Source organism: Bradyrhizobium sp. 23 (genome assembly GCF_023073295.1).
In the GTDB taxonomy this organism is placed as follows: Bacteria; Pseudomonadota; Alphaproteobacteria; order Rhizobiales; family Xanthobacteraceae; genus Bradyrhizobium; species Bradyrhizobium canariense_D.
Genome location: NZ_JADPJF010000042.1, coordinates 270,107 through 318,658 on the forward strand (window position 1 = coordinate 270,107; position 48,552 = coordinate 318,658).

Sequence of the window (48,552 nt, forward strand, 5' to 3'; positions counted from 1 at the left end):
CGGGTCGGCAAACTGCTGCACCACGCCGCGATGCATCACGGCAATGCGCGTCGCCATCGTCATCGCCTCGATCTGATCGTGTGTGACATAGACGATGGTGGCGCCGATGCGCTGGTGCAGCCGCTTGATCTCCATCCGCATCTCGACGCGCAGCTTGGCGTCGAGATTGGAGAGCGGCTCGTCGAACAGGAAGAGCAGGGGATCGCGCACCAGCGCACGGCCCATCGCCACACGCTGGCGCTGGCCGCCGGAGAGCTGCGAGGGCTTGCGGCCGAGCAGCGGCTCGATCTGGAGCAGCCTGGCCACATTCGCCAGCGCCTTTTCCTGCTCGGCCTTCGGGACGTGACGGCATTCCATGCCGAAGGTGATGTTCTGGCGCACCGTCATCGACGGATAGAGCGCGTAGGACTGGAACACCATCGCGATGTCGCGGTCCTTCGGCGGAATGTCGTTGACGATACGTCCGCCGATTTCCACGGTGCCTGCGCTCGGGAGGTCGAGCCCGGCGATGATGTTGAGCAGCGTGGACTTGCCGCAGCCGGATGGGCCAACGAGCACGGTGAATTCGCCGCTCTCGATGTCGAGATCGATGCCCTTCAGCACCTCCAGATTGGCGTAGCGCTTGGACAAGGAGCGAATGCTTAGGGCTGCCATGACAATCCGATCATTTCACGGCCCCGGCGGTGAGGCCGCGCACGAAATACTTGCCGCCGATCAGATAGATCAGCAGGGTCGGCAGGGCGGCGATCATCACCGCCGCGCTCTGCACGCCATGCTGCGGGATGTCCGCGACTGCTGCGGATAGCGCGATCAGCGCGGCGGTGACGGGCTGTTGCTGACCAGTCGTGAATGTCACGCCGTAGAGAAATTCGTTCCAGATATGCGTGAACTGCCAGATCACGGTGACGACCAGAATAGGCGGCGAGAGCGGCAGGATGATGCGCCAGAAAATACGAAAGAACCCTGCGCCATCGATGCGCGCAGCTCTTATCAAATCCTGCGGGATGGCAGTGTAGTAGTTTCGGCAGAACAAGACCGTAAAGGAGAGTCCCTGGATCGTGTGGATCACGACCAGGCCCGTTAGCGTGTTCATCAGGCCCGTATCGCGCAACACGATGGTCCAGGGAAGCAAGCGCATCTGCTGGGGAAGGAAGAGGCCGAGGGTCACGATGCCGTAGATCCAGTTATCGCCGCGAAAACGCCAGAGCGACACAGCGTAACCGGCGACAGCACCGAGCAGGGTCGAGAAAATCGTCGCGGGAATCGTGACGAGCGCGGAGTTCAGCATGTACGGCCGGATGCCGGCGCAGGTCTCGGCGACGCAGAAACCGCTCCAGGCCGCGGCGTAGTTGCTCCATGCCCATTGCTTCGGCCAGCCGATCATCGACGCCTGCGCGATCTCCTCATTGGTGCGGAGCGAGTTCAGCACGACAACAACCAATGGCGCGAGCCATGCTGCAGCGATCAGCGAGACGACGAGATAGATCAGAATCCGGCTTGGCGCGATGGTTCGCTCACGCATGGATTGCCCGCCGCCGCTGGACATAACGCCACGCTGCATAGGGCAGCAAAACCGCAAGAAGAATGAGCAACATGAGCACTGCCGCCGCCGCTCCGCGTCCGAGCAGGCTGCGCTGGAACATCAGGTCATAGACGACGAGGGCCGGCAGCTGGGTGGCGATCCCGGGTCCGCCATTGGTGAGCGCGCGGACGAGGTCGAAGGTCGAAATCGCGAACTGCAGCTGGATGACGATGACGGTGATGGTGATCGGCCAAAGGGTCGGCAGGATGACACGCCGGTACATTCGGATCGGTCCGGCGCCGTCGATCTGCGCGGCCTTGATCAGGTCGGCGTCGACGGAGCGAAGGCCGGCGAGGAACAGCGCCATGGCGAAACCGGACGATTGCCAGATCGCAGCGATGACAATGGTCCAAATGGCCATGTCGCGGTCGATCAGCCAGTCGAACCGGAAGGAGGTCCAGCCGAGGTCGCGGACCAGCTTCTGGATCCCGAGGCCGGGATTGAGCAGCCAACTCCAGACCGTGCCGGTGACCACGAATGACACCGCCAGAGGATAGAGGAAGATGGACCGCAGCAGGTTCTCGCCGCGAATGCGCTGATCGAGCAGGATCGCAAGGATGAGACCGGTCGCCAGGCTCAGCAACACGAAGGCGCTGCCAAACAGCAGCAGATTGTCCAAGGCAATCTGCCAGTTCCGCGATGCGGCGACCGCAGAATAGTTGCGCAAGCCGACCCAGCCCGAGACCGGGACCAGAGTGGACGGCGTGAACGATATCCAGATCGTCCACAGCGTAAACGCAATGAGATGCGCGGCGGACAACAGCAGCGGCACCCAGATCGTCAGATATTCAGGCAGCCGGCGTACCCAGCCAGAGGCCGCCGGCCGGCCCGGTGTTGTCGAGACGGCGATCGTCAACGTGAGCTCTCGACGGCTTCGGCGAGGCGTATGGCCGCTTGCTCCGGCTTGATCGTCTTGTTCTTCACGTACTCCGTGATCACGTCGATCATCGCTGCGGTCATGCCGTTTTCCTGCGCCATGTTGTGCGCAAGGCTGAGGACGGCCTGATTGCTGGCAATCGCGTCTTTCAGGGCTGCTGCGGTCCGCCGTTGCCCGTCCGACCAGCCTTCGCCGGAGAGATCGACATCGGTGCGCACGGGGATCGATCCCGTGATCTGCGAATACATAGTCTGGATCGCCGGATCCATGACGAGCTGGGCCATCAGCGTCTGGCCGGCCTGCAGGTCGGGCTCCTTGCGCTGCCAGAATATGAAGGCATCGGCATTCAACAGGAAGACCGGCTTGCTATTGTCGCTCGGGCCCGGGGCGATGATGAAGTCCTCGAACTTGAAGCCGGCGTTGCGCAAGACGCCCTGCGCCCACCCGCCCATGATCATCATCCCCATGTCGCCGTCGACAAAGCGCTTCAAGTTGGTCGAAAAGTGCTGGGCGCCGACGTTGGGGTCCATCCAGTCGGCAATCTTGCGCACCTGTACGAAGGCAGCCTTTATCTCGGGGCCCTCCAGGGCCTTCTTGTCGAGATTCATGATGGCTGCGCGGTAAGCGGTGGGGCTGATGCCCGCCAAAGCGGCCTCGAATTTCTGGCCGTCGTCCGGGCGGGTGCCACCGTTGGCGATGGGATAGGGGACGCCGCCTGCTTTCATCTTCTCGGCGAGGTCGTTGAACTCAGCCCATGTGACGGGGACCTTGTCGGCCTTGGCCTTGTCCATCGCGCGTTTGGAGAGAAACAGCATGTTGGTGCTGTAGATCTGCAACGGCAGTGCAATCCACTTGCCTCCCGGCTTGTGCAATTTTGCAAGATCCGGAGCGACAACCTTTTCGTAGTCGGCGGCAGCGACGACGGCATCGAGATCGACGGTTGGGGCAATCTTGGACCAGGCCGCGATCTCGGGACCTTTGAGCTGCGAGCAGGCCGGCGGATCGCCGGCCATGATCTGGGCACGCAGCTTGTTCATCATCTCGGTGGTGAAGCCGGGGACGGGCGAGTGCTGCCAAACCCCGCCTTTCTCCTCGAATTTCTTGCCGAGTGCCGTGATGGCCGCCCCATCGCTACCTGCGGACCATTGCGAGATCGCAGTCAGACGCGGCTTGATCGCGCCTTGCGCGCGGGCGAATGCCGGCAGCGCGAGCGCGGCCGCAGATCCGGCGAGCAGTTGGCGCCTTGTTGTCGTGATCGGCATGGCAATTTCCTCCCGGTGTGAACTCTTTCGCGCGAGAGCCGCGCGGCATCAGGTACGTCAGGCGGCCTCGGCCGATGCGGCCGGCATGCCGCCGCGGCAAGCGAGGCAGAAAGACGCGAATGCCAGCGCCGCCCGCGGATCGTTGCCGTTCGACGGCGGCACGAAAGCGAGCGACACTTGCGCGTGTTTGCGGCCGCCCAACAGGCTGGCGTCGATCCCCTCGACGAGCGCGTTGCGATCGTCCTCGGTGAGGAGCGACGGCCAGCCGCTGATCGCGACGCCCTTGCATGGCTTCACGTTTAGCGTATTGCCGATCGCAAGGCCAAGCCGGAACAGCCGCCGGCGCAATTCCTGCCGCACGCGCGACGAGAGCGGCATCGCGGTCACCCACTCGCTGCCGAGCTCAAGCAACTCGGCTTCCGCGACGCCAAGAAGCTCGGCCAAAGCGGGAAGCGACGTATAAGCCTCGACGCAGCCATGATGACCGCAGCGGCAAATTGGTCCGTCGGCTCCGAACACCATGTGGCCGAGCTCGACCGGCTGGAGGGCATCGTCCTCGACCGCGTCATCCATCCAGGTGCCCGCGACGCCCTGACCGACGAAGACGAAGAGATGCGCGCCGCTGAATGGATAATGCTCCGTGCGGCAACGGTGAAAGATGGCGTGCGCGACGACCGAATTGGTGAACTCGACCCGCACGCCGGGAAGCGTCTCGCCGAACATCTCGCTGATCCGCCCGACATCGCAGGGAATGATCGGATTGCCTGACGCGCCCAGCCGGCCGAGACCCGGGATCGAGACGCCGATCTGTGCGAGGGGGATACGTCGACGCCGCGTCCACTCGCGCAGCAATGTCATCGCTTCGCGAAACGCCCGGCCGACCGTCGCGACGGTCGGCGTCTTCGGCAGCGGCACATGCCCGGTGTAGTGCAGTTCGCCCGACAGGCCCCCGACCCCGACGCTGAGCCGCTGAGTGGTCAGCTCGAACGCCGCGAGCGCCACCGCTTTATCGAGTGACACGAGGCCCGTCGGGCCGCCGACATAAGGGGCAGGGCGCCGCACTTCCTCGATCAGGCCTTCGGCCTTCAGATCGAACAGGATGCGCGACAGGCTCGCTTCCGACAGGCGCACGGCCTTGGCCAGCGGCGGGCGAAACGACGCGCCTGACTGAAGCAGATGAATCAAAATGGCAGCACGCGTCTGCCGCCGACTTCTCGGCTGCTCCGGCATTTCCATCCCTGTCGTCATTCTTACTTAGAGTAAGAATTTGCGCGCGAAGCGTTGCGACGTCAAGCGTCGGCCGAGATATTGCGCCGACTTGTTGTTGTGCGCGGCAGCAGGGTTGTGTCCGTGCAAAACAAAACGGCGCCATCCGGAGATGGCGCCGCTTCGAAAGCCGTGATGGGCTCGATCTTACTTCCGGTTGTTGATCGCAACGTAGTCGCGGCGGGTGACGCCGGTGTAGAGCTGGCGCGGACGGCCGATCTTCTGCTGCGGATCCTCGATCATCTCGCTCCACTGGCTGATCCAGCCGACGGTGCGGGCGACCGCGAACAGCACGGTGAACATCGAGACCGGGAAGCCCATCGCCTTCAGCGTGATGCCCGAATAGAAGTCGACGTTCGGGTAGAGCTTGCGGTCGATGAAGTACTGGTCGCTGAGCGCGATCTTCTCGAGCTCGAGCGCCACCTTCAGCATCGGATCGTCGCCATGGCCGGTCTCCTTGAGCACGGCGTGACACATCTTCTGCATGATCTTGGCGCGCGGATCGTAGTTCTTGTAGACGCGGTGACCGAAGCCCATCAGGCGGACTTCAGAGTTCTTGTCCTTCACCTTGGCGATGAACTCGGGGATCTTGTCGACCGAGCCGATCTCGGCGAGCATCGCGAGCGCTGCTTCGTTGGCGCCGCCATGGGCCGGGCCCCACAGGCAGGCGATGCCGGCCGCGATGCAGGCGAACGGGTTGGCGCCGGAGGAGCCGGCGATACGCACGGTCGAGGTCGAGGCGTTCTGCTCGTGGTCGGCGTGCAGGATGAAGATCTTGTCCAGCGCGTCAGCCAGCACCGGGTTGATCTTGTAGTCCTCGCACGGCACGGCAAAGCACATGTGCAGGAAGTTCTCGGCGAACTTCAGCGAGTTTTTCGGATACACGAAGGGCTGGCCGACCGTGTATTTGTAGGCCATCGCAGCCAGCGTCGGGATCTTGGCGATCATGCGCATGGAGGCGATCATGCGCTGCTTCGGATCGTTGATGTCGGTTGAGTCGTGATAGAACGCGGCGAGCGCGCCGACAGCCGCTACCATGATCGCCATCGGATGGGCGTCGCGGCGGAAGCCCTGGAAGAAGCGGGCCATCTGCTCGTGCACCATCGTGTGATGGATCACGCGGTCGTCGAAATCCTTCTTCTGCGCGGCGGTCGGAAGCTCCCCGAACAGCAGCAGATAGCAGGTCTCGAGGAAGTCGCCATTCTCGGCGAGCTGTTCGATCGGATAGCCGCGGTATTCCAGCACGCCCGCGTCACCGTCGATATAGGTGATCTTGGACTGGCAGCTCGCGGTCGAGGTGAAGCCCGGATCGTAGGTGAACAGGCCGGACTGGCCGTAGAGCTTGCCGATATCGATGACGTCGGGCCCGACGCTGCCGCTGTGGATCGGAAGATCGAAATTCTTGTTTCCGACCGTCAGTGTGGCGGTCTTATTGCTTGGTTTGGCGTCCATCAGAGGTCCCCGATGTATGGTGAAACGGGCCGGACCCGGAGGCCCCGATGAGATATCGCGGGGCAGGCCGGATGTTCCAGAAGGTACGGGTGAGATGGGTATATTATTGCTGTGTGCGCTGCAAGATGGCGCCACGCATGGTCGACTTACGTCGTAGGCTGGCCCTCAGCTAGTCCTTAGCCTGATCCTTAAGCCGGCCCTGGCTTTCCTGGCGTCCCAGGACGTCCAAAACCTCGAATATGCCGGGCGACGTCGTCCGTCCGGTCAGCGCGGCCCGCAGCGGCTGGGCGACCGCGCCGAGCTTGAGACTATTTTCCTCGGCAAAGGCGCGCAGCGCGGCTTCCGCATTGGCCGCGCTCCACGTCTCGACTTTCTCCAGCGCGGAATGAAGCTGGCCGATCAGCTTGCGGTTCTCAGGCGTCAGCAGCGCCGCCGCCTTCGGGTCAAGCTCCAGCGGCCGGTCCGCGAAAATGAAATAGGCGCTGTCGATCAGCTCGATCAGCGTCTTGGCGCGCTCCTTCAGGGCCGGCATGGCCTTCAGGAGCTGCGCGCGCGTGGTGTCGTTTAACTTGGCCTTAAGCTCGTCGCGGCTGGGCACGACGTGGTCGAGCACGTCCTCGAACATCTTCACGAGTGATTGATCGTCGGCATTGCGGATGTAGTGGCCGTTGAGGTTTTCCAGCTTGGCAAAATCGAAGCGCGCTGCTGCGCGGCCGACGCTGGCAAGATCGAACGCCGCGATCATCTCCTCCGTCGAGAAGATTTCCTGGTCGCCATGGCTCCAGCCGAGCCGGACGAGATAGTTGCGGAGCGCGGACGGGAGGTACCCCATGGCGCGGTAGGCATCGACGCCAAGCGCGCCGTGCCTCTTGGAGAGCTTTGAGCCGTCCGGGCCATGAATCAGGGGGATGTGGGACATGCTCGGCAGCGTCCAGCCCATCGCGTCGTAGATCTGCTTTTGGCGGGCCGCGTTGATCAAATGGTCGTCGCCGCGGATGACGTGGGTGACGCCCATGTCGTGATCGTCGACCACCACAGCGAGCATGTAGGTCGGGTTGCCATCGCCGCGCAGCAGGACGAGGTCATCCAGATTCTCGTTCTGCCAGACCACGCGGCCCTGGACCTGGTCTTCGATCACGGTCTCACCGGTCTGGGGCGCACGGAGCCGGATGGTGGGCTTCACGTCGGTTGGGGCCGTCGCCGGATCGCGGTCGCGCCACAGGCCGTCATAGAGGCGGGTGCGCCCCTCTTCGCGCGCCTTCTCGCGCATCGCGGTGAGCTCCTCGGCGGTGGCGTAGCAGCGATAGGCCTTGCCGTCGGCGAGCAGCTGCTCGGCGACCTCGCGGTGGCGGGCGGCGCGGCTGAACTGGTAGATGACGTCGCCATCCCAGCCGAGCTCCAGCCATTTCAGGCCGTCGAGGATGGCGCCGATCGCGGCCTCGGTGGAGCGCTCCCGGTCGGTGTCCTCGATCCGGAGCAGCATCTTGCCGCCGTGCTTCTTCGCATAGAGCCAGTTGAACAGCGCCGTGCGCGCGCCCCCGATATGGAGGAAGCCGGTCGGCGAAGGAGCGAAACGGGTGACGACGGGAGAGGTCATTCTTGGCAGGGCCTATGCATTGGAGGCGCTGGTATATAACAGGACCGGAGCATAACTAAAGCCCGGCAGCGGACCGCCAAGGGTTGCTTGAGACCTTGCTTAAGCCCTTGGCTCAGCCAAGGGAATTTGGCAGAAGGGCCGCTGATTTCCCTACAGGATTTTCGTAATGACAGAACCGGTGGCGAACGAGGTTGGGCGCGATTTCATTCGTGACATCATCCAGGCCGACCTCGAGCAGGCCAAATACAAGGAGATCGTGACCCGGTTCCCGCCGGAGCCGAACGGTTATCTCCATATCGGCCACGCCAAGTCGATCGCGCTCAATTTCGGCATCGCCCAAGAGTTTCCGGGCCGTTGCCATCTGCGCTTCGACGACACCAATCCGGTCAAGGAAGAGCAGGAATATATCGATTCCATCCAGGCCGACGTGCGCTGGCTCGGCTTCGACTGGGGCAAGAACCTGTTCTTCGCTTCGGACTATTTCGACCGCCTCTACGAATGGGCGGAGCAGCTGATCCGCGACGGGCTCGCCTATGTCGATGACCAGACCCAGGAGCAGATTCGTCTTGCGCGCGGCACGCTGACCGAGCCCGGCAAGAACTCGCCGTTCCGCGATCGCACCGTGGATGAAAACCTCGACCTGTTCCGTCGCATGAAGGCGGGCGAATTCCCGAACGGCGCGCGCGTGCTGCGGGCCAAGATCGACATGGGGGCGGGCAACATCAATCTGCGCGACCCCGTGCTGTACCGCATCCTGCATGCGCACCATCCGCGCACCGGGACCAAATGGAGCATCTATCCAAGCTACGACTATGCCCACGGCCAGTCGGACGCCATCGAAGGCATCACGCACTCGATCTGCACGCTGGAGTTCGAGGACCATCGGCCGCTCTACGACTGGTTCATCGAGAAGCTGCCGGTGCCCTCGAAGCCGCACCAGTACGAATTCGCGCGGCTGAACCTGACCTACACGCTGCTGTCCAAGCGTGTGCTGACCCAGCTCGTCCGCGAGGGCCATGTCGCGGGCTGGGACGACCCGCGCATGCCCACCATGGCGGGCATGCGCCGCCGCGGCGTGCCGCCGGCCGCGCTTCGCGAATTCGTCAAGCGCATCGGCGTTGCGAAAGCCAATAGCGTGGTCGACGTCGGCATGCTGGAATTCTGCATCCGCGAGGAATTGAACCGCACGTCGCAGCGGCGCATGGCGGTGCTTAAGCCGCTCAAGGTCGTGATCGAGAATTATCCCGAGGGGCAGACCGAGGAGCTCGAGGCGATCAACCATCCGGATGATCCCTCCGCCGGCACCCGCAAGATCACGTTCGGCCGTGAGCTCTATATCGAGCAGGACGACTTCATGGAGAACCCGCCGAAAAAGTTCTTCCGTCTGTCGCCGGGCAACGAGGTGCGGCTGCGCTACGCCTATTTCGTCAAGTGCATCGGCGTGATCAAGAACGATGCCGGCGAGGTGGTGGAGCTGCGCTGCACCTACGATCCCGCGACCAAGGGCGGCAACGCGCCCGATGGCCGCAAGGTCAAGGCCACCATGCACTGGCTGCCGGCGGCGACATCCGTGCCCGCGGAAATCCGCATCTACAATCAGCTGTTTGCCAAACCGAGCCCGGACGCCTCGAACTTCACCGCCGACCTCAATCCGCAGTCACTGGAAATTCTTGCTAATGCCCGCGTCGAGGCATCGGTCGCGGAAAGCAATTCGACCGAGCCGATGCAGTTCGAGCGCCAGGGCTATTTCGTGCGCGACAAGGACTCGACGTCCGACAGACCGGTATTTTCCAGGACTATCGGTCTGCGCGACACGTTCGCGAAGGAAGTTGCCAAAGGCTGAAAAGAGCTGCGAGGCCACAATGAGCAACGAAGCCGACGCTATCGTTTCCGCCATCATCGCGAAATGGCGCGCCGGCTTCGCCACGCTCGATGCGGCCGCGCTCTCATCGCTCTATGCGAGGAATGCCTTCTTCTTCGGCTCCAACCCAAAGCTCTACCGGGGCAGGGCCGGCGTCGCAGACTATTTCAACGGCCTGCCGCGCTGGCGCAAGCCGAGCGCGGTGTTTTCCGAGGTGACGGCGGCGCAGGCAGGTCCTGATCTGATCAATATGGCCGCCACCATCTCGTTCGATCTCGCCGGCGAACGCCCCGATTTCTCGGTCAAGATGAGCTGGGTCATCATGCGCGAGGACGGCGACTGGAAGATCGTCAATCACCATGCTTCGTCGCAGGCGCCGCTGATCTGACGAGCGGGCACACGGCTTCGTCATTCTCGTGAGAGAACGAACGTGCTCCCCGCGCGTTGGGGTGGGTCCAACAAGGAACCCACCATGCAGAACATCGCAGAGCATATGGAAGTGATCGGCGCCGACGGCGTCCACATCGGCACCGTCGACAAGGTCGAAGGCAATCGCATCAAGCTGACCAAGAAGGACAGCGGCGAGGGCAGCCACAAGGGCCATCATCACTTCATCGACAAGGGCCTCGTCGCCGATATCGAGGGCAACAAGGTCAGGCTGTCGGCCAAGGCGGATGTGGCCGTGACGATGGAAGAGGAAAAGTAGCGGCCGCGCCCCTTCGTTCCTGATCCGTACCGCTATCCGCCCACCTGCACGTTCCGGTAGCTTCTGGCTTCGTTGCGTATCATCGAGTGCAGGGAATGGCGGAGCCGGGCCGGCCGGTACGATCGCAGGGATCGCGGGGACGTGGCCCGCGGGCCGCGCCGCGTCCGCGGGCGGCCTCGCGCCTGCAGGCCTCGACCTCTGGACATCGCTGGCCGAGACCCTCCGCGCCTGGCTGCGCGCCGAGGCGGGCGCCGGGCGGCTGTTGCCGTGGGTGCCCGTCGCGTTTGGCTGCGGCATCGCGCTTTATTTCTCTGCCGATCATGAGCCGGTGCTGTGGGTCGTTGCCACGACCGCCATCGCGCTCCTGCTTGGCGCGGCTCTGTTGCGGCGGAGCCGGCTGTTCGCCCCGGCCATCATGATCGCGGCGGTCGCGGCCGGCTTTGCCGTCGCAACCTGGAAGACGGCGCGCATCGCCCACCCGGTGCTGGCAAGGGCGCTCTATTCGGTGTCGTTGTCGGGCTTCGTCGAGGCTCGCGACATCCGCGAGCGTACCGATCGTTTCGTGCTGCGCGTCACGGCGATGGAGGCGCAGCGCAGCGACGTCAGGCTCGAGCGCGTGCGCCTGTCGGTCCGCAAGGGCACCGCGCCGGAGGTCGGTAGCTTCGTTCAGCTGAAGGCACGGCTGATGCCGCCACTCGCGCCGGTGCGGCCCGGCAGCTACGACTTTTCGCGTGACATGTTCTTCCAGGGCATCGGCGCCTCCGGCTTCGCGATGGGCGCCATCACGGTGGCGTCGCCGCCTGAGACCGGCGGCTTACGGCTGCGTTACGCGGCCTTCATGCAAGGCCTGCGCGATGCGATCGATGCCCGCATCCGGGCGACGCTCGACGGCGACAATCGGGCGATCGCGACCGCGCTGCTCACCGGGCGGCGCGATGCGATCACCACGCCCGTCAACGATGCGATGTTCATCTCCGGCCTCGGCCACGTGCTCTCGATCTCCGGTTATCACATGGCCGTCGTTGCCGGCGTCGTGTTCTTCGCGGTGCGCGCGCTGCTCGCTCTGATCCCCGGATTGGCGGCCGGCTTCGCCATCAAGAAATGGTCGGCCGCCGCCGCGCTGGTCGCCGCTGCGTTCTACCTGCTGCTGTCGGGCGCGGAGGTCGCCACGCAAAGGTCGTTCTTCATGACGGCGGTGGTGCTGATCGCGGTGATGGTCGATCGCCGCGCCATCACCTTCCGCACGCTTGCTGTGGCTGCGCTGATCGTGCTGGCGGTCGCGCCGGAAGCGCTGGTGCATCCGAGTTTTCAGATGTCGTTTGCGGCAACGCTCGGCTTGGTCGCACTGGTGCAGATCGACATGCCCAATTTGTTTGCCTCGCCGGACAATTCGGCGACTGCGCGCATTGCGATGTGGGGTGGGCGCGAGATTGCGATGCTGTTCATGGCTTCGCTGATTGCGGGACTTGCGACGACGCCCTATGCCGCCTTTCATTTCCACCGTGTCACGCCGTTCGGCGTGCTCGCCAATCTCGGCGCGATGCCGGTGGTCTCTGCGCTGGTGATGCCGGCGGGGCTGTTGGGGCTGCTTGCTGCGCCGTTCGGGCTGGACAGCGTGTTCTGGTGGCTGATGGGGATTGGCATCGAGTGGATGGTCGCGGTCTCGCGCTGGGTCGCGGCCTTGCCGGGCGCGGTGGGCCGCATCCCGGCGTTCGGGATCGCGCCGCTGATCGCGGCGAGCCTGGGAATCATTGTGCTCGGCTTGTTGCGCACGCCGCTGCGCTGGTCCGGCGCCCTGGTGCTGCTGGCAGCGATCCCCTGGGGACTGTCGGCGCGGCAGCCCGACATCCTGATTGCCGGGGATGGCGCCAGCGTCGCGGTGCGGGGCAGGGACGGATATCTGCACCTGATCAGGACGAACAAGGACAGCTTTCTGCTCAAGGAATGGCTCGCTGCCGACGCCGATCCGCGCGATGCGGGCAGAGCCTCGCTTGCCGATGGCGTGTCCTGCGACGAATCCGGCTGCGTGACGCCACTGGCCGACGGGAGGCTGGTCGCGCTGGCACTGCGCGTCGACGCTCTCGCAGACGATTGCAGTCGGGCCGCCCTGGTGGTGACGACACGTCCCGCGCCGCCCGATTGCGCGGCGATGGTGGTCGATCGGCAGCGGCTCGCCAGCCAGAGCGCGCTGGCGCTGACGCAGCGTGGTGACGGTTTTGTGGTTCAGGCAGTGAGGGCGAGAGGCACGAGCCGCCCCTGGTTGCCGGCCGGCGCCGGCGAGGGTGATTTCGACGGCAGCCTCGCGCCAAAGTCGACCGCGCCTCGCATCAAGGACGCAACGCCGGCGGACACCGACCTGCAAGCCGACGATTGATCTGATGGTGCGGAGCAACGCAGTGGTTCGGTGCGTCCGTTCGGATTCGCGGGGTGCAAACCACACCATCTCGCCGGCCACGGCCGGCGATGGCGATTCAATCCTGACCTCCGACTTCGTAGCCGGAGGGCGGCTCTGTCAGCCGATCGGCAGGTGCGTGACGGTCGGCTGCCTGTCGGCGGTGATCTGCGCCTTGTGCTCGCGCTCGGTGACCGACTGAGTCACCGGCAGTTGCAGCACCGTCGCGCGCTGGCCTTCGACGAGCTGCGTCACCAGCACGTATTTGCCGTCGGGGAATTCGATCGCATCATGATGGCGGTCGGGAACGTGCGGATCGATCTTGCCGAACTTGCCCACGCGGGAATTGATGGTGCGCGTCCAGATCCAGCGATTGTCGTAGCGGACGTCGTCGGCGAAGGCGAGCTCCGTCCCCGGCAGCAGGCAGACGGCAACAGACGGATCGGCTGCAGAGGCGAAGCCGCGCGTCGAGGTGCCGCGGAAGCTTGTCGTGACGATCGTCTCGCCGACTTCGGCGGGGCGCGACGCGACGGCATGTAGGCTGTAGTCACACATCGGGTGCTCCTCATGCTGGGATAGCAACCCGCGTCTCTTATCGAGGCGCAGGCCTCTATCAGAGTGGAAGCACGAACGCTCTGCTTGGTTGTGGGCAAATCTGCGGCTGGCTTCCGCAAGCCGCGATCACATTATCTTTCCCGAATTCAATAGGAACAAAGCTCGCCGCGATGCATTCGGGAGGCGCGTACGCGAACATTGCCAACTTGGCTGCAACGGCCGAACTTGACCGCTGGTCGCTGTTTCCTCGAACAACCGAGCCGCGAAGCGGTGCTGCTTGAAGCGGTGCTGCTTCGTCGGCGTGGCGAGGAGCCAGCGTTGGAGGAGGGGCCGGATAGTCTGTGCAGAACCAGAAAGGCTATCCAGCCGGAGCGGACGATGATCCGCTCCAATCTCTGACCGGCGATGCCGATCGGAAGCGCGCGAGGCGCCAAGCACCTCCGGCATGAAGTGCTTCCGATATGAAGTACTGCCGATAGAAAGACTCCCGGTATCAGTACTTCCGGTAAAGCCCGATCAGCTTGCCCTGAATCTTCACCCGGTTGGGCGGCAGGATGCGGACCTCATAGGCCGCGTTGGCGGGCTCGAGCGCGATCGAGGCGCCGCGACGGCGGAAGCGCTTCAGCGTCGCTTCCTCGTCGTCGATCAGCGCCACCACGATGTCGCCGGTATCGGCGCTCTCGTTGCGCTGGATCAGGGCCATGTCGCCGTCGAGAATGCCGGCTTCGACCATCGAGTCGCCGCGCACTTCCAGCGCGTAATGCTCGCCCGAGCCGAGCATGTCAGGCGGTACGCTGATAGTATGGCTGCGGGTCTGCAACGCCTCGATCGGCGTGCCGGCCGCGATGCGGCCCATCACCGGCACCGCGACGGGACGTTCGCCCTCGTCAGCGGGCAGGCTCGCGCTCGCACGCACCTTGCCGAGATTGCCCTCGATGACGCTCGGCGTGAAGCCGCGGCGGCTGCCAGCGGCTGCCTGGAGCTCCGGCAGCTTGATGACTTCAATCGCACGGGCGCGGTTGGGCAGGCGTCGGATGAAGCCACGCTCCTCGAGCGCCGTGATCAGGCGATGGATGCCCGACTTCGAGCGCAGATCGAGCGCATCCTTCATCTCGTCGAAGGAGGGCGGCACGCCGCTTTCCTTCAGACGCTCACTGATGAACCGCAGAAGCTCGTATTGTTTGCGCGTTAACATCTCGACCAAAGTCCCCCGGTTGATGTCGTCCGATTCCGAGACGCTGAATTCGGCCATAAGCCGCTGCATGCTCGAAACAAATCATGAACAGACACTATATGTTCGATACATGTTCCGCAACTGCTTAATTTACCGTGAACAGAGCAAAGTGCGCGGAACGCGCGTTGCGGGGGCGCTCAGACGGGGAGCCGCAACACTTCGCAAGCCGTGCCGGCTTCGGCCTTCGGCGCGAATGGTGCGCGGACGAGAAGTACCTGTGCTGCAGCGAGATTCGCAAGCAGCGAAGAGTCCTGATGATTGACGGGAACAACGACGCGTGTGCCATCGTCACGCTCCTCAAGATGCGCGCGCAGATAGTCCTCGCGCTGGTCGTTGGCGCCGACGTCGCGGCCGAGCACGGCGCGTTCACGGCGATGGTGAATCACTGAACGGCCCGACAGGGCGCGAATCAGCGGCACCATGAACAGGAAAGCGCACACGTAGGACGATACGGGATTGCCCGGCAGGCCGATCACACCCATTGCGCCGAGTCGCCCGTGCATCATCGGCTTGCCTGGCCGCATCGCGATCTTCCAGAACGCCATCGCGATGCCTTCGTCCCGCAGTGCCTGCTGGACCAGATCGTGGTCGCCGACCGATGCGCCGCCGGTCGTGATCAGGACGTCGGCGCCGCTCTCGCGGGCGCGGCGGATGCCGGCGGTGGTGGCCTCGAGCGTGTCGGCGGCAATACCGAGGTCGATGGTCTCGGCGCCCTCGCTGCGGGCGAGCGCGTGCAGGGCGTAGCCGTTGGAATAGACGATCTGGCCGTGGCCGGGCGTGGTGCCCGGCATCACCAGCTCGTCGCCGGTGGCGAGAATCGCGACCTTCGGACGCCTGACAACGGCAAGGTGCGGATGATTCATCCCGGCGGCGAGCGCGAGGTCTCGCTCGGTCAGACGGCTTCCCTTGCGCAGGAGCACGTCGCCCTCGCGGAAATCGACGCCGGCGGGGCGGATGTGCCGGCCGGCGATCGCGGCTTCCTTGATCGTGATGCGCTTGCCGGCGGCGACCGTGTCCTCCTGGATCACGACGGCGTCCGCGCCAAAGGGAACGACGCCGCCGGTGAAGATCCGCACGGCCTCGCCGGCTCCGACCGTCCCCTCGAACGGTCGGCCCGCTGCGACTTCGCCGATGACGGTGAGCTCCGAATCGATCGTCGCGGCATCGGCCGCGCGCACCGCGTAGCCGTCCATCGCCGACATCGCTTGCGGCGGCTGCGTGCGCCGCGCCACGACGTCACGCGCGAGCACGCGATGGTAGGCCTCGTCGAGGGAAATCATTTCTTCCGGCAGCGGCTCTGCACCCGCCAGCACCGCGGCAAGCGCGTCAGAAACCGGCATCAAGGCCACGGCGAAAACTCCTGCTCGGCACGTTCGGGCGAATGTTCCGCACGTCTTCTAGCCGAGCGCAGGCGCAGAGGCAAAAGCGGCTGAGCAGGCACAGTCATCCCGCCCCTTCACATTGTTCCGGAAGGCAGGATCAAGCGCGTCGCGGCATGATCCGAAGGAGGTCACAGATCGGCAGGAGAGTGGTCATGGAAGCGACGAAAATCATGGCAAGGCGAGAACGCGCCATGGCCTGAATCGATCAGCTCCCTGCCTGCCCGGGAGTTACGTCGGGCGCCTTGGATCCCTGATCCTTGTCGGGCAGCGGGTCGGCTTGGGATTTCAGGTCGGCGGCCTTGCTCACAAGCTTGGCGGAAAGGTCCGAATCTGAAGTTGTCCTCGCGAATTCAAGAAGAAGAGAGGCCTGCTTGGTGAGGTAGGTTTTGCCCAGCACGATGATGCATCCGTCCGTAGAAGTCCCAACGGACGCTAAGAGTCCGGAAGGCGGTATTCCGTTCCCGGAACTCTGTATAAAAATGTACAAAGTGATCCGGTTCCTCAATTTTTCAAAATTGGTCCGTCGGGCCGTGCCGTCGTGGGTTTCGCGACAACGGACCGTCGTCAAATGCCCAATGCCTTCAATGCGTTCCCGACGTCACGCGGCGAGGTCACATGCACCGCCGTCAAGCCGCGCGCGCGCGCTCCCTCGATGTTTTCGGCAAGATCGTCGAAGAACACGATGCGCCCGGCGGGCACGCCGATCGCCGCAACGACGTGGTCGAAGGCCTCCGCATCCGGTTTGCGCAGGCCGATGCTGGACGACAAATACAGCTCGCGGAAATGGCCGAGGAGGTCGGCATATTCCCTCGAGAAATGGTCCACGTGCGGCCGGTTGGTGTTGGAGAAAGCATAGAGCGGCATCTGTTTCGCTGCGCGCGGCAGCAGCTCGGCGATGTCAGGCATTTCGCCGGCGAAAATCGCGTTCCAGCCTTCCAGGAACTGCGCATCCGAAATGCCGATTCCGAGCGAGGCTCGCAATGAGGCGAAATAGTCCTCATCGCTGATCTTCCCCATCTCGTGCAACCGATAGGCTTCGCTGTCCCGCACATAGCGCGCGACGATGGCTTCGGGCTTGCAGCCGGCATGTCCCGCCCAGCAGGCGATCGCCTTGGAGAAATCGATATCGAGCACGACGCGGCCGAGATCGAACAGGAGCGCATCCGCGCTGCCGGGAGAGAGCGATGTCACCTGCGTCCTTTCACTCAGTATCGATACGGCTCGTGGTCGAACAGCGGAAACGCGCTGAACACACTCGGCGCGTTGGTTGCGGTCGCCTGGTGCAGGCAGGATTTGTTGACCTCGGCGAACGAGGTCGCACCCAAGAGGCCGAGGCAGCGCAGCACTTCGTCCTCGAGCAGTTCCAGCATGCGCGCCACGCCGGCTTCGCCGGCCGCCGCCAGCGCCCAGCATTGCAGCCGGCCGATGCCGACGAGGTCGGCGCCCGCCGCGATCGCCTTGACGATGTCGGTGCCGCGACAGACACCGCCATCGACCATGATCTTGGCGCGGCCGTTCACGGCGTCGACGATCTCGGGCAGCACGTGCATGGCGCCGCGACCGTGATCGAGCTGACGGCCGCCATGGTTGGAGACGTAGATCCATTCGACGCCGTGATCGATCGCGATCAGCGCGTCCTCCGGCGTCGCGATGCCCTTGAGGATCAGCGGGATCTTGAACTTGTCCTTGATCATCTTCACCGTCCGCCACTCCAGACCCTTCTGGTAATCGCCCCCGGTGGCGCGCAAGCGGCTCTCGCGAACGTAGCGCTTGGCGATGTCACGTTCGCGGCGGCTGTAGTGGGCGGTGTCGACGGTCAGGCAGAAGGCGGCGTAGGCGTTCTTCTCGGCCCGGCTGACGACGTCGGCGACGAAGGCGTCATCGCCGCGCACATAGAGCTGGTAGAGCCGCAGCGCGTCGGACGCAGCTTCGGCGGTCTTTTCTAGGCCGGGCTCGGACACCGAACTGAGCATGTGCGCCGCACCGAAAGAGGCGCAGGCGCGTGCCACGCTCGCCGCACCATCCGGATCGAAGATCTCGAGCGCGCCGACCGGGGCGAGGACCACGGGCAGGCGCATCTTGCGGCCGAACTGTTCGACCGAACCTGTAACCTTGCGAACATCGCGCAGCACGCGCGGGCGGAAAGCGATCTCGTCCAGCGCCATGCGGTTGCGACGCATCGTGGTCTCGGTCTCGGCCGCGCCGACGATATAGTCCCATGCATTCTGGTTGAGGTTGGCGCGGGCTTTCCGGATGAATTCATGCAGATTCTGGAACGGCTCGGTGCTGGCGCCGAGCTCGACGTTCCTTTCCGGTTGGATGCGGGGTGCTTCGTTCATTGTTATCCTCCCGAGAATTTGAAGCCTTCCCTGATCGCCTAACCCGTCCGGGGCGCCAAAACCATCCTAAAATGGCATGGCTGCGAGGCGCGGGCCGGCCGGCCGACCCCCGCTGCGCACGAACCGGTCCTGCAACGTTGCCGAAAGTTTAGGTCCGGACCAACCGATTTTTACGGTGTACCCGCCGGCGTGGCATCCCGGCCTTGAAGAAACCAGAATGGTATTGTGAGAAGCAGGCTGGATCGCCATTTGCATGGCGGCTCCCAGCCCACCGAACCGCGAAGCAAAAAGGCCAGCCTATCCATGCGGAAAACCCTGCTGTTTCCACTGGGCGCGCTCACCGGAGCGTGTCTGACCCTTTTGGTAGCCAGTCCGCACGGCGGCGTTTGGGCGGCACGGGCGGCAGCGAGCGCGGATGACGCCTATTCCAAGCTCAATCTGTTCGGCGAAGTGTTCGAGCGGGTGAAGGCGAGCTATGTCGAGAAGCCTGACAATGCCAAACTGATCGAAGGCGCGATCACCGGCATGGTGACCTCGCTCGATCCGCACTCGCGCTACATGAACGACAAGGCCTGGACCGAGATGCAGGAGACCACCTCCGGCGAGTTCGGCGGGCTCGGCATCGAGGTCACGATGGAGGAGGGGCTGGTCAAGGTCGTCTCGCCGATCGACGACACGCCGGCATCCAAGGCCGGCATCATGTCGGGCGACCTCATCAGCAAGATCGACGGCGATGCCGTGCAGGGCATGACGCTCGAGCAGGCCGTCAACAAGATGAAGGGGCCGGTCGAGACCCAGACCAAGCTCACGATCGTGCGCAAGGGCGCCGACGCTCCGCTCGACGTCGCGATCAAGCGCGAGATCATCCATGTGCGTCCCGTGCGCTTCCACGTCGAGAACGGGGATATCGGCTATATCCGCGTCACCTCGTTCAACGAGCAGACCACCGATGGCCTGAAGAAGGCGATCGCATCGATCACCAAGGAGGTTCCGCCGGAGAAGCTGGTAGGCTACGTGATGGACCTGCGCAACAATCCGGGCGGATTGCTCGACCAGGCCGTGTCGGTGTCGAGCGCGTTCCTGCAGCGTGGCGAGGTCGTCTCGACCCGCGGCCGCAATCCGGAAGAGACCCAGCGCTTTACCGCCCATGGTGGCGACCTCACCAAGGGCAAGCCGCTGGTGGTTCTCGTCAACGGCGGCTCCGCCTCAGCCTCGGAAATCGTGGCCGGCGCGCTGCATGACCACAAGCGCGCGACGCTGATCGGCACGCGCTCGTTCGGCAAGGGCTCGGTGCAGACCATCATTCCGCTCGGCACCGGCAACGGCGCGCTGGCGCTGACCACGGCGCGCTACTACACGCCCTCGGGCCGCTCGATCCAGGCCCAGGGCATCGCGCCCGACATCGAGATCCTCCAAGACGTGCCGCCCGAGCTGAAGGGCCGGATGGACACCATGGCGGAGTCCCAGATGCGCGGTCATCTCCAGGCAGCCGACGGCACCGAGCAGACCGGATCGCAGTCCTATGTCCCACCGGAAGCGAAAGACGACAAGGCCCTGCATACGGCCTACGACTTCCTGCACGGCCAAACCGCGAATGCGGTCGCCGCCAAGCCGGCGTCGAAGGCTGCGGTGCCGAACTAGGCGCTCGCGACGGTAAGGTGTTGATCGCCCGGGAGCGGATAGCCGTTCCCGGGCGAACTTGTTTCGGGACGCTGTGTCAGCTCGGGTTCATGGCCGCGAAGGTGGCCTCGTAGCAGCCATCGCGCTCGGCCCAGCGGCGGGCGCGGTCGCGCTCGACCAGACCTCGCCGCCGGGATGAACCCGCAACTCCAGCAATTGCATGACCTCCGCGACACCTGCGTCGTGTGTATCGAGGAAAGCTTCTGGGAATGCCGCTGCGCCGACCACGAGGTCCGAACTAGCTTGCCTCGCGGCGGCGGCCTTCGTTGCCGCCGCGCCGGGCGAGACGGCTGCGATGAGCTGCGAACAGCTCCAGCACCTTGTCGGCGGGCTTTGCGGCGCTGAACAGATAGCCCTGCATCTCGGAGCAGCCGAGCGCGCGCAGCAACCGCTGCTGCTCCTCGGTCTCGACGCCCTCGGCCGTGGTGGTCATGCGGCGGGCGGCCGCGAGATTGACGACCGCCTGCACGATGCTGGCGGAGCCGTCGGGGCCGGCGATGTCGTTGACGAAGCAGCGGTCGATCTTGATCTTGTCGAACGGGAAGCGGTGCAGATAGCTCAGCGAGGAGTAGCCGGTGCCGAAATCGTCCAGCGCGATGCGGACGCCGATGGCGCGGAGTTGATGCAGGATCGCAAGCGCCGTGTCGTCGTCGCGGATCAGCACCGCCTCGGTGATTTCGAGCTCGAGCCGGCTCGCCGACAAATTGGAGGCGGCAAGCGCCGCCATGATCTTCAGCGCCAGCGTGCCGCTCTTGAATTGCACCGGCGAGACGTTGACGGCGAGGCGGATGTCGTCAGGCCAGTTCGCCGCGTCCCGGCAGGCGGTCGCCAGCACCCATTCGCCGATCTCGTTGATCAGGCCGGTGTCCTCGGCGATCGGAATGAACTCCGCCGGCGAGACCATGCCGCGCTCGGGATGGCGCCAGCGCACCAGCGCCTCGCAGCCGGTGATGCGGTCGTCCTTCAGGCTGAGGCAGGGCTGGTAATACACCTCGAGGCCGCCTTCGAGCCCGCCTTGAGCGATGGCGTGGCGCAGGTCGATCTCGAGCTGCCGCCGCTCGTGGATCTTGGCGTCCATCTCCGACTCGAAAAAGCGATAGGTGCGGCGCCCCGCGGCTTTGGCGGCGTACATCGCCATGTCCGCGTTCTTCAGGATCTGGTCCAGCGCCGTTCCATGTTGCGGCGCCAGCGCGATGCCGATGCTGGCGTCGGTGGCAAGATGATGCCCCATGCAGTCGAACGGCGCCCGGATGGCCTCAAACACCCGCGCGACGAGCTCGCTGACCTGATCCGGCGATGTCACCGCGCTCTGGACGATGGCAAATTCGTCGCCGCCGAGGCGCGCCACGAAGTCCGCCGGCCCCGCACAGCGGTGGAGGCTCTGCGCGACCGACTTCAGGAGCTCGTCGCCGACGAGATGCCCGAGCGCGTCGTTGACGCCCTTGAACTCGTCGATGTCGATGTAGTGCACCGCGAGTTGTTCGCCGCCGGCGACGAGATCGAGTTCCTGACGCAGATGCTCGTGGAACATGGTGCGGTTGGGCAGGTCGGTCAGTGCGTCGTAATGAGCGAGATGGGTGATGCGCTCCTCGATACGCCGGCGCTCCGTGATGTCCTCATGCGTCGCCACCCAGCCGCCGTCCGTGAGCGGTTCGTTCACGATCTGGATCGAGCGACCGTCGGAGGTCTCGACCACCATGGAATTGCGCACGTGGACGTCGCGCAGGACCCGTGCGACATACTGGTCCGCATCGCCGGTGAACGAGCCGGTGGCTTTGCGGTGTGCAATGATGTCGTGAAAGCTGCAGCCGGGTCTCACGATTTCGGCCGACAGCCCGTACATCTCGATGTAGCGCTGATTGCAGATCACGAGCTGCTGCGAGGCGTCGAACAGCAGCAGGCCCTGGGTCATGTTGTTGACGGCGCGGTCGAGACGCTGCTTTTCCAGCGTCAGCCGTTCCCGCGAAAGACGATGCTGCTCCAGGAGCTTGCGAACGATCGCGATCAACACGCCCGCGATGGCGAGCGCGGAAGAGGCCGCGACCGAGATCAGGATGCCGATCTGCTCGCGCCAGTCCGTCAGGGCCGTCGCGCGCGTCGTGGTGGCCATCATCAGGATCGGGAAGTGAGGCAGGGCATGTGAGGAAATCAGCCGGTCCTCGCCGTCGACGGGGCTCATGAAGCGGCCGGTAAAATGGTCGAGCCCGAAAACCCTTTGATGCGCGAACGGACCGTTCTTGAAATTCCGTCCCATCAATTCACTGGAATGGGGATAACGGGCGAGCATCGTGCCGTCCCGGTGCAGCATCGAGATCGTCGTGCTTTCGCCGAGCACGGCTGACTCGAAGAATTTTTCGAAGTTTGCCGGCTCGATGCCGCGTCCGACCACACCCATGAATTCGCCGTTCGGTCCGACGACCTTGCGCACGATCAGGATGGTCCATGCGCCGGAGATGCGACTGTAGAGTGGCTCGATCAGGACGTCGGGAGCGTCGGGATCGTACCGGAAGGTCTGGAAATAGGCGCGATCGGCAACGTTCACGTTCGGGGCCGGCCATGCCGCCGACGAATTGATCAAATTGCCTTCGGCATCTATGATATTGACGCCGCCCATGTAGGGCAGTGCTCGATCTTCGAACGCAGCATCCGGTGGAGGTCCTGGCCGGCGAGGCGCTTGCGATAGTCCGCCGCACTGGTGATGCCGCTTGCGCGGACGTAGTCGACGAAATCCTTCTGGATGACCGCGAAATCCTGCAATTGCTGGTCGAAATGATGGGCCAGCATCAGCACGGTGTTTTCCAGCTCGCGCCCGGAGCTGCGCAGCGCACGTTCGCGGAAATTCTGCGCCATCAGCGTCGCGCCGACGGCGATCGCAGCGATCAACAGCGTGCCGCCCACCACCAGCCAGCGGATCGGTCCGCTGCGCACGAAGGCCTGGTCAAAAAGGCGACTGCCGAATCCCGTCATCATGATCGATCGTTGTCGTGCACACGCCAGGGTCAATTCTTGGCCCCGGAAACATCCGTTGGTTTACGGGAACGGAGTGGAGGCGAAGTTAGCAAGCTGGGTTAATGGGCCGTGAAGGGACCCTCGCAAAAGCAATCAATATGCGATCGAGTATGGGCTGATTGCGCTCGCGATCGTCGCCGTGGTGGACGGCCTGGGCAGCAAGCTCAATTCAAAATTCGGGTCGATCAGCGCGTCGTTGAAGTAGCAGCCGCAATCAGACGCGGTAATGGCCGGACTTGCCGCCGAGCTTCTCGACCAGATGGATGCCTTCGATGCGCACGCCGCGCTCCACCGCCTTGATCATGTCGTAGATGGTGAGGCAGGCGACCGAGACGGCGGTGAGCGCTTCCATCTCGACGCCGGTCGGGCCCGTGACCTTCACGCTGGCGCGGACGAGGCAGCCCGGCAGCGTTGCGTCTGGCTCGATCTCGACCGTCACCTTCGACAGCGCGAGCGGATGGCAGAGCGGGATCAGCTCCGCGGTGCGCTTGGCGGCCATGATGCCGGCGATGCGGGCGGTGCCGAGCACGTCGCCCTTCTTGGCGTTGCCGGACACGATCAGGTCAAGCGTCGCCCTGGTCATGACGACGCGTCCTTCCGCGACCGCGAGCCGCTCGCTGGCGGGCTTGTCCGACACGTCAACCATCCGCGCCTCGCCGGAGGCGCCGATATGGGTGAGGGCAGGGCCGGTCTTGGTCTTGGACTGGGTCTTGGACTCGGACTTGGCTGGTTTCGTCGCGGTCGGCTTGCGGGCCATGTCAGCGCGTGCCCGTCGCGCGCGCCGTCGTCTCGCGCGCCAGCAATGTGCGCGTCGCAGCGGTAACATCGGCTTGCCGCATCAGGCTCTCGCCGACCAGGAAGGTCGACATGCCGACGCGCTCGAGCCGGGCGAGATCGGCGGGCGTGAAGATGCCGCTCTCGCCGACCATCAGCCGGTCGCCGGGGATCAGCGGCGCCAATGTTTCGCTGGTCGCAAGCGTGGTTTCGAAGGTGCGCAAATTGCGATTGTTAACGCCGATCATCGGCGAACGCAGCTTCAGCGCGCGGTCAAGCTCGGCGCGGTCGTGGATCTCGATCAGCACGTCCATGCCGTGGGCGATGGCGGCATCCTCGAGCTCCTTGGCCGCGGCATCATCGAGCGCCGCCATGATGATCAGGATGCAGTCGGCGCCGTGCGCGCGGGCCTCCGCCACCTGATAGATGTCGAACATGAAATCCTTGCGCAGCACCGGCAGTGACGTTGCCGCGCGGGCCGCCACCATGAAGTCGAGATGGCCCTGGAACGAGGGCGTGTCCGTCAGCACGGACAGGCAGGCAGCGCCGCCGGCCTCATAGGCCCTGGCCAACAGCGGCGGATCGAAATCGGCGCGGATCAGGCCCTTTGACGGCGACGCCTTCTTGACCTCCGCGATCAGCGCGTAGTCGCCATTGGCGTGCTTGGCCTTGATCGCGCGCAGGAAGCCGCGCGGTGCTGCTTGCGCCTTGGCCTTCGCCTCTACCGCCGACAGCGGCTGCGCGCGCTTGGCCGCAGCGATTTCTTCGCGCTTGTAGGCTTCGATCTTGGTCAAGATGTCCGACATGTCAGGCTCAGCCGTTCGAGACCGCGATCAAATGTTTCAGCCGCGCGCGCGCCGCGCCGCTGTCGAGTGATTTTGCGCCGATCACGACACCTTCCTTGAGATCCCCGGCACGCCCCGCCACGACCAATGCGGCAGCGGCGTTGATCAGCGCGACGTCACGGTAGGGGCTCGGTTTGCCGTCGAGCACGCCCTGCAAGGCGATAGCGTTGGCGTCGGCGTCGCCGCCTTTGAGTGCACCGGCCTCGCAGCGCGGCAGGCCCGCGTCCTCCGGCGTCACCTCGAAATTCCGGATCTCGCCATTGTGGAGCGCGGAGACGAAGGTCGGGCCGGTGAGGGTGATTTCGTCGAGGCCGTCTGAACCGTGCACGACCCAGGCGGATTCAGAGCCGAGGTTCTTGAGCACTTGCGCCAGCGGCTGCACCCATTGCCGGGAGAACACGCCGACCATCTGCCGCTTCACACCGGCCGGATTGGACAACGGACCGAGCAGGTTGAAGATCGTGCGTGTCGCAAGCTCCACCCGGGTCGGGCCGACGTTCTTCATGGCGGGATGATGGGCGGGCGCGAACATGAAGCCGATGCCGCATTCGCGTATGCAGCGGCCGACCTGCTCCGGCCTCAGATCGATCTTCACCCCGAGCGAAGCCAGCACGTCGGCAGCGCCCGAACGCGACGATAGCGCGCGGTTGCCGTGCTTGGCCACCGGCAGACCGGCGCCCGAAACGATGAAGGAGGCACAGGTCGAGACATTGACCGAGCCGGAGCCGTCGCCGCCGGTGCCGACAATGTCGACGGCGTCGGCGGGCGCATCGACCGTGAGCATCTTGGAGCGCATGGCCGAGACCGCGCCGGTGATCTCGTCCACGGTCTCGCCGCGTACCCGCAACGCCATCAGCAGGCCGCCCATTTGCGAGGGCGTAGCCTCGCCGGACATCACGGCGTCGAAGGCGGAAGCCGCTTCGTCACGCGACAGGCTGGCGCCGGTCGCCACTTTTCCAATGATCGATTTCAGGTCGTCCATCGCGTGCTTTCAACTCACTGGTTCGCGCCGGTCACCTGCGCGAAGGCGGCCTGATTAATCGTGGTCCCGATGTCGGTTTCAAGCTTGTTGACGTAGGACGCGACCTGCTCCTCGGTCTGCGCGCGGTCGAGACTGTCCTTCAGCTTCTTGACCGCATCGGAAGCGGCATCGACGGTGGGATCGATGATCTCGGTAACGCGGAACACGATCACCTCGGTGCCGCCGGTCACTGCCGTCTGCCCGACGCCGTCCTTGGCGACGCGGAAGGCGGCCGACACGATGGCCGCGGGCACGCTGGCGGGCGAGTCGTCCCGCTTGAAGCCGGTGGCGGTCTCGACCTTGGCGCCGATCGCGGCTGCTTCGTCGGCGAGCTTGCCGCCAGATTCGAGCTTCTGCACCATCTCGGTCGCCTTGGCCTTCAGCTTGGTCGCGATCTGGTCCTGGCGCCAGCGCACCTCGACCTGGTCGCGAACCTCGTCGAGATTGCGGTCGCGCGAGGGCGTGATGGCAAGCACGTCGTACCAGACATAGCCGCCCTTGAACGAGATCGAGTCGTTGTCGACGCCGACATCGGTGTTAAAGGCCTGCGACACCACGTCGAGGCCCTGCGGAATGCCGGAGACCGGCTGGCCGCTCGGCGCGCGGCCGGAACGGTCGACGGCGTCGATGGTCACGGCGGTGAGGCCGAGCTTCTGCGCCGCGTCGATCACGCTGGCACCGCCGCCGCGCTCGTCTTCCATCTTGTCGCGGAGATCGGCGACCTTGACGCGCGCACGCTCGGTGGCGATCTCGCGCTTGATGTCGGCGGCAACGCTCGCGTAGTTCGCCTCAGTGCCCGGCTCGATCTTTTCGACCTTGACGATCGACGTGCCGAGACGGCCCTGGATCGGCTGGCTGATTTCACCGGCGGGAAGCGCGAAGACAGCGTCTCCAACTGCGGGATCGAGCGAGGATTTGGTCACGAGCCCGAGATCGACGTCAGACGCGCTCAGTCCGCGCTCCTTGCCGAGGTCCTCGAACGACGTCCCGCTGGTGAGCCGCTCGCGTGCGGCCTGCGCCTCGGCGGCGTTGGGGAATACGATCTGCTGGATCTGGCGCTTCTCCGGCGTGCCGAGCCGGTCCTTGCGCTGGTCGAATGCTTTCTTGGCGTCCTCGTCCGACACCTCGCTCCACTTGCCGATCTCCTCCGGCGAGATCACGACGAACGCGATCTTGCGATATTCGGGCGCGCGGAACTGGACCTTGTGATCCTCGAAATAGGCGGCGAGCGCCTCCGGCGATGGCGCGTCGATGGTGCCTGCCTGAGCTGCGTCGAGCCTGACGAATTCAATGGCGCGCTGCTCGTTCTGGAAGCGCGTCAGCACGTCGAGCATCGCCTTCGGCGGCTCGAGGCCGGCACCGATCGTGCCGGTGATCTGCCGACGCAGTGAGACCTTGCGCTGCTCCGAAACGTAGCGCTGCTCGGTATAGCCGAAATTGCGGATCACGGACTGAAAGCGGTTCGAATCGAAGTTGCCGCCGACGCCCTTGAAGTTCGGGTCGTTCATGATGAGCTGGCGGATCTGGTCGTCGGACTGGCCGAGCCCGAGCCGGCGCGCCTCTTCGTCGAGGGCGGCTTCCGCGATCGTCTGCTGGAGCACCTGACGGTCGAGGCCGAAGGCGCGCGCCTGCTCAGGCGACAGCGGCCGGCCGAACTGGCGGCTGATCTGCTGGAGGCGATCAGTGTAAATCTGGCGGAACTCGTTCAACGAAATCTCGGTGCCGCCGACCTTGGCCACGGTGGACTGCCCAAAGCCCTTGAAGATGTCGGCAATGCCCCAAACGCCGAAACTGATGATCAGCACGCCCATCACAATGGCCATAATGGTCTTGCCGAGCCAGTTTGATGAGGCCTTGCGCATTCCTCGAAGCATTTGGTCCAACTTGTTTGGCAGGAGGGGAATGGGAGCGCGTCTTAATGCAGATTCCGCAAAAGCGCGTCACCAAATTGATCAATCATCATAAAGTGGTGGCTTTCCCCCCGCAACCTCGGGTCTAGCAGGCTTTCGATCCCTGCGGTTAAAAGCCCCTGGTCTCTGGAACTGCCACTGGACCTCTGCTAGCGCATGAACAAACCAAATTTTGCTGGAATTTGACATGACCGATGCCATCCGCCCCCTGATCGCCGGCAACTGGAAAATGAACGGCCTCAAGGCCTCGACTGCCGAATTCGACGCCATGCTCAATGGCGCGGCAGAGGTGGCCGGCAAAGCCGAGCTGCTGGTTTGCCCGCCGGCGACCCTGATCGCTGCCTTTGCCGAGAAGGCACGCGGCAAGAAGGTCGCGGTGGGGGCCCAGGATTGCCACCCCAAAGCCTCGGGCGCCCATACCGGCGACATCGCCGCCGAAATGCTAGCGGATTCGGGTGCGACCGCCGTCATCGTCGGCCATTCCGAGCGCCGCGCCGACCATGGCGAGGGCGATGCCCTGATCCGGCAGAAGGCTGAGGCCGCCTGGCGCGCCGGGGTGACGGCGATCGTCTGTATCGGAGAGACGCAGGGCCAGCGCGATGCGGGCCAGACCCTGGATATCCTGCGCGGCCAGCTCACCGGCTCGCTGCCGGATGGCTCGACCTCCGCCAATCTGGTCGTGGCCTATGAGCCGGTCTGGGCGATCGGCACCGGCCTGACCCCGACGTCTCGGGATGTCGAGCAGATTCATGGCTTTATCCGGGAATTCCTGACCTCCAGGTTCAAGGCCGACGGCGCCGGGATGCGCATTCTCTATGGCGGCTCGGTCAAGCCCTCGAACGCGGCCGAGCTGATGGCCGTGAAGAACGTCAATGGCGCGCTGGTCGGCGGGGCCAGCCTGAAGGCGGCCGATTTCCTTGCGATTGCGCAGGGCTGCCCTAATTAGGCAGGGCCGTCCCTGGCTGGTTCAAACCACTGGTCCGGGGCTGATCGGGGGTGGCAATGCCCCGTCCGATCGTGTAACACCGCGCAACTTCAGGAAAACCCCGCGAAGCACGATTGGCCGCCGTCTCGGCGCTGTCGGCTTGTGACGGAAGGACACTATGCAGACCGTTGTCATCGTCATTCACCTCATGATCGTCACCGTTATGATCGGCGCCGTCCTGCTCCAGAAGTCGGAAGGCGGGGGCCTCGGCATGGGAGGCGGCGCAGGCTTCATGTCGAGCCGCGGCACGGCGAACCTTCTGACGCGGACCACCGCGATTCTGGCCGTCGGCTTCTTCCTCACCAGCCTGTTCCTGTCCTGGTATGCCGGCTACGACCGCAAGCCGTCGTCGATCATCGGTGCGCCGGCGTCGCAGACACAGCCGGCCGGTGGCGGACCGATCGCGCCGCCGACCTCGGGTGGCATCCTGGATTCGCTGAAGAAGGCCGACGAGCAGCAGGCTCCGGCACCGAGCGGCCCGCAGGTACCGCGTTCGCAATAAAACAGGGGGGCCATGCAGGGCGGCTTCTACCGTCCTGGATCAACAATCCCTATCAAGGCTCTGTCACCACTCTCAGTTCTGGCTCACCCACAGCCCCGCAAAATGTTTGGGGCGGAATACGAATCGCTTTGGCGAATCGAATTCGAGGGATTAGAGGTTAAGCCCCATGGCGCGGTACATATTCATCACCGGCGGCGTGGTTTCTTCGCTCGGCAAGGGTCTGGCTTCAGCGGCACTCGGTGCCCTGTTGCAAGCTCGGGGCTACAAGGTCCGCCTCCGCAAGCTTGACCCCTATCTCAATCTCGATCCCGGAACGATGTCGCCGTATCAGCACGGCGAAGTGTTCGTGACCGATGACGGCGCGGAGACCGACCTCGATCTCGGTCACTATGAGCGCTTCACCGGGCGGCCGGCGACTAAGGCCGACAACATCACGACCGGGCGCATTTATCAGGACATCATCTCCAAGGAGCGGCGCGGCGATTATCTCGGCGCGACCATCCAGGTGGTTCCGCATGTCACCAACGCCATCAAGGATTTCGTCCTCGACGGCAACGACGATTACGACTTCGTGCTGGTCGAGATCGGTGGCACCGTCGGCGACATCGAGGGCCTGCCGTTCTTCGAGGCGATCCGCCAGCTCAAGAACGAGTTGCCGCGCGATCACGCCATCTACATTCATTTGACGCTGCTGCCTTACATCCCGAGCGCCGGTGAGCTGAAGACAAAGCCGACGCAGCACTCCGTCAAGGAGCTGCGCTCGATCGGCATCCAGCCGGACATCCTGCTCTGCCGTACCGATCGCGAGATCCCGAAGGAGGAACGGCGCAAGCTCGGGCTGTTCTGTAACGTGCGCGAGAGCGCCGTCATCGAGGCGCGCGACGCCGACAGCATCTACGCTGTCCCTCAGGCTTACCACGCCGCAGGCCTCGACGACGAAGTGCTTGCCGCCTTCGGCATCGGCTCGCGGATTCCGCCGGAGCTGCGGAGCTGGCAGCAGATCAACGAGCGCATCCGCAATCCCGAGGGCAACGTCACCATCGCCATCGTTGGTAAGTATACCGGCATGAAGGATGCGTATAAGTCGCTGATCGAGGCGCTCTCCCATGGCGGCATCGCCAACAAGGTGAAGGTCAATCTCGACTGGATCGAAAGCGAGATCTTCGAGAAGGAAGATCCCGCGCCGTTCCTCGAGCACGTCAACGGCATTCTGGTGCCCGGCGGCTTCGGCCAGCGCGGCGCCGAAGGCAAGATCCGCGCGGCGCAGTTCGCGCGCGAGCGCGACGTGCCGTATTTCGGCATCTGCTTCGGCATGCAGATGGCGGTGATCGAGGCAGCTCGGAATCTCGTCGGGATCGAGGAGGCCAACTCCACCGAGTTCGGCCCGACCAAGGAGCCCCTGGTCGGCCTGATGACGGAATGGCTGCGCGGCAACGAGCTCGAGAAGCGCACCAACGCCGGCGATCTCGGCGGCACGATGCGCTTGGGCGCCTATCCCGCGGCGCTCAATCGCGGCAGCCGCGTTTCGGAAGTCTATGGCGGCGCGACCGAGATTTCCGAGCGCCACCGCCATCGCTACGAGGTCAACACCGCCTATAAGGATCGCCTCGAGCAGCACGGGCTGAAATTCTCGGGCCTGTCGCCCGACGGCGTGCTGCCGGAGATCGTCGAGTACGAGGATCACCCCTGGTTCATCGGCGTCCAGTTCCATCCGGAACTGAAGTCGCGACCGTTCGAGCCGCATCCGCTGTTCGCGTCGTTCATTCGCGCGGCAATGGTTCAGAGCCGCCTGGTGTAATCGCTCAGCGCGTGGCGGTGCAGTCACCTGCAAGATGCATCGGCTCCGGCGCGGCCGGCATTGACGTATCAGGCGCAAGCGATCCCGTGACGAGCTTCATCTGCGGCCGTCGCGTCAGCTTGTAGACGGCGGCCGGCGGCACGTTCAGCAGGGCACGATCCACCAGCTTTGCGCGCAAGCCCAGCCGGTCGAGCACGGGCCGCGGGATCGGACAACTCATGCCGTAGGTGAACTGGTAGAAGGCGCCGCCGGGGCGGACATGACTGAACGCGCCACCGACGATCGAGACCACCTTGCGCGTCGACATGTTGAGCAGCGGCAGGCCGCTCACGACCGCGCCGACGGGCGCGCCGTCATAGAGGCGCTCCGTTGCGAGCCGCCCTGCATCCATCCACAAGACGCGCGCGTTCGGAAAACGCATCTGGAGCACCTTCATGAAGTCGGAGCCGTATTCGATCAGCGTGAGGTCCTGCTGGCGCACGCCGCGTTTGAGCAGCTTGTAGGTGAACGCGCCGGTGCCGGGGCCGAGCTCGAGAACAGGGCCGGTCGATGCGGTGATCTCGCGGGTGATGAGATCGGCCAGCGCCGCGCCTGACGGCGCGATCGCGCCGACGCGGCGCGGGGCTGACATCCATGACAGGAAGAACGAGAGGAAATCGTTGGGCATGCGCACTCCGGCATCTTGGTTGCGCCTCGCAGGTCAGAGGTGAGGCGGCCGAACAATCGCTTGAGTGCATTGCGACAGCATTGCGTGCCGCCTGTCGATTGCGTCAATTCTCCCGGACGGGCGGCAGTGACATCCTGAAGCACGCGCCGCCGATCGCTGTGTCCGCGACCGAGATGTGGCCGCCATGCAGGAGCACGATCTCGCGCACCATGTTGAGACCGAGGCCGGCACCGCGATCGAGCGGTGTCAGCCGGTAGAACGGTTCGAATATCTGTTCGCGCTGATCGGCCGGAATGCCGGCGCCTTCGTCCGTGACCTCGATGCTCGCGGGCCTGCTGACACGAATGCCTATGGTGCCGCGGCGCGGGCCGTGCTGGATCGCATTCTGCACAAGGTTGGTCAGCGCGCGCTCCAGCGCCGCCGCATCGCCGATCGTTTCGACCGGCGTGGAGGGGGCGTCGAGCGCCAACTCGTAGCCGGCGGCAATGGCCAGCGGCGCAAGATCTGCGGCCGCGCTTTGCGCGATTGCGACGAGGTCGACGCGCGTGAAGGGATGGCCGCAGCGGTCGAGCCTTTGAATGTCCAGCAGCTGCTCGGCAAGCGTTGCCAGGCGCGCGGAATCCTCCAGCAACCGGGTCTTGTCCGGCCCCGCTGGAAGCGACTCCAGCCGCGTGTTCAGGATCGCGATCGGTGTGCGCAACTCGTGTGCGGCATCGGCGACGAAGCGCTTGTGGCGGGCATAGCCCTGGTCTAGCCGCGCCAGCGCGTCGTTGACCGCGGTCACGAGCGGCACGACTTCCAGCGGAATCCGGTCCAGCGACAGCCGCGTGCCGCGTTGATGGATGTCGATGTGCCGCGCCTGGTCCGCCGTCGCATCGAGCGCCTCGAAGGCGCGCCGCACGATCATCGGCGTGGCGATGAACGTCGCCGTTCCCATGAGGAGCAGGCCAGGCAGGGCGATGCCGAGCAGTGCAAGCGATGTCATGATCAACGCTTTGGCGCCCGTGAGCTTGCCTTGCGTCGCCGTGATGATTTGCACATTGCCGGCGTCGGTATCGACCCGCTTCAGCCGCGCCGGGGGCTTGCGCGGATCGTCCTCGAACAGCTGCCAGCCGAGCCGGGCCTGGCTGATCTGGTCGAGGCCGCTGCCGATGGCGGCGAATTCGGCCGGCACGGCGCCTTCGCTGAGCGAATGTCCCTGCCTGTCGCGGACCAGGAACCAGAGATCGGGGGTCTCGCTGCGCAATTGTTTCAGCTCGGTCGTCGGCCGCAGGACCAGGTCGCCTTGCGCGTCGCGTCCGAGCGCGCGCTGGACGATATCGATCACGCGATCTTCGTCGCGCCCGGCGATCACGAATCCCGACGCGCTCAATGCCCCGACGACGACGGCAACGAGCGCCGTGAGCAGCACCGCCTGGAGCGACAGCAGGCGCCAGCTCAGCCGCGAGCGCAGGCAATAGGGTTCGTGGTGCTTGCTCATGGCAGCTTCTTCAAGAGATAGCCGACGCCGCGGATGCCGTGGATCTCCACGCGCGCATCGGCTTCCGAGAGTTTGCGGCGCAGGCGCGACACGTGCGTATCGAGCGCATTCGACTGGATCTCGTCGTCGAAACTGTAGACGGCTTCTTCCAGCGCGGAGCGCAGCACGGTCCGGCCCATGCGGCGGACCAGGGCTTCCAGCACGAGGAGCTCGCGCCGCGGCAGCTCGAGCGGAGCCCCGTCGATGCTTGCCTCGCGATGGCCGAAATCGAAGGCGAGGCGGCCGGCGTGCATGATGTCGGGATGCAGCCCGGCGGGCCGGCGCAGCACGGCGCGCAGTCGCGCCAGCAATTCCTCCACCGCGAACGGCTTTGACAGATAATCATCCGCCCCGCAGTCGAGGCCGGCGACCCGGTCGGCGAGTTCGCCGCGCGCCGTCAACACGATGATCGGCACGCCGTCGGCGCGCGCCCGCAGTTTCGGGATCAGGGTGAGACCGTCGCCATCGGGAAGCTGGCGATCGAGCAGGACGGCGGCGTGGACGTCGGCAGAAATGGCCTCTTCCGCCTCGGCAAGCGTGGGGGCGTGGTCCACGACCATGTCGTAGCGCTTCAGCGCCGACGCCAGCGCGTCGGCCATTTCGGCCTCGTCCTCGACGAGCAAAATCCGCATGATCCGCACCTCAACCTCAATCGCGCCATTCTAGCGGCCGTATCATTGCGGCAGCATTGCGGGAACCCGCTCTCGATGAAGCGGCTTGAGCGGGCTCTAGCCATGCACGGAACGCTACCGGGGCGGCTGAGCGGGCCTCAAGACACCGTCGGGGCCGGCCGTTATAACCGCCGGACCTGATCAGGGAGGAATACGAATGATCTACGAAATGCGCATCTATCGCTGCGTGCCCGGCCGCCTGCCGGCACTGCTCAAGCGGTTCGAGACCGTCACCCTGAAGGTGTGGGAAAAGCACGGCATCAGGCAGGCCGGATTTTTCACGACGCTGATCGGTGAATCCAACCAGGAGCTGACCTATTTCCTGGCCTGGGAGTCGCTCGCCGAGCGCGAGAAGAAGTGGGCCGCCTTCATGACCGATCCGGACTGGATGAAGGGGCGCGCCGAGAGCGAGGCGGACGGCCAGATCGTCGGCAACATCGTCAGCCAGATCCTGGCGCCGACCGCCTTCTCGGCGGTGAAGTAGAGGCGGCCGGCGCGAGGGCGTCGCGGAGAGCCTGGGCGCAACCCTGATATTCTGGGAGCCCAGGCCGAATGGGGTTGATCCGCCCTTCATCGCGGCTATGGTCGCGCCGGAACGAGGGATTTGCCTTGAGCTCTTCGACGTCAGCGGCGCCGGTCGTCACCATTGGCAAGGTCAAATTCGGCAATGATCTGCCGATCTCGATCATTGCCGGGCCGTGTCAGCTCGAAAGCCGCCAGCATGCGCTGGAGGTGGCCTCCGCGCTGAAGGAGATCGCCGCGCGGCTGCAGATCGGCCTCGTCTACAAGACCTCATTCGACAAGGCCAATCGCACCAGCGCGTCGGCCGCGCGTGGCCTCGGACTTGCACAATCGCTGCCGATCTTCGCCGAAATCCGATCGTCGCTCGGCCTGCCGGTCCTGACCGACGTGCATGACGCCGGGCAGTGTGCCGAGGTGGCGCAGGCGGTGGACGTGTTGCAGATTCCCGCCTTCCTATGTCGCCAGACCGATCTGCTGCTGGCGGCGGCCGCAACCGGCAAGGTCGTCAACGTCAAGAAGGGTCAGTTTCTTGCGCCCTGGGACATGGCCAACGTCGTGTCCAAGATCACGAGCGCGAACAATCCCAACGTGCTCGTCACCGAACGCGGCGCGTCCTTCGGCTACAACACCCTGGTCTCCGACATGCGCGCGCTGCCGATCCTGGCGCGCACCACCGGCGCCCCCGTGATCTTCGACGCGACTCATTCGGTGCAACAGCCGGGCGGGAAGGGGACGTCTTCCGGAGGCGAGCGCGAATTCGTGCCGGTGCTCGCACGCGCAGCCGTCGCCGTCGGTGTTGCCGGTATCTTCATCGAGACCCATCCCGATCCTGACAGCGCGCCGTCCGACGGACCCAACATGGTGCCGCTGCGCGAGTTCGAAGGGCTGATCCGAAGGCTGATGGCGTTCGACGCGCTCGCCAAGGATTCGACCAAAGCCGACCCGCGCTGATGCAGCAAGGCGAGGCGCGGGCGCACGATCACGGCCTGCCGGCCGCGCTTTACGTCATCTCCGGTGCAAGCTTCGCCGCGGCGCTCTCCGCGCGCGCGCTCGATCCGGTGCTGCCGCACGTCGCGGAGGACTTTGGCGTCAGCATCGCGACCGCTGCCGGTTTTGCCGCGGTGTTCGCCTTCACCTTCTCGATCATCCAGCCGATCGTCGGCGCCGCCGCCGATCTGTTCGGCAAGACGCGGCTGATGATCGGCTGCCTCGCGCTGCTCGGCCTTGCCAACATCCTGGGGGCGCTCTCGAGCTCATTCTCGGTTCTGTTCGCGACCCGTATCCTCGCCGGTATCGGCTCCGGCGGCGTGTTTCCGGTGGCGCTCAGCCTGACCAGCGATCTCGTCGGTCCGGAGAAGCGCCAGGTCGCGATCAGCCGCACGCTCGCCGGCGCGATGGCGGGCAATCTCCTCGGCGCCTCGGCCTCCGGCCTGATCGGCGATTTCCTCGGCTGGCGCGGCGTGCTGGCGGTGCTCGGCGCGCTGGTGATCGTTGCCTCGATCGCGGTCGCCGCCGGTTTTCGTGGCGCCAAGGTCAAGCATCCGCCGAAGACGAGCCTGTCGGCGCTGAAGGCGGGCTATCGCACCATCTTCACCAACCCGAACGCCTATGTCTGTTATGCGGCGGTGTTCATCGAAGGCTGCTGCGTGCTCGGCCTGTTTCCCTACATCGCTTCGTTCCTGTTCGAGCTCGGTCAGACCTCGCTCTCGATCGCGGGCATCGTCATCGCGGGCTTTGCGGTCGGCGGCTTGTTCTACACGCTGACGGTGTCGCGCCTGCTGCCATGGCTGGGCATGAAGGGAATGATGATCGCGGGCATGACGCTGGTGGCTTCGCAGCTCGTTGCCGTCGGCTTCGGCCTGCGCTGGGAAGTCCAGGCGTTCAATCTCATCGTGATGGGATGGGGCTTCTACATCGCCCATGGCTGCCTTCAGATGTTTGCCAGCGAACTCTCGGTCGAGGCGCGCGCAACCGCGTTGTCGCTGCATTCGTTCTTCTTCTTCATGGGGCAGACGGTGGGGCCGCTCGCCTATGGACTTGGCCTCCAGCATGGCGGCAAGATGCCGACCCTGTTCGCGAGCGCCGCGATCATGGTCGCGCTGGGCTTCGCCTGTGCGCGGCTGTTGAAACAGCGGGCGCCATCGGATGCAGTCGCCTAAAAGATGTCTAGCGCCTGACGCGGCGTATCGTCATTTAGAACCTCCTTTCCTCAGTTTTTGCTTCATCTGGGAAAGCATCTTGGGGCCCCCCGCCGATAGTCTCTCGGCAATCGCACCAAGATCCGGATCAGCATTACGATATTTGCTGCCCCATAAGCCAAGCTCGGCGAGGACAGGCAGCAGATCAATGCCCGCCTCCGTAAGGCGATAAATCGCCTTCAGTTTATGCGTGGGGTCGTCATGACGGGTAAGGACGCCGCCTTCTTGCAGCGTTTGAAGCCGCTCCGCAAGCGTCCGCGATGATATCGATTCATCGGACTGCAGAAATTCCCGGAAGTGCTGTTTCCCCGCGAAAACGATGTCACGCACAATCAGCAGCGTCCAGCGATCGCCGAGCAACTCCAGCGACAGACTGATTGGGCAACCTGATCGCTGTCTTCCCGACATCCGTAGTTCCCTTTGTAAATCGATTTACTATTGACATCATTCGATGATGGCGTCAATGCTTCCAAATGTAAATCAGTCACAAAGTCTCAGTGCTGGAGGAGTGGTGGAAAATGCCGGCAGATATTCATCAGGTTGGAAGCGGCGGCTTTTACATATTTCAGAAGGTGACAGAGCTCCTGGGCAGGAAACTGCGCAAAGACGTGACTTATCGATCTGTCCCGCTCGATGACGCCCGCAGCAGCATGATCGCAAACGGGATATCAGCCAGCTTCACGGAAGCGTTGATCGAAACCCCAGCGAGCTTCAATCGCCAAGAGCGATGGGCACTCGACACGCCAGCTTCAGAAAACACAACTCGAACGACCTTCAAACAATGGGCTGCTGAATCGTTCGCAACTTCGATCCTTGCATGATTCGAGAGAATAGACCGATGCGAAAACTTATCCTTCAGATGCAGGTGTCAGCCGATGGCTTTGTCGGCTCCTACGGAACGGTAAATTGGCAGCTATGGGGTTGGGGTGACAACAACTTTTGGGATGATGAACTGAAGCGCGATTTCAATGCACACTTCGAGCGCATCGACACGATTCTTCTCAGTCGGAAGATGCTGAATGAAGGGTATCTACGGCATTGGGAGAACGCAGCGAACCGCTACCCAACTGAGCCATTCTACGCGTTCGCTAAGCGTATCACAGAAATGAGCAAAATGGTTCCGACGAATAAGCCAACGGAGCCGGCGTGGGAACGAACCACGCTTGTCAGCGGAGATTTGCACGAGGTGGTCGGCGCCTTAAAGAGCCAACGAGGGCGCGACATTGGCGTGTTCGGTGGCGCGGGGTTTGCCGCGGCGCTGATCGAACAAGGTCTCGTTGACGAGTTTCAATTCTACGTCAACCCGGCGGTATTGGGTGACGGCGTCAGGATCTTCGCGGCGTCGGGGTTCAGGAAGCTAAAATTACTCGAGGCCAAGGCTTATTCGAGCGGCATGGTTGTTAGCCGCTATACCTCGTCCCCCGAGCGAGCAAATCTTCGCGGTCGAGACCGAACGCGGTGAGTCAGAAACGGTCTCTTCAAGCTCAGCCCCGGCCGCGATAGGGCGCGACGCCCTGCTCGGGCACCCACAATCCCTTCGGCGCGCGGCCCGTCTGCCAGAACACGTCGATTGGAATGCCGCCGCGCGGATACCAATAGCCCCCGATGCGCAGGAACTTCGGCTTGATGTCGCTCGCGATGCGCTTGCCGATCATCACGGTGCAGTCCTCGTGGAAGGCGCCGTGATTGCGGAAGCTCGCGATGTAGAGCTTGAGCGACTTCGATTCCAGCAACCATTGGCCGGGGGCGTAGTCGATCATCAGATGTGCGAAATCCGGTTGTCCCGTGACCGGGCAGAGCGAGGTGAATTCCGGCACGGTGAAGCGTACCAGATAGTCCGTGCCCTTTTGCGTGTTCGGCACGCGGTCGAGCTGCGCTTCTTCCGGTGTGTGCGGCCATTCGACCGCGCGGCCCAGCTGAAGGGATTTCTTCGCCATTGTCGTCACATCCTGTTCCGCGTGCCGGGATGGACGCAAATGCCGCTGTCGTCAACCGGCGGCGACCGTCTGGATCATGACGATCCGGTCGTTGCCGGATTCGCAGCCCCAGAGCTCGCCCGGCCTCCCGTCGAGCTGGCGCACATTGGCGTTAGCCTTGTCGCTGGCGAACACGTTGAAACGCTCGGTGGCGGGATCGAAGCGGACGATGGCGTTGGCGGAGAAATCGGTCAGCCAGATTTTGTCCTTGTCATCGACATAGACCGCGTAGGTGCGGGGACGCTCGCCGGGCAGCTTCCAGGTCTTCCAGGAGGCTTCCGCGGGATCGTGCACCGAGACGTGGCCACTGTTCCACTCGCTGACCCAGATCCGGCTTTTCGAATCCGACCAGACCCGTCGCGAACCCTGGCTCGGCGTCGGCGGCTCGACCACACTGGCGCTGCCCGTCGCCGGATCGATCCTGGCAATATAGCTGCCGGCAAGCGAGGCATACCAGACGTCGCCCTTGGGCGTGACGGTGATTCCGCAGGGGCCGACGCCCTTGGGCGCCCTGAACACGTCCATCCCGCCCGCGTTCGGCTTGAGGCGGCCGTAATAGCCGGACTGGCCGGTGAACCAATAGGTGCCGTCCTTGTCGAACACGCCGGTGTTGAGATTGGCGTAGGCGAACTTCTCGGGCAGGCGGAACAGGGTGACCTTGAGGTCGGAAGGATCGACGCGGGCGATCGCATTCTGGCCGCCCTCGGTGATCCAGGGCGCGCCGTCGGGGCCGATGGTCACGCCGTGCGGGGCGGCGCCCTGGCCGAGGCTGACCGTCTTATGGCTGCCATCCTTCGGATCGAGCCTGCCGAGCAGGCCCTTGCCCTGGGCCGTAAACCAGACCGTGCCATCGGGAGCGGGAGCGAGGTCGTGCAGACCGATGCCGGAGCTAATGGGGTAGTATTTTGTCCGGAACGGGCCTTCCTGCGCAAAACTCGGGCGGGTCGCGAGGAGGGCGATGCTCGAGGCAAGAAACTGGCGGCGATTCATGGCGTTACCCCGACCGTTTCAGATTGAGGTTTTGCGGCAGACCAGATGCGGTCAACCTTAGTCCGAGCCGCTTCACGCGTCAGTCGAAGCCCACCCTCCAAGCGTTCACATTTGCTTGCGGTCCGTGTAAGACCCGCGGCACCGATCAGCCCTAACGAACGGAAGTGCACATCATGACCGCCATCATCGACATCATCGGCCGCGAAATTCTCGATAGCCGTGGCAATCCCACCGTCGAGGTCGACGTCGTGCTGGAAGATGGCGCGCTTGGCCGTGCTGCCGTGCCGTCCGGCGCCTCCACCGGCGCCCATGAGGCGGTGGAACTACGCGACGGTGACAAGACTCGCTATCTCGGCAAGGGCGTCACCAAGGCGGTCGGCGCCGTCAACGGCGAAATCTTCGAGGCCCTGAGCGGCCTCGATGTCGAGCAGCAGGCCCAGCTCGACCAGATCATGATCGACCTCGACGGTACGCCGAACAAGAGCCGGCTGGGCGCCAACGCCATCCTCGGCGTGTCGCTCGCCTGCGCCAAGGCGGCCGCGAACTCGCTCGACATGCCGCTCTATCGTTACGTTGGCGGCACCTCGGCGCGGCTGCTGCCGGTGCCGATGATGAACATCATCAATGGCGGCATGCACGCCGACAATCCGATCGACTTCCAGGAGTTCATGATCCTACCGGTTGGCGCGTCCTCCTTTGCCGAGGGCTTGCGCTATGGCGCGGAGGTCTTCCACACCCTGAAGTCCGAATTGAAGAAGGCCGGCCACAACACCAATGTCGGCGATGAGGGCGGCTTTGCCCCGAACCTGCCGTCGGCGGACGCCGCGCTCGAATTCGTCATGAACGCGATCGGCAAGGCCGGCTACAAGGCGGGCTCCGACATCGTCATTGGCCTCGACTGCGCCTCGACCGAGTTCTTCAAGGACGGCAAATACGTCTACGAGGGCGAGGGCAAGACCCGCTCGATCTCCGAGCAGGCCAAGTACCTTGCTGATCTCGTCTCGCGCTATCCGATCGTGACCATCGAGGACGGCATGTCGGAAGACGACATGGACGGCTGGAAGGAGCTGACCGACCTCGTCGGCAAGAAGTGCCAGCTCGTCGGTGACGATCTCTTCGTCACCAACGTCAAGCGCCTCGCCGAAGGCATCAAGGCCGGACGGGCCAATTCGATCCTGATCAAGGTCAACCAGATCGGCACGCTGACCGAGACGCTCGCCGCCGTCGAGATGGCGCACAAGGCCGGCTACACCTCGGTGATGTCGCACCGCTCCGGCGAGACCGAGGATTCTACCATCGCCGACCTCGCGGTCGCCACCAATTGCGGTCAGATCAAGACCGGCTCCCTTGCGCGCTCCGATCGCACCGCCAAATACAACCAGCTCCTGCGCATCGAGCAGCAGCTCGGCAAGCAGGCGCTCTACGGCGGCAAGGCGGCACTGAAGGCGCTGGCATAAGCCAGCGGTCGGACAAGAACAGGGGAGGATCGACATGAGCGACGGCAAGAACGGCCTGCAACTGCGTTCGCTGATCAAGAAGAGCGGTGAGCTCGAAATCTCGCTGCTCGACGTGCCGACCCCCGAACCCGCCGCGGACGAGGTTGTCGTCCGCGTCGAGGCCGCGCCGATCAACCCGTCCGACCTCGGGCTCTTGATCGGCGCGGCCGACATGAGCACGGCAAAGGCTTCGGGCACCAAAGAAGCTCCCGTCATCACCGCGAAAGTGCCGGAAGGCGCGATGCGGGCGATGGCAGGCCGGCTCGACGAATCCATGCCGGTCGGTAACGAAGGCGCGGGAGTCGTGATCAGGACCGGCTCCTCGGATGCCGCGAAGGCGCTGATGGGCAAGACCGTCGCCATGATCGGCGGCGCGATGTACACGCAGTATCGCACGTTGAAAGTGCGCGAGTGCCTGCCGCTGCCGGAAGGCACCACGCCGGCCGAAGGTGCCTCCTGCTTCGTCAATCCGCTCACCGCGCTCGGCATGACCGAGACCATGCGACGCGAGGGTCACAAGGCGCTGGTGCACACTGCGGCCGCCTCCAATCTCGGGCAGATGCTGAACAAGATCTGCATCAAGGACGGCATCCCGCTGGTCAACATCGTGCGCAGCAAGGAGCAGGCCGACATCCTGCACAAGATCGGCGCCAAATATGTCGTCGATTCCAGCGCACCGAGCTTCCTCGGCGATCTCACCAATGCGCTGGTCGAGACCGGCGCCACCATCGCCTTCGACGCCATCGGCGGCGGGAAGCTCGCCGGAGACATCCTCAACTGCATGGAAGTCGCGATCAACAAGACCGCGAAGGAGTACAGCCGCTACGGCTCCAACGTGCACAAGCAGGTCTATGTCTATGGCGCGCTCGATGTCCGCCCGATTGAGCTGCCGCGCGGCTTCGGCATGGCCTGGGGCGTCGGCGGCTGGCTGCTGTTTCCGTTCCTGATGAAGATCGGGCAGGCGGACGGGGCCAGGCTGCGCCAGCGCGTCGTCGACGAACTGAAGACCACGTTTGCCAGCCACTACACCAAGGTGGTGTCGCTTTCCGAGGCGCTCGATCCCGCCAACATCGCGGTGTACGCCAAACGCGCCACTGGCGAAAAATTCCTCATCAACCCGAACAAATAATCGGGACGTGCGACGGCACGTCACCGAAAGAAGGTCTTGCCTTCTGAGCGAAGCCGGGGATTATTCCGCCGCCATTTGCACGCGGGAAAACCGCGGGGCGCTCAGAAGGGGACCTCATGACCGATCTTAATCGCCGCCATTTGCTTGCAGGCGCCGCCACCTTCGGTGCGGCTGCCGTGACCGGCTTTGGGCCGACCGCCGCCAATGCCTCAGTACCGCAAGCCGGCACGCAGGCGCCGGGCTTCTACCGCTACAAGGTCGGCAGCTACGAGTGCACCTCCATCAATGACGGTGCGCGCACTTTCCCGATGCCGGACAAGTTCGTCGTCAACGCGCCGAAGGAGGAAGTGCTGGCCGCTGGCGAGGCGGCCTACATGCCGAAGGGCATGGTCACGGTGCCATTCAACCCGCAGCTCATCAACACCGGCTCCAAGCTCGTGCTGATCGATACCGGCAACGGTGTCGCCAATCTCGAGCCCAGCAAGGGCGCGGTCGGCCGCACGCTGCAGAACCTCCAGGCCGCCGGCGTCGACCCCAAGAGCATCGACGTCGTGCTGCTCTCGCATCTGCATCCCGACCACACCAACGGCATTCGTCTCGCCGACGGCGCGCTTGCCTTCCCCAATGCGGAGATCATGGTGCCAGGCAAGGACTGGGAGTTCTGGACCAGCGAGGACAACGCCGCCAAGGCCGAGTCCAACGCGATGATGAAGAACTACTTCGCCAACGTGAAGAAGACCTTTGCCGGCCTCGAATCCAAGGTGACGAAGTACGAGTGGGGCAAGGAGGTCGCACCGGGCATCACCTCGATCGCGACGCCCGGTCACACCCCGGGGCACACCTCGTTCGCGGTCGCCTCAGGCGATTCCAAGGTGCTGATCCAGTCCGACGTCACCAACATCCCGGAGTTCTTCCTGCGCAATCCGAACTGGCATGTGGTGTTCGACACCGATGCAGCGCTGGCGCAGGAAACCCGCCACAAATTCTACGACATGGCGGCCGCCGAGAAGGCGACCGTGATCGGCTTCCACTTCACCTTCCCCTCGGTCGGCCATGTCGAGAAGGACGGCGCCAAATATCGTCTGATCCCGTCGGCGTGGAATCCGACCATCTGAGCCGATTTGCAGATTTGTACCAGGGATCGGGCCGCCACTTGGCGGCCTGATTGTTTGGGCAACCGTTCAGAAACCCAGCGTTTCCAAATCCGACCAGTCCATGCACTTGCATCTATCGGTCGAGATCGCTTAAGTGCCGACCCGGCACTCCCGCTGAAGATTTCGAGGACACTCTATGGCCTACAATATCGTCACGATCGCCGGCAGCCTGCGTAAGGACAGCTTTTCGCTCAAGATCGCCAATGCGCTCGCCAAGCTCGCGCCGGCCTCGCTCAAGCTCGAGGTCATCACGCCGGCCGGCATCTCGTTCTTCAACCAGGACCTCGAGGGAGCGCCGCCGGCGGATTGGCTGTCTTTCCGCGAAAAAATCCAGAAATCGGACGGCGTCATCTTCGTCACGCCGGAATACAATCGCGCGATCCCGGGGGTGCTGAAGAACGCCATCGACGTCGCCTCGCGGCCCTATGGCAAGAGCTCGTTCAACGACAAGCCGGTCGGCATCATCGCGAACTCGCCGGGCCCGCTCGGCGGCGTCAGTGCCGCCAAGACGCTCCAGAACATCCTGCCGGGCATTTCCGGCCCGATCATGCAGCAGCCGGAGGCCTATCTGAACGGGGTGGGCGACGCGTTCGATGCCGACGGCAACCTGACCAAGGAGTCCTTGAAGCCGGTGCTCCAGGCCTATATCGACGCGTTTGCGGTGCACGTCGCGAAGCATCACGGCTGAGGCCGCGAACCCCGGGTCTCCGTCATGGCCGGGCAAAAGCGCGAAGCGCGTCTTCGCGCTAGATGTCCCGGCCATCCACGTCTTTGCCAAAATGACGAAGAACGTGGATGCCCGGCACAAGGCCGAGCATGACGGCTGAGCCAGGCATTGGAACGCCAAGCGGGCGGGCAATTAGCACGCCCTTAACCAACCTGTCCCATCTTCCCAGGATGGTCTCCCGCGCGCGCCTGAAATCGATCCTGACCGGTCTTGCCCTCTATGCGATGGCGGCCGCCATCGTCGGCTATTTCGGCGTCAACGCCTATACCGGCAAATACGGCCTCAACGCCCGCCAGGAGCTCGACCAGGAGATCGTGGCGCTGACCAGCGAACTGGCGCAGCTCAAGCGCGAGCGCGCCACGAGCGAGCAGCGCGTTTCGCTGCTGCGCTCCGCGAAGATCGACCCCGACATGCTGGACGAGCGGGCGCGCTTCCAGCTCGACTACGTCAATCCGCGCGATCTCGTCCGGACGATCCCGGCGAACTGACACGCGAGCGGCACAAGCGCCATTTGCGGGGTTTGCGGTCTGCCGCTGACTCCATCGAGCCAGCGCGATTGCGATATGCAAGCAGCCCGTTGCTTCCTGCGGCTGACGTGAGCGGGTCTGCGATCGGTATTCCACACACGATGCGGGAGTCGGGGAGCTAAATGTTGCCCGATCCGCGTCAAAGATTTTGCAATATTACGATCGCGTTGCAGTGCGGCATAATGAAAGGCGTGCCATGCCGCCGCGGTGCTTTCCAAGGGCGTTTGACTTGGGTTAGACAGGGCTGAAGTTTTCTCTGACCCGGAAATTCCCATGGCCGCACCCAAGAAAGCCGCCGCGAGTACTGCACAGGACAAGACCGACGGCGGTTCGCCCCCGGAATTCACCAGAGAGCAGGAGCTCAAGGCGCTCCGCGACATGCTCCTGATCCGGCGGTTCGAGGAAAAGGCCGGCCAGCTCTACGGCATGGGCGCGATCGGCGGCTTCTGCCACCTTTATATCGGCCAGGAGGCCGTGGTGGTCGGGATGCAGATGGCCCTGAAGCCGGGCGATCAGGTCATCACCGGCTATCGCGATCACGGCCATATGCTCGCCACCGGCATGGAGGCCAAAGGCGTCATGGCCGAGCTCACCGGCCGTCGCGGCGGCTATTCCAAGGGCAAGGGCGGCTCCATGCATATGTTCAGCAAGGAGAAGCACTTTTACGGCGGCCACGGCATCGTCGGCGCACAGGTCTCGCTCGGCACCGGGCTCGCTTTCGCCAATCACTATCGCGACAACGACAATGTCAGCGTCACCTATTTCGGCGACGGCGCGGCCAACCAGGGCCAGGTCTATGAGAGCTTCAACATGGCGGAGCTCTGGAAGCTGCCGGTGATCTACGTCATCGAGAACAACCGCTACGCCATGGGCACTTCGGTCTCGCGCGCCTCGGCGCAGCAGGATTTCTCCAAGCGCGGCGCCTCCTTCAACATTCCCGGCCAGCAGGTCGACGGCATGGACGTCCGCGCCGTGAAGGCCGCCGGCGACGAGGCGGCGGCCTGGTGCCGCGCCGGCAAGGGACCCTTCATCCTGGAGATGCAGACCTACCGTTATCGCGGCCACTCGATGTCCGATCCCGCAAAGTACAGAACGCGCGAGGAGGTCGAAAAAGTCCGCCACGACCAGGATCCGATCGAGCAGGTGCGCAACCGCCTGTTGGCCGCCAAGGTCAGCGAGCAGGATCTGAAGGCGATCGACGCCGAGGTGCGCGACATCGTCAACGCGTCCGCCGATTTCGCCCAGCATGATCCCGAGCCGGATGCCGCCGAGCTCTGGACCGATATTTACCGCTGAACGCGCGCAAGCTTTCTTTTGGAGCCGATATGCCAATTCAAGTGCTGATGCCCGCGTTGTCGCCCACGATGGAGAAGGGCAACCTCTCCAAATGGCTGAAAAAAGAGGGTGAGACGATCAAGTCCGGCGACGTCATCGCCGAGATCGAGACCGACAAGGCGACCATGGAGGTCGAGGCGACCGATGAAGGTACGCTCGGCAAGATCCTGATCCCCGAGGGCACCGCCGACGTTGCCGTGAACACACCGATCGCGACAATTCTGGCCGATGGCGAAAGTGCCGCCGATCTCGCCAAGGCGCCCGCGCCTGCCCAGCAGCAGAAGGCTGCCGAATCCGCAGCCCCTGCCGCCGCGAAGACCGAGGCTCCAGCTCCCAAGGCTGCGCCGGCGCCGCAGGCCGTCGCAGAACCCGACCCGGAAGTGCCCGCAGGCACCGAGATGGTGACGCAGACCATCCGCGAAGCCCTGCGCGATGCTATGGCCGAAGAGATGCGCCGCGACGCCGACGTCTTCGTGATGGGCGAAGAGGTTGCCGAATACCAAGGCGCCTACAAGGTGACGCAAGGGCTGCTTCAGGAATTCGGCGCCAAGCGCGTCATCGACACGCCAATCACGGAGCACGGCTTTGCCGGCATCGGCGTCGGCGCCGCGATGACCGGGTTGAAGCCGATTGTCGAGTTCATGACCTTCAACTTCGCTATGCAGGCGATCGACCAGATCATCAACTCCGCGGCCAAGACGCTCTATATGTCCGGCGGCCAGATGGGCTGCTCCATCGTATTCCGCGGGCCCAACGGCGCCGCTTCCCGCGTGGCCGCCCAGCACAGCCAGGATTATTCGTCCTGGTATTCGAACGTCCCCGGCCTCAAGGTCGTCGCGCCGTTCTCGGCCGCTGATTACAAGGGCCTGCTCAAGGCTGCGATCCGCGATCCCAATCCGGTGATCTTCCTCGAGAACGAAATGCTCTACGGCCACACTGGCGAGGTGCCGAAGCTCGACGATTTCGTGATTCCGATCGGCAAGGCGCGCATCGTGCGCTCCGGCAGCCATGTCACGATCATCTCGTGGTCGAACGGCATGAGCTACGCGCTGAAGGCCGCCGACGAACTCGCCAAGGACGGCATCGAGGCCGAAGTGATCGACCTGCGCACGCTGCGTCCGATGGACACCGACACCATCGTCAACTCCGTCAAGAAGACGGGACGTGCCGTCACGGTGGAAGAGGGCTGGGCCCAGAGCGGTGTCGGCGCCGAGATCGCCGCGCGGATCATGGAGCATGCCTTCGACTATCTGGATGCGCCTGTAACCCGGGTCTCCGGCAAGGACGTGCCGATGCCGTATGCCGCGAACCTGGAAAAGCTCGCGCTGCCTTCGGCTGCCGAAGTGGTCGAGGCCGCCAAAGCCGTCTGCTACAGGTAGACCATGGCGGGTCCGAAGGAGCAGCCACTGCCACCCGACGTCCTCGTCCGCGATGATGCGGTCGAGATCCTGCGCGTGTTCGTGCTGGACGGCGGGCTGTCGATGGCGTTCCAGCGGGCCTTCGACGAGCCCGATATGTGGGGCCTGCTGCTCGTCGATCTCGCCCGTCACGCCGCGCGCGCCTATGCGCGCGAGAGCGAATACACCGAGGAGGACGCGCTGAACCGGATCATCGAGATGTTCCAGGCCGAGATCGAGCGTCCCACCGACACCGGCACCACGACGCCGCGCGGGAAGGGGCACTGACCGTGGCGATCGAAGCCTATCATTTCGATTTCATGCTGGAGGCGATCCGCGAGGCGGAAGCCTCGATCGCGCAAGGCGGCCTGCCGATCGGCGCCGTGCTGACCCGCGACAACAAGGTCATTGCCCGCGGCCACAACAACCGCGTGCAGGAAAACAACCCGATCCTGCACGGCGAGATGAGTTGCCTGCGCGAGGCGGGTGCGATTTCGTTCCACGATACCGTCATGTACACCACGCTGTCGCCATGCGCGATGTGTGCCGGTGCGCTCGCACTGTTCAAGGTGAAGCTCGTGGTGATTGGAGAGTCCGTTACCTTCGAGGGCTCCAAGGACATTCTCGACAAGTTCGGCATCCCGTGGATCGACCTTGCCGACGACCGCTCCATCACCATGATGAAGAATTGGCGTTCCATCCCTGCCAATGAGCGCCTGTGGCAGGGCGACATCGGCAACTAACGTGGTCTGTTCGTCTTCGGTCCGGAGACGGATTTTTGCAAAGTTCTTCTTGAGGTCAGCATGCCCATCAACATCCTGATGCCCGCTCTTTCGCCGACGATGGAGAAGGGCAACCTCGCCAAGTGGCTGAAGAAGGAAGGCGACAAGGTCAAATCCGGCGACATCATCGCCGAGATCGAGACCGACAAGGCGACCATGGAGGTCGAGGCCATCGACGAGGGCACGATCGCCAGGATCCTCGTGCCCGAGGGCACGCAGGACGTCCCGGTCAACGACGTGATCGCGGTGCTGGCCGGCGAGGGCGAGGACGTGAAGGCGGCAGGTGCCGCCAAACCGAGCGCTTCGGCCGCACCTCGGAAAGCTGCTGAAGCTCCCGCTGCTGCGCCGGCTCCTGCGCCTGCTGCGCCCAAGGCCGCGCCGGCGCCCGCCGCAGCACCTGCACCGCAGGCCGCAGCACCGGCTGCGCAGAGCA

47 protein-coding genes and 1 pseudogene are annotated in these 48,552 nt (G+C 64.2%); 24 read left to right on the plus strand and 24 right to left on the minus strand.

What is annotated here, in order from left to right:
• From IVB32_RS11055 to gltX, 7 genes are all read right to left on the minus strand, one after another.
• Nucleotides 1–654, minus strand: a 654-nt coding sequence (locus IVB32_RS11055) for an ABC transporter ATP-binding protein (RefSeq protein WP_247410365.1), incomplete at its 3' end; no start/stop codon positions are given.
• A gap of 10 nt (nucleotides 655–664) precedes the next feature.
• Nucleotides 665–1,522, minus strand: a complete 858-nt coding sequence (locus tag IVB32_RS11060; RefSeq protein ID WP_018458097.1) for a carbohydrate ABC transporter permease — start codon at nucleotides 1,520–1,522, stop codon at nucleotides 665–667.
• Nucleotides 1,515–2,438: a sugar ABC transporter permease gene (locus IVB32_RS11065; protein ID WP_085362119.1), complete on the minus strand. Its 924-nt coding sequence runs from the start codon at nucleotides 2,436–2,438 to the stop codon at nucleotides 1,515–1,517. Before IVB32_RS11065 ends, IVB32_RS11060 begins: the two co-directional genes overlap by 8 nt.
• Nucleotides 2,435–3,721 (minus strand): ABC transporter substrate-binding protein, encoded by a 1,287-nt coding sequence (locus IVB32_RS11070; protein WP_247296570.1) that lies wholly within the window; start codon nucleotides 3,719–3,721, stop codon nucleotides 2,435–2,437. Before IVB32_RS11070 ends, IVB32_RS11065 begins: the two co-directional genes overlap by 4 nt.
• 57 nt (nucleotides 3,722–3,778) lie before the next feature.
• Entirely contained in the window at nucleotides 3,779–4,957 is a 1,179-nt protein-coding gene (locus IVB32_RS11075; protein WP_247296572.1) for an ROK family transcriptional regulator, read from the minus strand.
• 177 nt (nucleotides 4,958–5,134) lie between these two features.
• Complete coding sequence (gene gltA / locus IVB32_RS11080; RefSeq protein WP_018458093.1) at nucleotides 5,135–6,439, minus strand: citrate synthase; 1,305 nt, start codon at nucleotides 6,437–6,439, stop codon at nucleotides 5,135–5,137.
• Nucleotides 6,440–6,608: 169 nt separating this feature from the next.
• Entirely contained in the window at nucleotides 6,609–8,036 is a 1,428-nt protein-coding gene (gene gltX, locus IVB32_RS11085; RefSeq protein ID WP_247296574.1) for a glutamate--tRNA ligase, read from the minus strand.
• Between the two features lie 166 nt (nucleotides 8,037–8,202).
• Between gltX and IVB32_RS11090 the strand changes: the two genes are divergently transcribed.
• The 4 genes from IVB32_RS11090 to IVB32_RS11105 all read left to right on the plus strand — a co-directional run bounded on the left by IVB32_RS11090 (nucleotide 8,203) and on the right by IVB32_RS11105 (nucleotide 12,977).
• Nucleotides 8,203–9,879 carry a glutamine--tRNA ligase/YqeY domain fusion protein gene (locus IVB32_RS11090; protein WP_247369902.1) on the plus strand — a complete coding sequence of 559 codons (1,677 nt, stop codon included), beginning with the start codon at nucleotides 8,203–8,205 and terminating at the stop codon, nucleotides 9,877–9,879.
• A 19-nt stretch (nucleotides 9,880–9,898) separates the two neighbouring features.
• Nucleotides 9,899–10,285, plus strand: a complete 387-nt coding sequence (locus IVB32_RS11095) for a nuclear transport factor 2 family protein (RefSeq protein WP_247296578.1) — start codon at nucleotides 9,899–9,901, stop codon at nucleotides 10,283–10,285.
• Nucleotides 10,286–10,369: 84 nt separating this feature from the next.
• The gene (locus IVB32_RS11100; protein ID WP_007610829.1) at nucleotides 10,370–10,603 is read left to right on the plus strand and encodes a DUF2171 domain-containing protein; all 234 of its coding nucleotides are present in this window, start codon (nucleotides 10,370–10,372) and stop codon (nucleotides 10,601–10,603) included.
• A gap of 271 nt (nucleotides 10,604–10,874) precedes the next feature.
• Complete coding sequence (locus IVB32_RS11105; RefSeq protein WP_247369905.1) at nucleotides 10,875–12,977, plus strand: ComEC/Rec2 family competence protein; 2,103 nt, start codon at nucleotides 10,875–10,877, stop codon at nucleotides 12,975–12,977.
• A 138-nt stretch (nucleotides 12,978–13,115) separates the two neighbouring features.
• Here the strand turns inward: IVB32_RS11105 and IVB32_RS11110 are convergent, their stop codons facing one another.
• The 6 genes from IVB32_RS11110 to IVB32_RS11135 all read right to left on the minus strand — a co-directional run bounded on the left by IVB32_RS11110 (nucleotide 13,116) and on the right by IVB32_RS11135 (nucleotide 18,505).
• On the minus strand, nucleotides 13,116–13,550 hold the full coding sequence (locus IVB32_RS11110) for a hypothetical protein (RefSeq protein WP_018458088.1): 435 nt from the start codon (nucleotides 13,548–13,550) through the stop codon (nucleotides 13,116–13,118).
• Between the two features lie 493 nt (nucleotides 13,551–14,043).
• Nucleotides 14,044–14,745: a transcriptional repressor LexA gene (gene lexA / locus IVB32_RS11115; protein WP_026233499.1), complete on the minus strand. Its 702-nt coding sequence runs from the start codon at nucleotides 14,743–14,745 to the stop codon at nucleotides 14,044–14,046.
• Between the two features lie 176 nt (nucleotides 14,746–14,921).
• Complete coding sequence (gene glp / locus IVB32_RS11120; protein ID WP_018458086.1) at nucleotides 14,922–16,133, minus strand: gephyrin-like molybdotransferase Glp; 1,212 nt, start codon at nucleotides 16,131–16,133, stop codon at nucleotides 14,922–14,924.
• Between the two features lie 238 nt (nucleotides 16,134–16,371).
• A complete protein-coding gene (locus IVB32_RS11125) occupies nucleotides 16,372–16,563 on the minus strand; it encodes a hypothetical protein (protein WP_026233498.1) in 192 nt (63 codons plus the stop codon).
• Nucleotides 16,564–16,730: 167 nt separating this feature from the next.
• Complete coding sequence (locus tag IVB32_RS11130; RefSeq protein WP_085395035.1) at nucleotides 16,731–17,357, minus strand: HAD family phosphatase; 627 nt, start codon at nucleotides 17,355–17,357, stop codon at nucleotides 16,731–16,733.
• Nucleotides 17,358–17,371: 14 nt separating this feature from the next.
• A complete protein-coding gene (locus tag IVB32_RS11135; protein ID WP_247296582.1) occupies nucleotides 17,372–18,505 on the minus strand; it encodes an alpha-hydroxy acid oxidase in 1,134 nt (377 codons plus the stop codon).
• A gap of 303 nt (nucleotides 18,506–18,808) precedes the next feature.
• Here IVB32_RS11135 and IVB32_RS11140 point away from each other — a divergent pair, with 303 nt between their 5' ends.
• On the plus strand, nucleotides 18,809–20,146 hold the full coding sequence (locus tag IVB32_RS11140) for a S41 family peptidase (RefSeq protein ID WP_026233497.1): 1,338 nt from the start codon (nucleotides 18,809–18,811) through the stop codon (nucleotides 20,144–20,146).
• A 277-nt stretch (nucleotides 20,147–20,423) separates the two neighbouring features.
• Here the strand turns inward: IVB32_RS11140 and IVB32_RS11145 are convergent.
• Nucleotides 20,424–23,155: pseudogene (locus IVB32_RS11145) on the minus strand (EAL domain-containing protein).
• A gap of 142 nt (nucleotides 23,156–23,297) precedes the next feature.
• On the opposite strand from IVB32_RS11145, the gene IVB32_RS11150 reads away from it, so the two are divergent.
• The gene (locus IVB32_RS11150) at nucleotides 23,298–23,399 is read left to right on the plus strand and encodes a Flp family type IVb pilin (protein WP_085353576.1); all 102 of its coding nucleotides are present in this window, start codon (nucleotides 23,298–23,300) and stop codon (nucleotides 23,397–23,399) included.
• Nucleotides 23,400–23,408: 9 nt separating this feature from the next.
• Here IVB32_RS11150 and moaC read toward each other — a convergent pair whose 3' ends face one another.
• From moaC to IVB32_RS11170, 4 genes are read right to left on the minus strand one after another with little or no spacing between them, the layout of a single operon-like run.
• Nucleotides 23,409–23,951 (minus strand): cyclic pyranopterin monophosphate synthase MoaC, encoded by a 543-nt coding sequence (gene moaC, locus IVB32_RS11155; RefSeq protein WP_247296584.1) that lies wholly within the window; start codon nucleotides 23,949–23,951, stop codon nucleotides 23,409–23,411.
• 1 nt (nucleotide 23,952) lies between these two features.
• Nucleotides 23,953–24,774 (minus strand): indole-3-glycerol phosphate synthase TrpC, encoded by an 822-nt coding sequence (gene trpC, locus IVB32_RS11160; protein ID WP_018458078.1) that lies wholly within the window; start codon nucleotides 24,772–24,774, stop codon nucleotides 23,953–23,955.
• 7 nt (nucleotides 24,775–24,781) lie between these two features.
• Nucleotides 24,782–25,795, minus strand: a complete 1,014-nt coding sequence (gene trpD / locus IVB32_RS11165; protein ID WP_085362122.1) for an anthranilate phosphoribosyltransferase — start codon at nucleotides 25,793–25,795, stop codon at nucleotides 24,782–24,784.
• A 14-nt stretch (nucleotides 25,796–25,809) separates the two neighbouring features.
• Nucleotides 25,810–27,708 (minus strand): peptidylprolyl isomerase, encoded by a 1,899-nt coding sequence (locus tag IVB32_RS11170; protein ID WP_247369909.1) that lies wholly within the window; start codon nucleotides 27,706–27,708, stop codon nucleotides 25,810–25,812.
• A 223-nt stretch (nucleotides 27,709–27,931) separates the two neighbouring features.
• Here IVB32_RS11170 and tpiA point away from each other — a divergent pair, with 223 nt between their 5' ends.
• From tpiA to IVB32_RS11185, 3 genes are all read left to right on the plus strand, one after another.
• Nucleotides 27,932–28,690, plus strand: coding sequence for a triose-phosphate isomerase (tpiA, locus tag IVB32_RS11175; protein ID WP_085353242.1), 759 nt, complete (start codon nucleotides 27,932–27,934; stop codon nucleotides 28,688–28,690).
• A 157-nt stretch (nucleotides 28,691–28,847) separates the two neighbouring features.
• Nucleotides 28,848–29,231, plus strand: coding sequence for a preprotein translocase subunit SecG (gene secG, locus IVB32_RS11180; protein WP_247296588.1), 384 nt, complete (start codon nucleotides 28,848–28,850; stop codon nucleotides 29,229–29,231).
• Nucleotides 29,232–29,397: 166 nt separating this feature from the next.
• Nucleotides 29,398–31,029: a CTP synthase gene (locus tag IVB32_RS11185; protein ID WP_007590604.1), complete on the plus strand. Its 1,632-nt coding sequence runs from the start codon at nucleotides 29,398–29,400 to the stop codon at nucleotides 31,027–31,029.
• 4 nt (nucleotides 31,030–31,033) lie between these two features.
• On the opposite strand, the gene IVB32_RS11190 is transcribed toward IVB32_RS11185, so the two are convergent.
• The 3 genes from IVB32_RS11190 to IVB32_RS11200 all read right to left on the minus strand — a co-directional run bounded on the left by IVB32_RS11190 (nucleotide 31,034) and on the right by IVB32_RS11200 (nucleotide 33,847).
• On the minus strand, nucleotides 31,034–31,696 hold the full coding sequence (locus IVB32_RS11190) for an rRNA adenine N-6-methyltransferase family protein (protein ID WP_018458074.1): 663 nt from the start codon (nucleotides 31,694–31,696) through the stop codon (nucleotides 31,034–31,036).
• 103 nt (nucleotides 31,697–31,799) lie between these two features.
• Nucleotides 31,800–33,176, minus strand: coding sequence for a HAMP domain-containing sensor histidine kinase (locus IVB32_RS11195; RefSeq protein ID WP_247296590.1), 1,377 nt, complete (start codon nucleotides 33,174–33,176; stop codon nucleotides 31,800–31,802).
• On the minus strand, nucleotides 33,173–33,847 hold the full coding sequence (locus IVB32_RS11200; RefSeq protein ID WP_085353237.1) for a response regulator transcription factor: 675 nt from the start codon (nucleotides 33,845–33,847) through the stop codon (nucleotides 33,173–33,175). The genes IVB32_RS11195 and IVB32_RS11200 overlap by 4 nt, the downstream gene beginning before the upstream one ends.
• Nucleotides 33,848–34,043: 196 nt before the next feature.
• Here IVB32_RS11200 and IVB32_RS11205 point away from each other — a divergent pair, with 196 nt between their 5' ends.
• From IVB32_RS11205 to IVB32_RS11215, 3 genes are all read left to right on the plus strand, one after another.
• Nucleotides 34,044–34,370, plus strand: coding sequence for an NIPSNAP family protein (locus IVB32_RS11205; RefSeq protein ID WP_007590607.1), 327 nt, complete (start codon nucleotides 34,044–34,046; stop codon nucleotides 34,368–34,370).
• A gap of 125 nt (nucleotides 34,371–34,495) precedes the next feature.
• Nucleotides 34,496–35,359, plus strand: coding sequence for a 3-deoxy-8-phosphooctulonate synthase (gene kdsA, locus IVB32_RS11210; RefSeq protein ID WP_018458071.1), 864 nt, complete (start codon nucleotides 34,496–34,498; stop codon nucleotides 35,357–35,359).
• Complete coding sequence (locus IVB32_RS11215) at nucleotides 35,359–36,567, plus strand: MFS transporter (RefSeq protein WP_018458070.1); 1,209 nt, start codon at nucleotides 35,359–35,361, stop codon at nucleotides 36,565–36,567. Before kdsA ends, IVB32_RS11215 begins: the two co-directional genes overlap by 1 nt.
• A gap of 30 nt (nucleotides 36,568–36,597) precedes the next feature.
• Here the strand turns inward: IVB32_RS11215 and IVB32_RS11220 are convergent, their stop codons facing one another.
• Nucleotides 36,598–37,014 carry a helix-turn-helix domain-containing protein gene (locus tag IVB32_RS11220; protein WP_204511304.1) on the minus strand — a complete coding sequence of 139 codons (417 nt, stop codon included), beginning with the start codon at nucleotides 37,012–37,014 and terminating at the stop codon, nucleotides 36,598–36,600.
• Between the two features lie 110 nt (nucleotides 37,015–37,124).
• Here IVB32_RS11220 and IVB32_RS11225 point away from each other — a divergent pair, with 110 nt between their 5' ends.
• Nucleotides 37,125–37,427, plus strand: a complete 303-nt coding sequence (locus tag IVB32_RS11225) for a hypothetical protein (RefSeq protein ID WP_247296595.1) — start codon at nucleotides 37,125–37,127, stop codon at nucleotides 37,425–37,427.
• Between the two features lie 17 nt (nucleotides 37,428–37,444).
• Nucleotides 37,445–38,068, plus strand: a complete 624-nt coding sequence (locus tag IVB32_RS11230) for a dihydrofolate reductase family protein (RefSeq protein WP_085395044.1) — start codon at nucleotides 37,445–37,447, stop codon at nucleotides 38,066–38,068.
• 22 nt (nucleotides 38,069–38,090) lie between these two features.
• Here IVB32_RS11230 and queF read toward each other — a convergent pair whose 3' ends face one another.
• On the minus strand, nucleotides 38,091–38,543 hold the full coding sequence (gene queF / locus IVB32_RS11235; RefSeq protein ID WP_247369913.1) for a preQ(1) synthase: 453 nt from the start codon (nucleotides 38,541–38,543) through the stop codon (nucleotides 38,091–38,093).
• A 51-nt stretch (nucleotides 38,544–38,594) separates the two neighbouring features.
• The gene (locus IVB32_RS11240; protein WP_247410368.1) at nucleotides 38,595–39,572 is read right to left on the minus strand and encodes a lyase; all 978 of its coding nucleotides are present in this window, start codon (nucleotides 39,570–39,572) and stop codon (nucleotides 38,595–38,597) included.
• A gap of 173 nt (nucleotides 39,573–39,745) precedes the next feature.
• On the opposite strand from IVB32_RS11240, the gene eno reads away from it, so the two are divergent.
• The 10 genes from eno to IVB32_RS11290 all read left to right on the plus strand — a co-directional run.
• Nucleotides 39,746–41,029 (plus strand): phosphopyruvate hydratase, encoded by a 1,284-nt coding sequence (eno, locus tag IVB32_RS11245; RefSeq protein ID WP_018458064.1) that lies wholly within the window; start codon nucleotides 39,746–39,748, stop codon nucleotides 41,027–41,029.
• A gap of 34 nt (nucleotides 41,030–41,063) precedes the next feature.
• Nucleotides 41,064–42,197 carry a zinc-binding dehydrogenase gene (locus IVB32_RS11250; protein WP_247296600.1) on the plus strand — a complete coding sequence of 378 codons (1,134 nt, stop codon included), beginning with the start codon at nucleotides 41,064–41,066 and terminating at the stop codon, nucleotides 42,195–42,197.
• 116 nt (nucleotides 42,198–42,313) lie between these two features.
• Nucleotides 42,314–43,312 (plus strand): MBL fold metallo-hydrolase, encoded by a 999-nt coding sequence (locus IVB32_RS11255; RefSeq protein ID WP_247410370.1) that lies wholly within the window; start codon nucleotides 42,314–42,316, stop codon nucleotides 43,310–43,312.
• A 175-nt stretch (nucleotides 43,313–43,487) separates the two neighbouring features.
• Complete coding sequence (locus IVB32_RS11260; protein ID WP_085353225.1) at nucleotides 43,488–44,039, plus strand: NADPH-dependent FMN reductase; 552 nt, start codon at nucleotides 43,488–43,490, stop codon at nucleotides 44,037–44,039.
• A 209-nt stretch (nucleotides 44,040–44,248) separates the two neighbouring features.
• On the plus strand, nucleotides 44,249–44,566 hold the full coding sequence (locus tag IVB32_RS11265; protein WP_247410439.1) for a septum formation initiator family protein: 318 nt from the start codon (nucleotides 44,249–44,251) through the stop codon (nucleotides 44,564–44,566).
• Nucleotides 44,567–44,878: 312 nt separating this feature from the next.
• The gene (gene pdhA / locus IVB32_RS11270) at nucleotides 44,879–45,901 is read left to right on the plus strand and encodes a pyruvate dehydrogenase (acetyl-transferring) E1 component subunit alpha (protein ID WP_085353223.1); all 1,023 of its coding nucleotides are present in this window, start codon (nucleotides 44,879–44,881) and stop codon (nucleotides 45,899–45,901) included.
• 29 nt (nucleotides 45,902–45,930) lie between these two features.
• Nucleotides 45,931–47,319, plus strand: a complete 1,389-nt coding sequence (locus tag IVB32_RS11275; RefSeq protein WP_247369917.1) for a pyruvate dehydrogenase complex E1 component subunit beta — start codon at nucleotides 45,931–45,933, stop codon at nucleotides 47,317–47,319.
• A 3-nt stretch (nucleotides 47,320–47,322) separates the two neighbouring features.
• Nucleotides 47,323–47,625: a DUF5076 domain-containing protein gene (locus IVB32_RS11280; protein ID WP_007590623.1), complete on the plus strand. Its 303-nt coding sequence runs from the start codon at nucleotides 47,323–47,325 to the stop codon at nucleotides 47,623–47,625.
• 2 nt (nucleotides 47,626–47,627) lie between these two features.
• Nucleotides 47,628–48,080 carry a nucleoside deaminase gene (locus IVB32_RS11285; protein WP_247369919.1) on the plus strand — a complete coding sequence of 151 codons (453 nt, stop codon included), beginning with the start codon at nucleotides 47,628–47,630 and terminating at the stop codon, nucleotides 48,078–48,080.
• A gap of 60 nt (nucleotides 48,081–48,140) precedes the next feature.
• On the plus strand, nucleotides 48,141–48,552 hold a 412-nt coding region (locus tag IVB32_RS11290), incomplete at its 3' end, for a biotin/lipoyl-containing protein (RefSeq protein WP_247410373.1).

Excerpts from the sequence above, each read along its gene's own strand:
- IVB32_RS11060 (WP_018458097.1), bottom strand. The coding sequence starts at position 1,522 with ATGCGTGAGCGAACCATCGCGCCAAGCCGGATTCTGATCTATCTCGTC.
- IVB32_RS11070 (WP_247296570.1), bottom strand. The coding sequence starts at position 3,721 with ATGCCGATCACGACAACAAGGCGCCAACTGCTCGCCGGATCTGCGGCC.
- IVB32_RS11075 (WP_247296572.1), bottom strand. The coding sequence starts at position 4,957 with ATGGAAATGCCGGAGCAGCCGAGAAGTCGGCGGCAGACGCGTGCTGCC.
- gltA (WP_018458093.1), bottom strand. The coding sequence starts at position 6,439 with ATGGACGCCAAACCAAGCAATAAGACCGCCACACTGACGGTCGGAAAC.
- gltX (WP_247296574.1), bottom strand. The coding sequence starts at position 8,036 with ATGACCTCTCCCGTCGTCACCCGTTTCGCTCCTTCGCCGACCGGCTTC.
- IVB32_RS11090 (WP_247369902.1), top strand. The coding sequence starts at position 8,203 with ATGACAGAACCGGTGGCGAACGAGGTTGGGCGCGATTTCATTCGTGAC.
- IVB32_RS11095 (WP_247296578.1), top strand. The coding sequence starts at position 9,899 with ATGAGCAACGAAGCCGACGCTATCGTTTCCGCCATCATCGCGAAATGG.
- IVB32_RS11100 (WP_007610829.1), top strand. The coding sequence starts at position 10,370 with ATGCAGAACATCGCAGAGCATATGGAAGTGATCGGCGCCGACGGCGTC.
- IVB32_RS11110 (WP_018458088.1), bottom strand. The coding sequence starts at position 13,550 with ATGTGTGACTACAGCCTACATGCCGTCGCGTCGCGCCCCGCCGAAGTC.
- lexA (WP_026233499.1), bottom strand. The coding sequence starts at position 14,745 with ATGTTAACGCGCAAACAATACGAGCTTCTGCGGTTCATCAGTGAGCGT.
- IVB32_RS11135 (WP_247296582.1), bottom strand. The coding sequence starts at position 18,505 with ATGAACGAAGCACCCCGCATCCAACCGGAAAGGAACGTCGAGCTCGGC.
- IVB32_RS11140 (WP_026233497.1), top strand. The coding sequence starts at position 18,809 with ATGCGGAAAACCCTGCTGTTTCCACTGGGCGCGCTCACCGGAGCGTGT.
- moaC (WP_247296584.1), bottom strand. The coding sequence starts at position 23,951 with ATGGCCCGCAAGCCGACCGCGACGAAACCAGCCAAGTCCGAGTCCAAG.
- trpC (WP_018458078.1), bottom strand. The coding sequence starts at position 24,774 with ATGTCGGACATCTTGACCAAGATCGAAGCCTACAAGCGCGAAGAAATC.
- trpD (WP_085362122.1), bottom strand. The coding sequence starts at position 25,795 with ATGGACGACCTGAAATCGATCATTGGAAAAGTGGCGACCGGCGCCAGC.
- IVB32_RS11170 (WP_247369909.1), bottom strand. The coding sequence starts at position 27,708 with ATGCTTCGAGGAATGCGCAAGGCCTCATCAAACTGGCTCGGCAAGACC.
- tpiA (WP_085353242.1), top strand. The coding sequence starts at position 27,932 with ATGACCGATGCCATCCGCCCCCTGATCGCCGGCAACTGGAAAATGAAC.
- secG (WP_247296588.1), top strand. The coding sequence starts at position 28,848 with ATGCAGACCGTTGTCATCGTCATTCACCTCATGATCGTCACCGTTATG.
- IVB32_RS11185 (WP_007590604.1), top strand. The coding sequence starts at position 29,398 with ATGGCGCGGTACATATTCATCACCGGCGGCGTGGTTTCTTCGCTCGGC.
- IVB32_RS11190 (WP_018458074.1), bottom strand. The coding sequence starts at position 31,696 with ATGCCCAACGATTTCCTCTCGTTCTTCCTGTCATGGATGTCAGCCCCG.
- IVB32_RS11195 (WP_247296590.1), bottom strand. The coding sequence starts at position 33,176 with ATGAGCAAGCACCACGAACCCTATTGCCTGCGCTCGCGGCTGAGCTGG.
- IVB32_RS11200 (WP_085353237.1), bottom strand. The coding sequence starts at position 33,847 with ATGCGGATTTTGCTCGTCGAGGACGAGGCCGAAATGGCCGACGCGCTG.
- IVB32_RS11205 (WP_007590607.1), top strand. The coding sequence starts at position 34,044 with ATGATCTACGAAATGCGCATCTATCGCTGCGTGCCCGGCCGCCTGCCG.
- IVB32_RS11215 (WP_018458070.1), top strand. The coding sequence starts at position 35,359 with ATGCAGCAAGGCGAGGCGCGGGCGCACGATCACGGCCTGCCGGCCGCG.
- IVB32_RS11220 (WP_204511304.1), bottom strand. The coding sequence starts at position 37,014 with ATGTCGGGAAGACAGCGATCAGGTTGCCCAATCAGTCTGTCGCTGGAG.
- IVB32_RS11225 (WP_247296595.1), top strand. The coding sequence starts at position 37,125 with ATGCCGGCAGATATTCATCAGGTTGGAAGCGGCGGCTTTTACATATTT.
- IVB32_RS11230 (WP_085395044.1), top strand. The coding sequence starts at position 37,445 with ATGCGAAAACTTATCCTTCAGATGCAGGTGTCAGCCGATGGCTTTGTC.
- queF (WP_247369913.1), bottom strand. The coding sequence starts at position 38,543 with ATGGCGAAGAAATCCCTTCAGCTGGGCCGCGCGGTCGAATGGCCGCAC.
- IVB32_RS11240 (WP_247410368.1), bottom strand. The coding sequence starts at position 39,572 with ATGAATCGCCGCCAGTTTCTTGCCTCGAGCATCGCCCTCCTCGCGACC.
- eno (WP_018458064.1), top strand. The coding sequence starts at position 39,746 with ATGACCGCCATCATCGACATCATCGGCCGCGAAATTCTCGATAGCCGT.
- IVB32_RS11250 (WP_247296600.1), top strand. The coding sequence starts at position 41,064 with ATGAGCGACGGCAAGAACGGCCTGCAACTGCGTTCGCTGATCAAGAAG.
- IVB32_RS11255 (WP_247410370.1), top strand. The coding sequence starts at position 42,314 with ATGACCGATCTTAATCGCCGCCATTTGCTTGCAGGCGCCGCCACCTTC.
- IVB32_RS11260 (WP_085353225.1), top strand. The coding sequence starts at position 43,488 with ATGGCCTACAATATCGTCACGATCGCCGGCAGCCTGCGTAAGGACAGC.
- IVB32_RS11265 (WP_247410439.1), top strand. The coding sequence starts at position 44,249 with ATGGTCTCCCGCGCGCGCCTGAAATCGATCCTGACCGGTCTTGCCCTC.
- pdhA (WP_085353223.1), top strand. The coding sequence starts at position 44,879 with ATGGCCGCACCCAAGAAAGCCGCCGCGAGTACTGCACAGGACAAGACC.
- IVB32_RS11275 (WP_247369917.1), top strand. The coding sequence starts at position 45,931 with ATGCCAATTCAAGTGCTGATGCCCGCGTTGTCGCCCACGATGGAGAAG.
- IVB32_RS11280 (WP_007590623.1), top strand. The coding sequence starts at position 47,323 with ATGGCGGGTCCGAAGGAGCAGCCACTGCCACCCGACGTCCTCGTCCGC.